Origin of the sequence: Gaiella sp. (assembly GCF_035710885.1) — a bacterium.
In the GTDB taxonomy this organism is placed as follows: Bacteria; Actinomycetota; Thermoleophilia; order Gaiellales; family Gaiellaceae; genus Gaiella.
Map to the genome: position 1 here is coordinate 1 of NZ_DASTCS010000037.1, position 54,894 is coordinate 54,894.

At 71.6% G+C, this 54,894-nt stretch carries 62 protein-coding genes (1 of these 62 only partly in view); 35 read left to right on the forward strand and 27 right to left on the reverse strand.

Annotated features, from left to right (window positions below; genetic code table 11):
- The 6 genes from VFO26_RS07880 to VFO26_RS07905 form a co-directional block, all read right to left on the reverse strand.
- A partial coding sequence (locus VFO26_RS07880; RefSeq protein WP_325114387.1) for an FAD-dependent oxidoreductase occupies positions 1-433 on the reverse strand: 433 nt, incomplete at its 3' end.
- A gap of 2 nt (positions 434-435) precedes the next feature.
- The gene (locus tag VFO26_RS07885) at positions 436-882 is read right to left on the reverse strand and encodes a hypothetical protein (protein ID WP_325114388.1); all 447 of its coding nucleotides are present in this window, start codon (positions 880-882) and stop codon (positions 436-438) included.
- Positions 879-2,309, reverse strand: coding sequence for an FMN-binding glutamate synthase family protein (locus tag VFO26_RS07890; protein WP_325114389.1), 1,431 nt, complete (start codon positions 2,307-2,309; stop codon positions 879-881). Before VFO26_RS07890 ends, VFO26_RS07885 begins: the two co-directional genes overlap by 4 nt.
- Before the next feature lie 120 nt (positions 2,310-2,429).
- The gene (locus VFO26_RS07895) at positions 2,430-3,263 is read right to left on the reverse strand and encodes a hypothetical protein (RefSeq protein WP_325114390.1); all 834 of its coding nucleotides are present in this window, start codon (positions 3,261-3,263) and stop codon (positions 2,430-2,432) included.
- Complete coding sequence (locus VFO26_RS07900; protein ID WP_325114391.1) at positions 3,251-4,183, reverse strand: hypothetical protein; 933 nt, start codon at positions 4,181-4,183, stop codon at positions 3,251-3,253. The genes VFO26_RS07895 and VFO26_RS07900 overlap by 13 nt, the downstream gene beginning before the upstream one ends.
- A gap of 25 nt (positions 4,184-4,208) precedes the next feature.
- Positions 4,209-5,609 (reverse strand): glutamine synthetase family protein, encoded by a 1,401-nt coding sequence (locus tag VFO26_RS07905; protein WP_349259060.1) that lies wholly within the window; start codon positions 5,607-5,609, stop codon positions 4,209-4,211.
- Positions 5,610-5,815: 206 nt separating this feature from the next.
- Between VFO26_RS07905 and VFO26_RS07910 the strand changes: the two genes are divergently transcribed.
- The 6 genes from VFO26_RS07910 to VFO26_RS07935 all read left to right on the forward strand — a co-directional run bounded on the left by VFO26_RS07910 (position 5,816) and on the right by VFO26_RS07935 (position 11,640).
- Positions 5,816-6,610: a thymidylate synthase gene (locus VFO26_RS07910; RefSeq protein ID WP_325114393.1), complete on the forward strand. Its 795-nt coding sequence runs from the start codon at positions 5,816-5,818 to the stop codon at positions 6,608-6,610.
- 17 nt (positions 6,611-6,627) lie between these two features.
- Positions 6,628-7,110 carry a dihydrofolate reductase gene (locus VFO26_RS07915; protein WP_325114394.1) on the forward strand — a complete coding sequence of 161 codons (483 nt, stop codon included), beginning with the start codon at positions 6,628-6,630 and terminating at the stop codon, positions 7,108-7,110.
- Positions 7,111-7,120: 10 nt separating this feature from the next.
- On the forward strand, positions 7,121-7,573 hold the full coding sequence (locus VFO26_RS07920; protein ID WP_325114395.1) for a GreA/GreB family elongation factor: 453 nt from the start codon (positions 7,121-7,123) through the stop codon (positions 7,571-7,573).
- Complete coding sequence (locus VFO26_RS07925; protein WP_325114396.1) at positions 7,566-8,936, forward strand: aspartate aminotransferase family protein; 1,371 nt, start codon at positions 7,566-7,568, stop codon at positions 8,934-8,936. Before VFO26_RS07920 ends, VFO26_RS07925 begins: the two co-directional genes overlap by 8 nt.
- Positions 8,937-9,127: 191 nt before the next feature.
- Complete coding sequence (locus tag VFO26_RS07930) at positions 9,128-10,924, forward strand: O-antigen ligase family protein (protein ID WP_325114397.1); 1,797 nt, start codon at positions 9,128-9,130, stop codon at positions 10,922-10,924.
- 95 nt (positions 10,925-11,019) lie between these two features.
- The gene (locus VFO26_RS07935) at positions 11,020-11,640 is read left to right on the forward strand and encodes a hypothetical protein (protein WP_325114398.1); all 621 of its coding nucleotides are present in this window, start codon (positions 11,020-11,022) and stop codon (positions 11,638-11,640) included.
- A 43-nt stretch (positions 11,641-11,683) separates the two neighbouring features.
- Here VFO26_RS07935 and VFO26_RS07940 read toward each other — a convergent pair whose 3' ends face one another.
- The 3 genes from VFO26_RS07940 to VFO26_RS07950 form a co-directional block, all read right to left on the reverse strand.
- Positions 11,684-12,238: a hypothetical protein gene (locus VFO26_RS07940; protein WP_325114399.1), complete on the reverse strand. Its 555-nt coding sequence runs from the start codon at positions 12,236-12,238 to the stop codon at positions 11,684-11,686.
- Positions 12,235-12,783 (reverse strand): RNA polymerase sigma factor, encoded by a 549-nt coding sequence (locus VFO26_RS07945; protein ID WP_325114400.1) that lies wholly within the window; start codon positions 12,781-12,783, stop codon positions 12,235-12,237. Before VFO26_RS07945 ends, VFO26_RS07940 begins: the two co-directional genes overlap by 4 nt.
- Before the next feature lie 165 nt (positions 12,784-12,948).
- Positions 12,949-13,560 (reverse strand): superoxide dismutase, encoded by a 612-nt coding sequence (locus VFO26_RS07950; protein ID WP_325114401.1) that lies wholly within the window; start codon positions 13,558-13,560, stop codon positions 12,949-12,951.
- Positions 13,561-13,638: 78 nt separating this feature from the next.
- Here VFO26_RS07950 and VFO26_RS07955 point away from each other — a divergent pair, with 78 nt between their 5' ends.
- From VFO26_RS07955 to VFO26_RS07965, 3 genes are read left to right on the forward strand one after another with little or no spacing between them, the layout of a single operon-like run.
- Positions 13,639-14,247 carry a Fe-Mn family superoxide dismutase gene (locus VFO26_RS07955; protein ID WP_325114402.1) on the forward strand — a complete coding sequence of 203 codons (609 nt, stop codon included), beginning with the start codon at positions 13,639-13,641 and terminating at the stop codon, positions 14,245-14,247.
- A 55-nt stretch (positions 14,248-14,302) separates the two neighbouring features.
- On the forward strand, positions 14,303-14,908 hold the full coding sequence (gene plsY, locus VFO26_RS07960) for a glycerol-3-phosphate 1-O-acyltransferase PlsY (RefSeq protein ID WP_325114403.1): 606 nt from the start codon (positions 14,303-14,305) through the stop codon (positions 14,906-14,908).
- On the forward strand, positions 14,905-16,182 hold the full coding sequence (locus tag VFO26_RS07965; RefSeq protein ID WP_325114404.1) for an InlB B-repeat-containing protein: 1,278 nt from the start codon (positions 14,905-14,907) through the stop codon (positions 16,180-16,182). The genes plsY and VFO26_RS07965 overlap by 4 nt, the downstream gene beginning before the upstream one ends.
- A 3-nt stretch (positions 16,183-16,185) precedes the next feature.
- Here the strand turns inward: VFO26_RS07965 and mptA are convergent, their stop codons facing one another.
- The 3 genes from mptA to VFO26_RS07980 are packed head-to-tail and all read right to left on the reverse strand — an operon-like array spanning position 16,186 to position 18,832.
- Entirely contained in the window at positions 16,186-17,154 is a 969-nt protein-coding gene (gene mptA, locus VFO26_RS07970; protein ID WP_325114405.1) for a GTP cyclohydrolase MptA, read from the reverse strand.
- A 30-nt stretch (positions 17,155-17,184) separates the two neighbouring features.
- The gene (locus VFO26_RS07975) at positions 17,185-17,970 is read right to left on the reverse strand and encodes an alpha/beta fold hydrolase (protein WP_325114481.1); all 786 of its coding nucleotides are present in this window, start codon (positions 17,968-17,970) and stop codon (positions 17,185-17,187) included.
- 34 nt (positions 17,971-18,004) lie between these two features.
- Positions 18,005-18,832, reverse strand: coding sequence for an Fpg/Nei family DNA glycosylase (locus VFO26_RS07980; protein ID WP_325114406.1), 828 nt, complete (start codon positions 18,830-18,832; stop codon positions 18,005-18,007).
- Positions 18,833-18,877: 45 nt separating this feature from the next.
- Between VFO26_RS07980 and VFO26_RS07985 the strand changes: the two genes are divergently transcribed.
- Positions 18,878-19,771, forward strand: a complete 894-nt coding sequence (locus VFO26_RS07985) for an asparaginase (RefSeq protein WP_325114407.1) — start codon at positions 18,878-18,880, stop codon at positions 19,769-19,771.
- 145 nt (positions 19,772-19,916) lie between these two features.
- A complete protein-coding gene (locus VFO26_RS07990; protein WP_325114408.1) occupies positions 19,917-21,017 on the forward strand; it encodes a sigma-70 family RNA polymerase sigma factor in 1,101 nt (366 codons plus the stop codon).
- Positions 21,018-21,168: 151 nt separating this feature from the next.
- Here VFO26_RS07990 and VFO26_RS07995 read toward each other — a convergent pair whose 3' ends face one another.
- The 3 genes from VFO26_RS07995 to VFO26_RS08005 form a co-directional block, all read right to left on the reverse strand.
- The gene (locus VFO26_RS07995) at positions 21,169-21,966 is read right to left on the reverse strand and encodes a mechanosensitive ion channel family protein (RefSeq protein ID WP_325114409.1); all 798 of its coding nucleotides are present in this window, start codon (positions 21,964-21,966) and stop codon (positions 21,169-21,171) included.
- A 178-nt stretch (positions 21,967-22,144) separates the two neighbouring features.
- Entirely contained in the window at positions 22,145-23,359 is a 1,215-nt protein-coding gene (locus VFO26_RS08000) for an aspartate kinase (RefSeq protein ID WP_349259061.1), read from the reverse strand.
- Between the two features lie 40 nt (positions 23,360-23,399).
- On the reverse strand, positions 23,400-24,035 hold the full coding sequence (locus tag VFO26_RS08005) for a pyridoxamine 5'-phosphate oxidase family protein (RefSeq protein ID WP_325114411.1): 636 nt from the start codon (positions 24,033-24,035) through the stop codon (positions 23,400-23,402).
- Between the two features lie 199 nt (positions 24,036-24,234).
- On the opposite strand from VFO26_RS08005, the gene VFO26_RS08010 reads away from it, so the two are divergent.
- The 6 genes from VFO26_RS08010 (at position 24,235) to VFO26_RS08035 (ending at position 30,893) form a co-directional block, all read left to right on the forward strand.
- Positions 24,235-24,591: a plastocyanin/azurin family copper-binding protein gene (locus VFO26_RS08010; RefSeq protein ID WP_325114412.1), complete on the forward strand. Its 357-nt coding sequence runs from the start codon at positions 24,235-24,237 to the stop codon at positions 24,589-24,591.
- Between the two features lie 79 nt (positions 24,592-24,670).
- Complete coding sequence (locus VFO26_RS08015; protein WP_325114413.1) at positions 24,671-25,672, forward strand: sensor histidine kinase; 1,002 nt, start codon at positions 24,671-24,673, stop codon at positions 25,670-25,672.
- 18 nt (positions 25,673-25,690) lie between these two features.
- On the forward strand, positions 25,691-26,689 hold the full coding sequence (locus VFO26_RS08020) for a threonine/serine dehydratase (protein ID WP_325114482.1): 999 nt from the start codon (positions 25,691-25,693) through the stop codon (positions 26,687-26,689).
- Between the two features lie 41 nt (positions 26,690-26,730).
- On the forward strand, positions 26,731-28,929 hold the full coding sequence (locus tag VFO26_RS08025) for a hypothetical protein (RefSeq protein WP_325114414.1): 2,199 nt from the start codon (positions 26,731-26,733) through the stop codon (positions 28,927-28,929).
- Positions 28,930-29,087: 158 nt separating this feature from the next.
- The gene (locus VFO26_RS08030) at positions 29,088-29,768 is read left to right on the forward strand and encodes a peroxiredoxin (protein ID WP_325114415.1); all 681 of its coding nucleotides are present in this window, start codon (positions 29,088-29,090) and stop codon (positions 29,766-29,768) included.
- A gap of 117 nt (positions 29,769-29,885) precedes the next feature.
- Complete coding sequence (locus VFO26_RS08035) at positions 29,886-30,893, forward strand: sigma-70 family RNA polymerase sigma factor (RefSeq protein WP_325114416.1); 1,008 nt, start codon at positions 29,886-29,888, stop codon at positions 30,891-30,893.
- 6 nt (positions 30,894-30,899) lie between these two features.
- On the opposite strand, the gene VFO26_RS08040 is transcribed toward VFO26_RS08035, so the two are convergent.
- Positions 30,900-31,190: an STAS domain-containing protein gene (locus VFO26_RS08040; protein WP_325114417.1), complete on the reverse strand. Its 291-nt coding sequence runs from the start codon at positions 31,188-31,190 to the stop codon at positions 30,900-30,902.
- A 203-nt stretch (positions 31,191-31,393) separates the two neighbouring features.
- On the opposite strand from VFO26_RS08040, the gene VFO26_RS08045 reads away from it, so the two are divergent.
- Positions 31,394-32,845 carry a DHA2 family efflux MFS transporter permease subunit gene (locus VFO26_RS08045; RefSeq protein WP_325114418.1) on the forward strand — a complete coding sequence of 484 codons (1,452 nt, stop codon included), beginning with the start codon at positions 31,394-31,396 and terminating at the stop codon, positions 32,843-32,845.
- On the opposite strand, the gene VFO26_RS08050 is transcribed toward VFO26_RS08045, so the two are convergent.
- A complete protein-coding gene (locus VFO26_RS08050) occupies positions 32,846-33,469 on the reverse strand; it encodes an alpha/beta family hydrolase (protein WP_325114419.1) in 624 nt (207 codons plus the stop codon). It abuts the gene before it with no gap.
- 42 nt (positions 33,470-33,511) lie between these two features.
- On the reverse strand, positions 33,512-33,922 hold the full coding sequence (locus VFO26_RS08055; RefSeq protein ID WP_325114420.1) for a VOC family protein: 411 nt from the start codon (positions 33,920-33,922) through the stop codon (positions 33,512-33,514).
- A 103-nt stretch (positions 33,923-34,025) separates the two neighbouring features.
- Between VFO26_RS08055 and VFO26_RS08060 the strand changes: the two genes are divergently transcribed.
- From VFO26_RS08060 to VFO26_RS08080, 5 genes are all read left to right on the forward strand, one after another.
- Positions 34,026-34,736: a metallophosphoesterase family protein gene (locus tag VFO26_RS08060; protein ID WP_325114421.1), complete on the forward strand. Its 711-nt coding sequence runs from the start codon at positions 34,026-34,028 to the stop codon at positions 34,734-34,736.
- 67 nt (positions 34,737-34,803) lie between these two features.
- Positions 34,804-39,351: a SpoIIE family protein phosphatase gene (locus tag VFO26_RS08065; RefSeq protein WP_325114422.1), complete on the forward strand. Its 4,548-nt coding sequence runs from the start codon at positions 34,804-34,806 to the stop codon at positions 39,349-39,351.
- Complete coding sequence (locus VFO26_RS08070) at positions 39,348-39,707, forward strand: STAS domain-containing protein (RefSeq protein WP_325114423.1); 360 nt, start codon at positions 39,348-39,350, stop codon at positions 39,705-39,707. The genes VFO26_RS08065 and VFO26_RS08070 overlap by 4 nt, the downstream gene beginning before the upstream one ends.
- Before the next feature lie 35 nt (positions 39,708-39,742).
- Positions 39,743-40,780: a magnesium transporter CorA family protein gene (locus VFO26_RS08075; RefSeq protein ID WP_325114424.1), complete on the forward strand. Its 1,038-nt coding sequence runs from the start codon at positions 39,743-39,745 to the stop codon at positions 40,778-40,780.
- Positions 40,781-40,848: 68 nt separating this feature from the next.
- Positions 40,849-41,058 carry a hypothetical protein gene (locus VFO26_RS08080; protein WP_325114425.1) on the forward strand — a complete coding sequence of 70 codons (210 nt, stop codon included), beginning with the start codon at positions 40,849-40,851 and terminating at the stop codon, positions 41,056-41,058.
- A gap of 231 nt (positions 41,059-41,289) precedes the next feature.
- Here VFO26_RS08080 and VFO26_RS08085 read toward each other — a convergent pair whose 3' ends face one another.
- Together VFO26_RS08085 and VFO26_RS08090 are read right to left on the reverse strand one after the other, a co-directional pair.
- Positions 41,290-41,673, reverse strand: a complete 384-nt coding sequence (locus VFO26_RS08085; protein ID WP_325114426.1) for a thioredoxin family protein — start codon at positions 41,671-41,673, stop codon at positions 41,290-41,292.
- A gap of 63 nt (positions 41,674-41,736) precedes the next feature.
- Positions 41,737-42,252 carry an isochorismatase family cysteine hydrolase gene (locus VFO26_RS08090; protein WP_325114427.1) on the reverse strand — a complete coding sequence of 172 codons (516 nt, stop codon included), beginning with the start codon at positions 42,250-42,252 and terminating at the stop codon, positions 41,737-41,739.
- Positions 42,253-42,352: 100 nt separating this feature from the next.
- On the opposite strand from VFO26_RS08090, the gene VFO26_RS08095 reads away from it, so the two are divergent.
- The 6 genes from VFO26_RS08095 to VFO26_RS08120 all read left to right on the forward strand — a co-directional run bounded on the left by VFO26_RS08095 (position 42,353) and on the right by VFO26_RS08120 (position 46,685).
- Positions 42,353-43,069, forward strand: coding sequence for a DUF72 domain-containing protein (locus VFO26_RS08095; protein ID WP_325114428.1), 717 nt, complete (start codon positions 42,353-42,355; stop codon positions 43,067-43,069).
- Positions 43,070-43,143: 74 nt separating this feature from the next.
- Positions 43,144-43,560: a hypothetical protein gene (locus VFO26_RS08100; protein ID WP_325114429.1), complete on the forward strand. Its 417-nt coding sequence runs from the start codon at positions 43,144-43,146 to the stop codon at positions 43,558-43,560.
- Entirely contained in the window at positions 43,557-44,183 is a 627-nt protein-coding gene (locus VFO26_RS08105; protein ID WP_325114430.1) for a UdgX family uracil-DNA binding protein, read from the forward strand. The genes VFO26_RS08100 and VFO26_RS08105 overlap by 4 nt, the downstream gene beginning before the upstream one ends.
- 212 nt (positions 44,184-44,395) lie before the next feature.
- Positions 44,396-44,623 (forward strand): DUF6458 family protein, encoded by a 228-nt coding sequence (locus VFO26_RS08110; RefSeq protein ID WP_325114431.1) that lies wholly within the window; start codon positions 44,396-44,398, stop codon positions 44,621-44,623.
- 62 nt (positions 44,624-44,685) lie between these two features.
- Positions 44,686-45,045 (forward strand): STAS domain-containing protein, encoded by a 360-nt coding sequence (locus VFO26_RS08115; protein ID WP_325114432.1) that lies wholly within the window; start codon positions 44,686-44,688, stop codon positions 45,043-45,045.
- Between the two features lie 11 nt (positions 45,046-45,056).
- Positions 45,057-46,685: a helix-hairpin-helix domain-containing protein gene (locus VFO26_RS08120; protein ID WP_325114433.1), complete on the forward strand. Its 1,629-nt coding sequence runs from the start codon at positions 45,057-45,059 to the stop codon at positions 46,683-46,685.
- A gap of 3 nt (positions 46,686-46,688) precedes the next feature.
- On the opposite strand, the gene VFO26_RS08125 is transcribed toward VFO26_RS08120, so the two are convergent.
- On the reverse strand, positions 46,689-46,856 hold the full coding sequence (locus VFO26_RS08125; RefSeq protein WP_325114434.1) for a hypothetical protein: 168 nt from the start codon (positions 46,854-46,856) through the stop codon (positions 46,689-46,691).
- Positions 46,857-47,025: 169 nt separating this feature from the next.
- Here VFO26_RS08125 and VFO26_RS08130 point away from each other — a divergent pair, with 169 nt between their 5' ends.
- On the forward strand, positions 47,026-47,526 hold the full coding sequence (locus VFO26_RS08130) for a ferritin-like domain-containing protein (protein ID WP_325114435.1): 501 nt from the start codon (positions 47,026-47,028) through the stop codon (positions 47,524-47,526).
- Positions 47,527-47,613: 87 nt separating this feature from the next.
- Here the strand turns inward: VFO26_RS08130 and VFO26_RS08135 are convergent, their stop codons facing one another.
- From VFO26_RS08135 to VFO26_RS08160, 6 genes are all read right to left on the reverse strand, one after another.
- Positions 47,614-48,033 (reverse strand): ATP-binding protein, encoded by a 420-nt coding sequence (locus VFO26_RS08135; protein WP_325114436.1) that lies wholly within the window; start codon positions 48,031-48,033, stop codon positions 47,614-47,616.
- The gene (locus tag VFO26_RS08140) at positions 48,030-48,785 is read right to left on the reverse strand and encodes a SigB/SigF/SigG family RNA polymerase sigma factor (protein ID WP_325114437.1); all 756 of its coding nucleotides are present in this window, start codon (positions 48,783-48,785) and stop codon (positions 48,030-48,032) included. Before VFO26_RS08140 ends, VFO26_RS08135 begins: the two co-directional genes overlap by 4 nt.
- 5 nt (positions 48,786-48,790) lie before the next feature.
- Complete coding sequence (locus VFO26_RS08145; protein WP_325114438.1) at positions 48,791-49,174, reverse strand: hypothetical protein; 384 nt, start codon at positions 49,172-49,174, stop codon at positions 48,791-48,793.
- Positions 49,171-49,542 carry an STAS domain-containing protein gene (locus tag VFO26_RS08150; RefSeq protein ID WP_325114439.1) on the reverse strand — a complete coding sequence of 124 codons (372 nt, stop codon included), beginning with the start codon at positions 49,540-49,542 and terminating at the stop codon, positions 49,171-49,173. Before VFO26_RS08150 ends, VFO26_RS08145 begins: the two co-directional genes overlap by 4 nt.
- A gap of 115 nt (positions 49,543-49,657) precedes the next feature.
- On the reverse strand, positions 49,658-49,999 hold the full coding sequence (locus VFO26_RS08155; RefSeq protein ID WP_325114440.1) for a hypothetical protein: 342 nt from the start codon (positions 49,997-49,999) through the stop codon (positions 49,658-49,660).
- A gap of 153 nt (positions 50,000-50,152) precedes the next feature.
- Positions 50,153-51,007, reverse strand: a complete 855-nt coding sequence (locus VFO26_RS08160) for a BON domain-containing protein (protein ID WP_325114441.1) — start codon at positions 51,005-51,007, stop codon at positions 50,153-50,155.
- A gap of 228 nt (positions 51,008-51,235) precedes the next feature.
- Between VFO26_RS08160 and VFO26_RS08165 the strand changes: the two genes are divergently transcribed.
- The 5 genes from VFO26_RS08165 to VFO26_RS08185 form a co-directional block, all read left to right on the forward strand.
- A complete protein-coding gene (locus VFO26_RS08165) occupies positions 51,236-51,706 on the forward strand; it encodes a cyclic nucleotide-binding/CBS domain-containing protein (RefSeq protein ID WP_325114442.1) in 471 nt (156 codons plus the stop codon).
- Between the two features lie 81 nt (positions 51,707-51,787).
- The gene (locus tag VFO26_RS08170) at positions 51,788-52,468 is read left to right on the forward strand and encodes a hypothetical protein (RefSeq protein ID WP_325114443.1); all 681 of its coding nucleotides are present in this window, start codon (positions 51,788-51,790) and stop codon (positions 52,466-52,468) included.
- Between the two features lie 2 nt (positions 52,469-52,470).
- Entirely contained in the window at positions 52,471-53,529 is a 1,059-nt protein-coding gene (locus tag VFO26_RS08175; RefSeq protein WP_325114444.1) for an FAD-dependent oxidoreductase, read from the forward strand.
- The gene (locus VFO26_RS08180; protein WP_325114445.1) at positions 53,526-54,656 is read left to right on the forward strand and encodes a carboxylate-amine ligase; all 1,131 of its coding nucleotides are present in this window, start codon (positions 53,526-53,528) and stop codon (positions 54,654-54,656) included. Before VFO26_RS08175 ends, VFO26_RS08180 begins: the two co-directional genes overlap by 4 nt.
- Before the next feature lie 20 nt (positions 54,657-54,676).
- A protein-coding gene (locus VFO26_RS08185; protein WP_325114446.1) for a sigma-70 family RNA polymerase sigma factor crosses the window boundary here: on the forward strand, positions 54,677-54,894 show its beginning. 844 nt of this gene lie beyond the right edge of the window; 218 of the gene's 1,062 nt are visible here — the first part of the coding sequence; its start codon is at positions 54,677-54,679; its stop codon lies beyond the right edge, outside the window.

The following is a 54,894-nucleotide window of genomic DNA, read 5'->3' on the forward strand; positions in this document are numbered from 1 at the left end:
GGTGCTCGTGCAGGCACACGCTGAGCCCGGGAGCGCGCCAATCGGGGAAGAGGGCGCGCATGTGGTCGGCCACCTCGGTCTCCCCCAGGATCAGCTCCGACTCGTAGCCGATCCGCTGCTGGCGCTCGTGGACTGTGGTGAGGTCTTCCTCCTGGGCGCCGTCCCCGAGCGCGATGTATCCGGAGCCGTGGTAGTGGAGCGTCTCGGGATCGGACTCCCAGATCTCCACGCAGGCGGCCATCAGCTCGGACATCGCCGGCTGGAAGTAGTTGTTGCGCACGACGCCACACGCGATCCCGGACGCGCCGGCCGCCACGCCGGTCTTGTCGAGCACCACCACCTGCTCGCCGCGCTCGGCGAGGTGCCAGGCGGTCGAGAGACCGTGCACGCCGGCCCCGATCACGAGGTACGGGACGGAGCGCTCGCGGGCCATCGTCAGTGGAGCGGCGGCTCCCAGCCCTCGAGCACCGAGGGCTGCCAGTCTTCGCCGACCGTCCGCGAGCCCTCCACCCACGGGCCGAGCTCCGGCTGCGGGAACTTGCAGTGCTTCTCCTTCAGGCGGATGCCGTAGGAGTTGCCCGACTGGAGGTGGGCGATCAGCACCTTGCGCGCGATCTCGTTCTCGCGGCCCTCGGGGATGTCGAAGTAGAGCTTGAGGAAGGAGTTCGAGTAGCGGTCGAAGACCGCCGGCAGGCCCTCCTCCTCGAGCAGCTCGATGTCCTCGAGCCAGTTGAGGTCCTGGCCGGGAGTGGCCGCCTCGAGGTCGATGTCCTCGACCGCCGAGATGTCCTCCTGGTACGGGTAGCGAGTGCCCGAGAGGTACTCCGAGTCGATCGCGACGATCTTCTCGGGCTCGCGGGTGCTGGGCGCGGGCTCGCTCATCGTCCCGCCTCCTCGCGCACGGCCGGCAGCTCGTCGATCGGGTTCTCGAGATAGCGGTCGAGCAGCGTCTCGATGCGCTGAAGCGCGTTCTCCTCGGAGACGCCCGGGATGTAGTTCGTGCCGGCCAGCGGGACCTTCGCCATCGCCGCGGCCTCGGTGGTGAGCGCGCACAGGTCCTCAGGCTCGAGGCTGTGAACGTTGGTCTTCCCGCACGCGCGCGCGAGCATCTGCACCTCGAGCGTGAGCGTGTGGAGGAAGTTGTAGACGCGGTTGGCCGCCTCCTCCACGTGCAGCCGCTTGCGCAGCTCCGGGTCCTGGGTCGTGATGCCGACCGGGCAGCGGCCCGTGTGGCAGTGGTAGCACTGGCCCGCCGGCACGCCGATCGTGCCCTCATAGTCGGTGACGCCCGGGATCTCCTTGTTGCAGTTGAGCGCCATCAGGGCGGAGTGGCCGATCGCGACGGCGTCCGCGCCGAGCGCGATGCACTTGGCCACGTCGCCGCCGTTGCGGATGCCGCCGGCCACGACGAGGTCGATCTCGTCGGCGAGACCCACGTCCTCGAGGGCGCGCCGCGCCTCGGGGATCGCCGCCATCAGCGGTATGCCGGTCTCCTCGGCGGCCGTGTGCGGGCCGGCACCGGTGCCGCCCTCTGCGCCGTCGAGGTAGATGATGTCCGGTCCGCATTTGGCCGCCATGCGCACGTCGTCGTACACGCGCGCGGCGCCGAGCTTGAGCTGGATCGGGATCTCGTAGTTGGTGGCCTCGCGGGTCTCCTGGACCTTGAGGCTGAGGTCATCCGGGCCGAGCCAGTCGGGATGACGGGCCGGCGAGCGCTGGTCGATCCCCGCGGGGAGCGAGCGCATCTCCGCAACCTGCTCGGTCACCTTCTGGCCCATCAGGTGACCGCCCAGGCCGACCTTGCAGCCCTGGCCGATGAAGAACTCGACGGCGTCGGCGAGCATCAGGTGGTGCGGGTTGAACCCGTACCGGCTCTGGATGCACTGGTAGTACCACTTGGTCGAGTAGTCGCGCTCGGGCGGGATCATCCCGCCCTCGCCCGAGCAGGTCGCGGTCCCGGCCATGGACGCGCCCCTGGCGAGCGCCATCTTCGCCTCCAGCGAGAGGGCGCCGAAGCTCATCCCCGTGATGTAGACGGGGATGTCGAGCTCGAGCGGCTTCCGGGCGAAGCGGGCGCCCAGCACCGTGGTCGTGTCGCATTTCTCGCGATAGCCCTCGATCACGAACCGGGTCAGCGTGCCCGGCAGGAAGACGAGCTCGTCCCAGTGCGGGATCCGCTTGAAGATCGAGAAGCCGCGCATCCGGTAGCGGCCCAGCTCGGCCTTCATGTGGATGTCGTTGATCACCTCGGGCGTGAAGATGCGGCTCCGCCCGAGCACCTCTCTCGTGCCAGGGCTATCTTCGGCCACGAACGGCCTCCTCGTCGCTGCCGCAGGCAGCCGTCGGCTTCCGGGGTGTGGCCGCGGGACGGGCCGGATTCGTTCCGGTGAGTGTTCCGCTCCGGCGGAGCACTCCCTCGCAGGCACGCATCAGATCACCAGCTTCTTCTCGGAGGGCTCGAGCGAGTCGTAGTTGTAGAGCACCTTCCCGCACACGAACTTCTGGAGCTCGGGCGGGTCGCCGAGGCCGTAGATGCGGAACTTCCGCGCGACCAGCTCGGTGTCGGCCTCCGTCCACTCGCCGGGGACGCAGTCGATCCCGAGCGACTTGACCTTCCCACCGACGTAGATCGTCCCGTCGTACATCGAGTCGCCGAGCCCGGGCCCGACGTCACCGAGGATGATCTGGCGGCCGCGCTGCATCATGAACCCGGTCATCGAGCCGGCGGATCCGCACACGACGATCGTGCCGCCCTTCTGGTCGATCCCCGTGCGCGCCCCCACCCGCCCCTTGACGACGAGGTCGCCGCCCCGCATGGCCGCGCCGGTGAGCGACCCGGCGTTCGAGTCGACGACGACGACCCCGCTCATCATGTTCTCGCAGGCGGACCACCCGACTCGGCCCTTGACGTGAACCTCCGGCCCGTCGATCAGGCCGCACCCGAAGTAGCCGAGGCTGCCCTCGAACGTGATCCTGCAGCGCGTCAGGATGCCGACCCCCAGCGAGTGGCGGGCCTGCGGGTTGCGCACGACCACCTCGCTCACGCCCTCGTCGTAGACGAGCCGGCGGAGCTCGAGGTTGATCGTCCGCGTCGTCAGGTCCCTGGCGTCGAAGGACGCGACGCCCGCGCCGTCGACCGTCGCCGTGCGGGGCGCTTCGGCGTCCGGCTCCGAGAGGCCGCGCGCGTCGTAGGAGATCCCACGCCCACCGGGTGCCGGGTCGGGCCCGCGCGCCGGTTCCGGCGGCCGCGTCACCGATTCCACACGAGCACCTCTCGCTCGTACGGGTCGTATGTCTCGATCTCGTGGTCGACGATCTGGCGGATCGCGATCTCCTCCGAGGCCACGGCGGTGAGGTCGTCCGACTCGTAGAGGACGAGCGGCTTCGCGGCGAGCTCGTCCTTCGCCACGCCCAGCGCGTCCTGCGTGACGGCGATGTACGTGAAGACGCCGTCGAGGTCGTCGAGCGACCGGTGCATCGCCTCCTCGAGCGCGTTGCCCTCCCGCATCTTCTCGGCGAGGTACACGGCGATCACCTCCGAGTCGCACTCCGACATGAACCGGTGCCCCGCCCGCTCGAGGCGGCGGCGCCACATGAAGTAGTTCGTCAGCTGGCCGTTGTGGACGACCGCGACGTCCGAGAACGGATACGCCCAGTAGGGGTGCGCCCCCGCGATGTCGACCTCGGACTCGGTCGCCATCCGGACGTGCCCGATCGCATGCGTGCCCGTGAACGCGTCGAGGCGGTACTGGCCGCCGACCGTCTCGGCGTCGCCGAGGTCCTTGACGATCTCGAGCGAGTGCCCCAGCGAGAGCACCTCGGCGTCCGGGATGTCCTCCACGAGGTCGGCGAGGCCCTTCAGGTCACCGTCGTAGGCGAACGAGACACGGAAGGCGTAGGGCGTCTCCTCCTCGACGCCCTGGAGCCGGGCACCCAGGCGCAGCAGCCTCGACTCGACCTCCCGGCGATGACGCCGCAGCCGCCCTTCGAACTCGAAGTCGCGGGGAGTGTTCGCGTCCGCGAGCTTGTACCGCATCACGAGCGCTCCGTCGTCGGGCTCGCCGTAGAGCGCGAAGCCCGTCGAGTCGGGGCCGCGGTGCTTCATCGACTGCAGCATCCGCGTCATCTCCAGGCCGACGGGATGCTCTCCGTCCCGGTAGATGATCCCGGCGATCCCGCACATCGTCCGCTCGCCCTTCGCGCGCCCGCTAGGGAAGCACGTCCAGGTATTCCTCGACGTCCCAGTCGGTGACGGTGGCGCAGTAACGCTCCCACTCGTCGCGCTTGTAGTGCATGAAGACACGGTACATGTCTCCCGGGAGCGCCGATCTCACCACGTCGTCGGCCTCGAGTGCATCGAGCGCGTCCCCGAACGTCATCGGGATCCGGCGGACCTCCTTGCCCGCCTCCATCGCCTCGTAGATGTTCCGCTCCTCCGGCTGACCGGGGTCGATCCGGCGCTCGATGCCGTCGCGCATCGCTGCGATGAGCACCGCCAGCGACAGGTACGGGTTTACGGCCGAGTCGACGGAGCGATATTCGAAGCGGCCGGGCGCGGACACGCGCAGCGCGGTCGTCCGGTTCTGGTAGCCCCAGTCGGCGAACACCGGCGCCCAGAAGCCGGTGTCCCAGAGCCGGCGGTACGAGTTGACGGTGGACGCGGTCACCGCGGTGAGGGCGGCGAGATGCTCGAGGATGCCGCCGATCGCCCACACGCCGAGCTCGCTCGGGCGCTGCGGGTCGTCGGTGTCCGGCAGAAAGGCGTTCTCGTCGCCGCGCCAGAGCGAGATGTTGTGGTGGCAGCCGTTCGCCGAGACGCCCATGAACGGCTTCGGCATGAAGCAGGGGAAGACGTTCTGCTCACGACCGACCTGCTTCGCGATCTGCCGGAAGGTGGAGAGGTTGTCCGCGGTCAGCTCGGCGCGATCGAAGCCGAAGTTGAGCTCGATCTGGCCCGGCGCGTCCTCGTGATCGCCCTGGATCATGTCCAGCCCCATCGCCTGGCCGTACTCGACCATCTTGTGGATCACGGGCTGCAGCTCGGAGAACTGGTCGATGTGGTAGCAGTAGGGCTTCGTGACCCCGTCGACGTCGGGTGTCCCGTCCGCCTTGTTCCGGAGCCACATCATCTCCGGCTCCGTCCCCGCCCGGAGGTGAAGGCCCGTCGCCGCTTCGAACTCGCCCTGGAGCCGCTTGAGGTTGCCGCGGCAGTCCGAGGTCAGGAATGCGCCTGGATCCTCTCGCTCCTCGCGGTTGCGGAAGCACTGGCACCACACGCGGGCGACCTTGGTGTCCCACGGGAGGGGCTGGAAGGTCTCCGGCTCGGGCACGCCCACGAGCTCGGCGGCCTCGGGCCCGTAGCCGATGTAGTTCCCGTGGCGGTCGGTGAACAGGTTCGCCGTCGCGCCGTACACGAGCTGGAAGCCCTTCTCGGCGACCACCTCCCAGTGCTTCGCCGGCACGCCCTTACCCATGACCCGGCCGGTGACCGAGGGGAACTGGAAGTAGACGTAGGTGACGCCCTCGCGGTCGATCCGCTCACGGACGTGTCGCACTGCCTCCGCACGGCCCTCGGCGGTCACGAACGCTTCGAGATCGGTCGGCACCACGGCCTCCTGGTCGAGTGGTCACGAACAAGCGCGCGGTCTTGCAGGTCCGGCACGCCGACCCCGGCCGTCGGGCGCGGGCGACTCCGTATCTAGGCGTACGCCCGAAAGGCTGTCAAGCGACAGGTGCCGCGAGGCGCCACGTCGGACCCCGACGCCGACCGGGGAGCGCCCCGTCGCTCGCCGGGAGCGGTGGTACCGTCGGAAGGGTGCAGCAGTACCTCGATCTCCTGAAGCGGACGCTCGACGAGGGGGCCCGCAAGGACGATCGCACGGGCACCGGCACGCTCAGCGTCTTCGGCCACCAGATGCGCTTCGACCTGCGCGCCGGGTTCCCCCTCGTGACCACCAAGAAGGTCCATTTCCGGTCGGTCGTCGGCGAGCTGCTGTGGTTCGTCCGCGGCGAGTCCAACGTCCGCTCACTCCAGGAGCAGGGCGTCGCGATCTGGGACGAGTGGGCCGACGAGCGCGGCGAGCTCGGCCCGATCTACGGCTACCAGTGGCGCTCGTGGCCCGCGCCGGACGGGCGGCGGATCGACCAGCTCGCGGCGGTGATCGACCAGATTCGCGACGACCCGGACTCGCGACGCCACGTCGTCAGCGCCTGGAACGTGGCGGACATCCCCGAGATGGCGCTCGCGCCCTGCCACGCGCTGTTCCAGTTCTACGTCGCGGAGGGCAGGCTCTCGTGCCAGCTCTACCAGCGCTCCGGCGACCTGTTCCTCGGCGTGCCGTTCAACATCGCCTCGTACGCGCTCCTCACACACATGGTCGCGCAGGTGACGGAGCTCGAGGTCGGTGACTTCGTGCACACGCTCGGCGACGCCCATCTCTACCTCAACCATCTCGAGCAGGCGCGCGAGCAGCTCACGCGCGACCCACGGCCGCTGCCCGAGCTCCGGCTCGACCCTGCGTGTCGCGAGATCGACGCGTTCCGGCTCGACTCCGTCGGCGTCGTCGGCTACGACCCGCACCCCGCCATCAAGGCGCCGATCGCGGTCTGATCTTGACGGTCACGATCGTGGCGGCCGTCGCCCGGAACGGCGTGATCGGCGTGGACGGCGGCCTCCCGTGGCGCCTGCCCGACGAGCTGCAGCGCTTCAAGCGGCTCACGCTCGGTCACGCGCTCGTGATGGGGCGCCGGACGTACGAGTCCATCGGCCGCCCGCTGCCGGGCCGGACGACCGTCGTGGTCACGCGACAGCGCGACTGGGACGCCCGTTCCGAGGGTGTCGTCGTCGCGCACGGCGTCCCCGAGGCGATCGAGACCGCCGCCGCCGTCGACGACGAGGTGTTCGTGGTCGGCGGGGCCCAGGTCTACGCCGCCGCCCTGCCGCTCGCGGACCGGCTCGACCTGACGCTCGTCGACGCCGAGCCGGACGGAGACACCCGGTTCCCGGAGGTCGACTGGTCGATGTGGCGGGAGGTCGGGCGCGAGCCGGGCGCAGGATGGACCGCGGTGACATACGAGCGCGAGGGCGGGGACGCCGGGGCGCTCCGGTAGCCTCAGCCGCGTGACCGAGACGGGAGAGGTTCTCACTGGGGAGCAGATGGAGGCCCTCCAGGCCGAGCTCGCCGAGCTCGAAGGCCCGCGGCGGGCTGCGGCCATCGAGGCGATCGCGACCGCGCGTGCGTTCGGCGACCTCTCCGAGAACTTCGAGTACCACGCCGCGAAGAACGAGCAGGGCCTGCTCGAGGCGCGGATCACGAAGCTGCGCGCCCGGATCCACGACGCCCGCGTCGTCGACCACGACACCGACGACCACGTCGGGCCGGGCTCGATCGTCGAGATCGCCGACGAGCAGGGCGACGTGATGGAGGTGACGATCTCCTCGGTCGGCGGAGGTGTCTCGACGGACTCTCCGCTCGGCGCCGCGCTGATGGGCGCGGGGGTGGGAGACGTCGTCTCCGTGGAGGCACCGCGCGGCTCGTGGCGGGCCACGGTCCGCTCGATCCGCCGTGCGTGAGCTCGCACCCGGTGTGACCGCGGAGCGCCTGGCGGAGCTCCACGACGCCGAGGAGCATCGCTTCGCTCGAGAGCATCCGCGCTCGCTCGAGCTGGCTCGGGCGGGGCGGCGGCACCTCCTCGCCGGCGTCCCGATGCACTGGATGGCGAAGTGGCCGGGCGGCTTCCCCCTGTTCGTCGCCGAGGCGCGTGGCAGCCGGTTCACCGACGTCGACGGGCACGAGTACGTCGACTTCTGCCTCGGCGACACCGGAGCGATGAGCGGGCACGCCCCGGGGCCGACCCTGCGCGCGATCGCCGAGCAATCCGCGCGGGGGATCACCACGATGCTGCCCTCCCAGGACGCGCTCTGGGTGGCCGAGGAGCTGACGCGCCGGTTCGGCGTCGATCGCTGGCAGTTCGCGCTGACCGCGACGGACGCGAACCGCTTCTCGATCCGCCTCGCCCGCCACGTCACGGGACGGCCGAAGGTGCTCGTGTTCAACTGGTGCTACCACGGCACGGTCGACGAGGCCTTCGCGACCCTGGAGTCGGGAGCCGTCGTCGCGCGGAGGGGCAACCTCGGCGCTCCGGTCCCGCTTGCCGAGACGACCAGGGTGGTCGAGTGGAACGACGTGGCCCGCCTCGAGGAGGAGCTTGCCGCCGCGGACGTCGCACTCGTCCTCACCGAGCCCGCGCTCACCAACGTCGGAATCGTCCACCCGGATCCCGGGTTCCACGACGCGCTCCGCGCGCTGACGCGCGAGACGGGCACCCTGCTCGCGATCGACGAGACCCACACGATCTGCTGCGGGCCGGGCGGCTTCACCGCGCTCCACGGGCTCGCGCCCGACATCGTCACGATCGGCAAGCCGATCGCGGGCGGCGTCCCCGCTGCGGCGTACGGCTTCACGGCCGAGCTGGCGGATCGAATCGACGCGTCGATCGAGCTCGAGGACGTCGACGTCGGCGGTGTCGGAGGGACGCTCGCGGCCAATTGCCTCTCGCTCGCGGCCATGCGGGCGACGCTCGGGGAGGTGCTCACCGACGAGGCCTTCGCGCGCATGATCCCCCTCGCGCGGCGGTGGACGTCCGGTGTCGAGGACGCGATCGCCGAGACCGGCCTCCCGTGGCAGGTGACACAGCTCGGCTGCCGCGCGGAGTACCTCTTCGGCCCCGACCGCCCGCGGAACGGGAGCGAGGCGCACGCGGTGGGCAACTTCGCGCTCGAGCACTACATGCACCTGCACGCGCTCAACCGGGGAATCCTCCTGACGCCGTTCCACAACATGGCGCTCGTGTCGCCGGCGACCACCGAAGCCGACGTCGACCGGCACACCGAGGTGTTCCGCGAGGCGGTGCGGGAGCTCCGCCTGGACACCTAACCGCACCGGCGCCCGAAAAACTCGGAAATTGCGGTTTTCGATCGCGCTGGTCCCTTGCGTGTCGTTCGGGCCGTGCGTAGATTGCGGGCCATCTGAGCCGGCGGGCCTTCGGGTTTGCCGGCTCAGTGTCTTTCTCGGGCCTCCTCGGAAGGCCCGTTCCCTCCCTCCGGCGGCGCACCTACGGTTCGTCCGTGCCGGTGCTCGAGCGTGTGCTCGTCGTGGGCGTGCCCGCCGCGATCCTCGCCGCTCTCGCCTGGTCGAGCGGTGGCTACTTCCCCCGCACCTGGGGGGCGGTGCTCCTCGTCGAGGCGATCGTCCTCGCCGCGGTCGCCATTCTCGCCGCGCGGGCACCGACGAGCCTTGCCGGGCTCGGCGTCGTGGGAGGGCTCCTGGGCCTCGTCGGGTGGCAACTCGTCTCCCGCGCGTGGGCGGTGGATCCGGACGCCACGGTGCTCGAGGCCGAGCGGACGCTCGTCTACGCGGGGGCCGCAGCCACGGCGTTCCTCACGGTGACCCGTGACCGCGCAGACGGGCTGGTCATGGGCATCCTCGTCGGGACGGGGGTGGTGACCATCGGCGGCCTCGCGGAGCACGTGGTCGGCCCGGGAAGCCCGAACGACCGCCTCGAGGCCCCGGTCGGCTACCCGAACGCCTCCGGGATCCTCGCCGCGACCACGCTTCTCCTCGGCCTGGGCCTCTCCGCGGAGGCGGCACCCCGGCGGCGCGCGCTCGCCGCCGGGCTTGCCGCCCCTGCCGCCGCAGCCCTCTACCTCTCGCTCTCCCGCGGCTCCCTCATCGCGGCTGCGATCGGCGTCGTCCTCCTCGCCGTCACGACGGGCCGGACCGTTGCTCTGGGACGCGTCGCGCTCGTGGCCCTCCCCGCTGGCGGCGCCTTTCTCCTCGCTGCTCAGGTCGGGGAGCTCGATGCGCCCGGCGCGTCACTCGGCGAGATCGCGTTCCTCCTCGCACTCGTGGGCCTGGCCCTCGCCGCGGCCGTCCTGGCCGTGGCGACACCCCGTATCCCGGTGCCGCATGTCTCGCGGAATGCGGGGTTCGCGCTCGGGGCGGCTGCCGCGGTCCTGGCCGTCGTGGCGCTCGCGTACCTGGGAGCGCGGGAGATCCGGGAGGCTCGCTCCACTCCTGCCGCGCAACAGGGCGCGCCGGAGAGGCTGCTCTCCGGGTCGACGAGCTCACGCTCCGAGTACTGGGGCGTCGCCGGCGGGATGGTCGAGGACGCCCCGCTGCTCGGTGAGGGGGCGGGGGGGTTCACGCGGATCTGGCTCCGGGATCGCCCCGCGCTCCTGTTCGTGAAGGACGCCCACAACCTCTATCTCGAGACGCTCGCGGAGCTGGGGCCGGTCGGCCTCGCCGTGCTGCTGGTCGTGCTGCTGAGCCCGCTCGCCCGCGCGCGCAGGGCCGCCGGTCACCCGGCCGGCCGGGCGGCGCTCGCCGCGTACGTCGCGCTGCTCGCCCACGCAGCCATCGACTGGGACTGGGAGCTGCCGGCCGTGACGCTCGCCACGGTGTTCCTGGGCGTCGCTGTCGTGCAGCTCGGGGGCCGGGGCGACACCCTCCCGCTGACTCCGGCCGCGCGGGGCGCGATCCTCGCTGGCGCTGCCCTGATAGGGGCGGTCGCGATCGTCGCGCACGCCGGAAACGGAGCGACTGCCGAGGCCCACGAGGCACTCGACCGTGGCGACGCGAGCACGGCCGTCCGCCAAGCCGACCGCGCCCGGCGGTTCGTGCCGTGGGCGGCCGAGCCCTGGCAGCTCCTCGGCGAGGCCGAGCTCGCAGCAGGCCGGGTCGAGCCCGGACGGCGGCACCTGCGACGCGCCACGAGGGAGGATCCCCGTTCCTGGAGCGCCTGGCTCTCGCTGGCGGCGGCCAGTCGGGGCGTGGAGCGCGAGCGCGCCCTCGAGAGAGCGAGCGGGCTGAACCCCCTCGCGCCGGAGCTCGAAACCCTCGCTTCGGCCGCCCGGAATCCCTGAAACCGGCGTCAGGATCCCCAATTCGGGTGATTAGCCCTTCGGGCTCCCGGGGATGAACCCGATAGGCTGTTGATGCCCACTCGAGAGGGGGTCGGATGAAAGACCGTACGTTCGCACCACGCCTCGGGGCGACACTCGTCGTGGCGCTCGGGGCCGTCGTCGCGTTTGCGGCGATCGGCGGCGCGGGGCTCGCCGGAGGGCTCGCGAAGCCGGCCAAGTCGCAGTACGGGCCGGGCCAGTACCAGTACGGAGCCAAAGTCACGCTCTGCCACAAGCAGAAGGTGACGCTCCGCGTCTCCGTCAACGCGGTGCCCGCACACATGAAGCAGCACGACGACACGCTCGGGCCGTGTGCAACGGCCGCGGCAGCGAAGGCGACGGCCGCCAAGCTGAAGGCCGCCAAGCTGAAGGCCGCCAAGCTGAAGGCCGCGAAGCTGAAGGCCAAGAAGGCGGCCAAGGCCGAGAAGGCCGAGAAGGCCGCGAAGGTCGCCAAGGCGGCGAAGGCAACGGCGCCCTCCACGGAGACCGCCGAGGACGCGAAGCCGTCGAAGCCGGCCAAGGCGGAGAAGAAGGCAGCGAAGCAGGCCAGGTCGACGCCGGCCGCAGCACCGTCCGCTCAGGCGGGGATCGTCACGACCGGACCTGGCAAAGGGAACGGGAACGGCAACGGGAACGGCAACGGCAACGGCAACGGCAACGGAAACGGCAAGAAGTGAGCTCGCGTGGCGGCGGGCCTGAACAGGCCCGCCGCCCAGGCTTCTAGGTGGTGAGCACGGGCCGGTCGCTCCCCACGCGGACGACGACCCAGCCGTCGAACGACCTCAGGCGGTACGGGGCGTTGAGCGGGACGGCCGCCTCGCCCGTGGAGATCGCGAACGCGCCGCAGTTCTCCGCGAGCTCGTCTCCACGCGTGAGCCACAGCTCGTACAGCCCGGACGACAGCCCCTCGACGCGGAGCTCCATCGGCCAGTTGCCAGCCTCGTCCTGCTCGAACACGTCCAGCTCGGCGCGCGCCTCGTCGGCGCCCGTCATGGCGATCGTCCGGAGCGGACCGGGTTCGCCCCCGCCGCCCACGAGATAGCCCACGCCGAACAGGGCGCAGGCCGCGACGGCGGCGGCCGCCACCGCGGTGTACCGGTAGCGGCGCGGGAACGGGAGCACGCGGGCTGCCGGCGGCGGCGGGGCGCGCTCCACTGCGGGCGAGAGCTCCGGGGGCGGCCCGGCGCGCTCCAGCAGGTCGTGCACGCGCTGGAGCCGCTCGAGCTCCGCCGGCCCGAGGTCGTCGCCGCCGACGATGTCCCGGACGTCACTCATCGCAGCTCGTCTCCCAGCTCGTCGGCGAGGTGCCTGAGGGCGGCCCTGGTGCGGGTCTTCACGGTGCCGAGCGGCAGGCCCACGTAGTCGGCGATCTCGCTCTGCGAGAGGCCGCTCCAGTAGCCGAGCTCCACGAGGGAGCGCTCCTGCTCCGGCAACGTCTCGAGCGCGCGATGAACACGCCAGGACAGCCATTCGCGCTCCGCGGCCTCGGGCGGACCGGGGTCGGAGGACGCGACCTCGGGAGGATCGTCGACGGTCGGGTCGGGCCTCCGGCGGAGCCCGTCCACGATCGCGTTCCGGGCGACGGCGTAGAGCCACGAAGCGGCGGCGCCGCGCGTGGGGTCGTAGCGGGCAGCGGAGCGCCAGACGCTCGCGAAGGTGTCCTGCGTGGCGTCCTCCGCCCGGCCCCGGTCACCGATCCGTCGCAGCGCGATTCCGAGCACCGGTCGGGCGTAGCGTCGGTGCAGCTCCTCGAACGCATGGTGGTCGCCGCCGGCGATGAGGCCGATCAGCTCGGCATCTGGGCGGGAGTCAGCTGCCACGAAGAGGATGCTCGCGGCTCGGCCGCGCGAGGGCAAGTCCATCCGCACCGCGGCCGCCGCGTTCACACCAGTGAATACGGAAACCCGAGCGCGCCGGATTGCCGGCGAGCCGACCGAGCCTCCGGCGGAGGGGCGCGAGCGAGCCCCTCCGCTCCGCGGGTGGCACTAGCTCGCTCGGGCGGCCTCGAGCTTCGCCCCGACGGCGTTCCAGTCGACGACGTTCCACCAGGCCGCGAGGTAGTCGGGCCGCCGGTTCTGGTAGTTGAGGTAGTAGGCATGCTCCCAGACGTCGATGCCGAGGATCGGCGTCTTCCCCTCCATCACGGGAGAGTCCTGGTTGGGGGTGGAGATCACGGCGAGGCCGGTCCCGTCCCAGACGAGCCAGCTCCACCCGGAGCCGAACCGCTTCACGCCCGCGTCGTTCACCTGGGCCTTGAGGTCGTCCACCGAGCCGAACGTGCCGGCGATCGCGGACGCGAGCTCGCCCGAGGGCTCGCCGCCGCCGTCCGGGCCCATGATCTCCCAGAAGAGCGTGTGATTGGCGTGGCCGCCGCCGTTGTTGCGCACGGCGGTGCGCTTGTCCTCCGGGAGGATCTCGAGGTTCGCGAGGACGCCCTCGATCGGCCGGTCCATCCACTCGGTCCCCTCGAGCGCGGCGTTGAGGTTCGTGACGTACGCCGCGTGGTGCTTGTCGTGGTGGATCTCCATCGTCCTCGCGTCGATGTGCGGCGCGAGGGCATCGAACGGATACGCAAGGTCGGGCACGGAGTACGCCATGGTGGTCTCCTTCGGTCGTCTTCTGTTGGCTCAAGGATATGCTCCCGCCCGTCCCGTCCCGTCGCACCGAGGAGCATCATGCCGCCCCCCCACGAGATCTCCGCCCGCCCGCTCGACCCGAGGCTCCTCCAGCTCTCCGGTATCTCGCGGGCGTCCGTGGAGGCGCACCACCGCCTCTACCAGGGCTACGTGGCGAAGCGGAACGAGATCCTCGGCGCCCTCGACGGCGTCGACCTCGGCACGGCCAACCAGGTGTACTCGCACCTGCGCGCGCTCAAGGTCGACCTGACGTTCGCGATCGGTGGGATCAAGAACCACGAGCTGTACTTCGCCCACCTCGGCGGCGAGGGCGGAGACCCGAGCGGAGCGTTCCGCGCGCTGGTCGAGCGTGACTTCGGCTCGGTGGAGTCCTGGCGCGCCGATCTCCGTGCCACGGCCATCGCCGCGCGCGGCTGGGCGTGGACCGCCTTCGACTGGGACGAGCGACGTCTCTTCAACTACCTCGGGGACGCCCAGAACACCTTCCCGGTCTGGAACGCGACGCCGCTCGTCGCGCTCGACGTGTACGAGCACGCGTACTTTCTCGACTACCAGACAGACCGAGCGTCGTACGTCGACGCGTTCTTCGAGAACCTCGATTGGAACGTGGTCAACGGATGGATCGCCTCCTACTCGATCCCCGTCTGACGAGGCCTCGCCACAGCCCCGCCGGGCGAGGCGCCGTGGCGCCGGGAGCCGCGCCGTGCAGGACGCGCTGATCGTCCTCGCCGGCTATGTCCTCGGCTCGATCCCCTTCGGCTATCTGATCCCGCGACTCGTGCGGGGGGACGACGTCCGCCGGCACGGCAGCGGCAACGTCGGCGCCTCCAACGTCTGGCGGGTCTACGGTCGGTCGTTGGGCATCCCCGTGGCGCTGCTCGACGTCGTCAAGGGGTTCGTCCCGGCGCTCGTCGGCCTCGAGCTCGGAGGCGACTGGGTCGGGGTACTCGCCGGCGCGGCGGCGATGATCGGGCACGCCCGGCCGGTCTTCCTGGGCTTCTCGAAGGGTGGCAAGATGGTCGCGACCGCCGGCGGCGTCGCGTTCGCGCTGGCGCCCTTCGCCGCGCTCGCCTGCCTCGTCCTCTGGGCCCTGACGTTCGCGGCGTTCCGGTATGCCTCGCTCGCCTCGATGGTCACGGCGATCGCGCTGCCGCTCCTCTGCCTTGCTTTCGGTTCCTCGTGGCCCGTCGTCGGCTTCACCGCGCTCGCCGCCGTCGGCGTGCTGGCGCTCCATCGCAAGAACGTCCGGCGGCTGCTCGCCGGCACCGAGCCGAGGTTCTCCCGCGCTCTCCCCCGAGGCGTCCGGTGACCCGTCCGGCCCTCGGGCGGAAGGCGCCCAGGGCGATCGTGCTGCTCGCCGCCGCTGTCGTCGCGGCGGTCACCGCGACCGAGAGCGCCCGGGCCGCACCGTGGTGCGGCACGACCACGACCCAGGATCGCCCGCCGGCACTCGCCGGCAGGTCGGTCCGCGTCGTCCTCGCCTTCCCCGCGGACGGCGCCGATCGAAGCGGGGAGCTCGCGCCCCGTGTCTCCGCCGACGTGGACGCGGTCACGGAGTGGTGGCGCGCACAGGATCCCGAGCGCGAGCCACGGTTCGACCGCGCGTCGTTCGCGTGCGGCGCCCAGGCCGACGTCGTCGTGCTCCGGTTGCCGCAGCCGGCGGCCTCGTTGCGCAGCTCGTCCCGCGGCGACCGGATCGCCGAGGCCGTCTACGCCGCCACGGGGCGGTCGTCCTACGAGAAGCACCTCGTCTACTACGACGGTCCCGTCGACGACCCGGATGCCTGCGGCGAGGGCGCGGGACGCTCCGACGGGTCGGGCATCGCGATCGTGTACCTGGGAGCCTGCACGGACGTCCCCTCGGCGGTGGTCGCCGCGCACGAGCTCCTGCACGCGTTCGGCGCCCTCGCCGACAGCGGCCCGCCGCACGCCTGCGCCGACACGCGCGGGCACCCGTGTGACAGCACGCTCGACCTGCTCTACCCGTACGCCTCGACCGTAGCGCTGGCTTCCCTCGCCCTCGATGTCGGTCGCGACGACTACTACGGTCACGCGGGCGGATGGCCCGACGTCCAGGACTCCGGCTGGTTGCGGCTCGTGCTCCGGCAGGTGCGGTTGACCCTCGTGATGCTCGGGCGCGGCTCCGTGGAGAGCGACGTCCCCGGGATCGACTGCGCGGGCGGCTGCGTGACCGAGTGGGATGCGGGGACGGCGGTGGCGCTGGAGGCGACCCCGGCTCAGGGTCAGCGCTTCGTCCGCTGGTCGGGTTCCTGCACGGGGACGGATCGCTGCGAGGTGACTCTGCGGGAGGCGCGCTCCGTCACGGCGCTCTTCGCCGCTGCCCGGTTCGGGCTCGTTCTCTCGGTCGCCGGGCGTGGCGCCATCACCGGCGCCGGGACGGCGTGCCGCTCCGCGCGCTGCGCGCGGACGGCCACCTCGTACGTCGCACTCAGGCTGCGGGCGGCCCCGGCCGCCGGCTGGAAGCTCGCAGGCTGGAGCGGCGGCTGCGCCGGACGCACCCCCTCGTGCACGCTCCCGATGCGGAAGGCCTCGTCTGTTCGGGCGCGCTTCGTCAGGCGCTGAACGTCAGGAGGCGCCGAGCCAGGCCTCGAGCGACGTCTGGCGGGCCGGCGGGGGGCCTCCGTCGAGCTCTCCCCGGATCTCCTCGACCGTGCCCCACCGCTCCGCGACGACGTCGTGGTCGTGGATCGTCTCCAGGTTGACCTGTCGCGAGAGCACGAAGTCGCCGTCGTCGAGCTGGGGCTCGGCGTCGAGGAGCTCCTTGAGGGCGATGCGGACGGAGTCCTCCACGAAGCGCGGCCGCAGGTGCGCGTGCTCGACGACGTGGAGCTCGTCCGGCCGCTTGAGGAGCTCGTAGACCGGAGCGCTCATCGAGCGTTCCACGATGCCCGCCAGATCCTCCGCGTCCAGGTCGTGGGCGGTGCCGACGAGCAGCGTGCCGCGTCCTCGCTGGTTGTGCGTCGCGATCGGGACGAGGTCCAGGATGCGTTCCACGTCGTCGCCGAACCCGGCCTCGGCAAGGCGCTCCGCGGCGCGGCCGCGCACGAGGCCCTGCGCGCACGGACAGGCGTTGATCCCCGTCGCCTCCACCCCGACGACACGACGCGAGCCCTCGCCCGTGGCGGCGGCGATCCCGATCAGCGAGACCATCTCCTGCGTCGTGAGGCCGGTGACCGGCGTCCGGCGCCGCTGTGGCCACCGGGCGACGATCCGCACCTCCGCCCGGAGCGCATGCTGGCGTCTGACGATCTGCGAGGCGATCCGGTCGGCGAGCGCCTCCACGAGCAGGCCCTCGCCGAGGACGACGTCGTCGATCGCCTCGTCGAACAGCTCCGGGAAGCGGGACATGTGGACGCCCTTCTGGTCCCGGGCGAGGTCGACGGTGCAGTCGATCTCCGCGGCCATCAGGATCTCGTGGTCGCCGCGGCGGATCCGGATCGCCTTGTGGACGCCGGTCACGCCCGCACGGGAGAGAGCGAGACCGACAGGCGGTGCGGAGGCCTGCATGTCGCCGACGACCGGGAAGTCGCTCATCAGGGCCACGCTACACCGTGGCATCGATCGTCAGCGCTCGCCGAGGAACCCGATCACGGTGCGGGCGAATGCCTCCGGCCGCTCGAGCGGAGGCAGGTGTGCGACCGCGGGGAGCTCCTCGAAGAGCGCGCCCGGGATCTCCCCTGCGAGGAAGCGCGCGATCCGGCGGAAGTCGCGCTGGTCGAGCGCCCCCACGAGGACGAGGGTCGGAGCGGTGACGTCTCCCAGCCGCTCGCGACGGCTCGGCGTGAGCCAGCCGCCGGTGGCGGCGGGGTTCTCCTGGTCGAAGGCGGCGCGCTGCATCTCGAAGACGCGTCGGCGTAGGGCCTTGGGTACGTCTGCCTCCCCGCGTGCGGGGCCGTCGAGCCACGTGCGGACGTTGATCCACGCGGCCTCGTCGAGGTCGCCTCGCTCGAAGGCCTCCTCCTCCTCCTGCCATGAAGCGGCGAGTGTGGCGTCGTGCTCCCAGCCGTCGATGCCGGCGCCGACGAGCACCAGCCGGTCGACCATCTCCGGCCGTGCGATCGCGAGGTCGAGCGCGACATGGCCGCCCATCGAGACTCCGACGAGGTGCGCGCGTTCGATCCCGAGACCCGCGAGGAGCTCGGCGGCGTCGGAGGCGTACACGAACGGGCCGTCCGGGAGCGGCGTCTCACCGTACCCGCGCAGGTCGAACCTGATGACGCGGAACCGGTCCTTCAGCATCGGCACGACGTCGTCCCACATGGTCCGGTCCGCGATCCCGGCATGCAGGAGCAGAAGCGGCGGCCCCTGGCCCTCGTCGTCGTAGGCCAGGGCGACGCCGTTGACGTCCATCGTCGGCACGTGCCGACGATACCCCCGTTCGCCCTCAGCGAAGCAGCCGGGAGAGCCGACGGTCCTTCAGGATCCGCCCCCCGGTCTGGCAGGCGGGGCAGTACGTGATCGTGTGCTCCTCGAAGTCGACGCGCCGGAGGGTCTCGCCGCAGCGCGGGCACGCCTCCCCGAACCGGCCGTGCACCCGGTAGACGTCGGCGTCGCCCTTGCCGGCGAGGCGGAGCTCCAGCGCCCGTTCGAGGTCGTCCCGGATCGAGGCTGCCAGCGTCTCGACCTCGCCCGGCGCGAGATCGGTCGAGAGCCTGAAGGGGGAGAGCCGCGCATGCCAGAGGATCTCGTTCGCGTGGGCGCGGCCGATGCCCGCAATCGCGCGCTGGTCGCGGAGGAAGGGATGGAGCTGACGGCGCTCGCGCGCGAGAATCGCCCCGAGCGTCGCCGCGTCGAGGTCGAGCGCGTCGGGACCCAGGTGCGCGAGCTCGGTGTCCAGCGATGCGGGCGTGAGCAGCCACACCCCCGCCCGTTTCTTCTTCCCGGCCTCGGTCAGGAGGAGCTCGCCGCCGTCCGTGAACGCCACGCGGAACATGGGCTTTTTGGGGCCGGTCTTACCGGCCGCCAGGTATCGCAGGCGGCCGGCGCTCATCAGGTGCACCCGGAGCACGAGCTCCCCGTCGACCGTGGGGAAGAGCAGGTTCTTGCCCCGCCGCCGGGCTCCCTCGAACGAGCGGCCCTCGAGCGCGGTCGTCGGCGGGTCGAACGTCTTCAGCGTGGCGACGTGGCCGGGCCGGGCCGACTCGATCGGGGCGCGGGCGACGAGGGGATCGAGCTCGCGAACCCACGCCTCCACCTCGGGCAGCTCGGGCATGTCCTGAGGGTAGTGCCTCGGGAAGGTCGTCTAGGCTCCGCCGCCGTGCAGCCGATCGTCGTCGAGGTGACGCGAGGCGAGGTCGTCGAGGCCCGCCACCAGGTGCACGCCGTCGTCGTCAGCGGCGGGCGCATCGAGCTCGCGGCCGGTGACCCGGGGCTCGTCACGTTCCTGCGCTCTTCGGCGAAGCCGCTCCAGGCGCTGCCGGTCGTGCGCGCGCGCCCGGACCTCGACGACGAGCAGGTGGCGCTGCTCTGCGCGTCGCACCGGGCAACGACGGAGCAGGTGACGGTCGTGCGGCGGATCCTCGCCGCCGCCCCGGCCACGGAAGACGACCTCGAGTGCGGGCCAGAGCCGACGAGGATCGAGCACAACTGCTCCGGGAAGCACGCCGGCTTCCTGGCGCTGTGCCGCTCCCAGGGCTGGCCGACGGCCGGCTACCGGTTGCCGGCGCATCCCTGCCAGCAGAGGATGCTCCGCGAAGTGGCCGGCGCGGCGGAGCGTCCGCCGGCCTCGATCGCGACCGCGATCGACGGCTGCGGCGTGCCCACCTTCGCGCTCTCGCTCGAGCAGGCGGCGCACGCGTTCACGCGACTGCCCTCGCTCGACGGCGGCGAGCGCGTCGTCCGCGCGATGCGCGCACACCCCCATCTCCTCCGGGGCCCGGTCGCCGCCGACGCCGCGCTGATCCGCGCGCTCGACGGCTGGGTGGCGAAGGGCGGGGCGGAGGGCTTGTTCTGCGCCGCCTCCTCCGAGGGGCTGGGCATCGCTCTGAAGGTGACCGACGGTGCGTTCCGCGCGATCGCGCCTGCGCTCGCATTCACCCTCTCGCAGCTGGGGCTCGAGGCTCCCGGGATCGCGGCCGAGGAGGTCGTCAACAGCCGCGGTGAGCACGTCGGCGCGCTCCGCGTCGTCACCCCGCGCCGGGGGCTCAGATGACCGAGAATCGATTATCCGCACCCTTCCCAAAGACCAAGGGCATGTATACGATGCGGCGCCGAAGGGTCTGAGCCGGAGCGACACGGTCCGGCTTGCTGCGTTCGAGGGTCTGTCTCGGTCAACCGCCAGGGAGAAAGAGAGGTCCATGCTCGCCGTCGATACCGCCCTTCCAGAGGTGGACGAGCTGCACAAGCTCGTCGAGCAGGGACAGGAGAAGGGGTTCCTGACGTACGACGAGATCGTCAAGTCCCTGGAGGACGTCGATCTCACCAAAGAGCAGCTGGAGGACTTCACGACGTACCTCATCGACCACTCCATCGAGCTGGTGGAAGGTGAGCAGCACAAGGCTCTGCCGCACGAGCAGCCGATCGTCCCCCCCGAGGAGGTGGCGGCGGCACCCAAGCTCGACCTCACCGTCGAGCCCTCCCTCGACTCGCTTCGTCTCTACCTCCGCGAGATCGGCAAGGTGCCGCTCTTGACCGCCGACCAGGAGGTCGCGCTCGCGAAGCGGATCGAGCGAGGTGACGAGGCCGCGAAGCAGCACATGATCGAAGCGAACCTGCGCCTCGTCGTCTCGATCGCGAAGGGGTATCTGGGGCGTGGGCTCTCGTTCCTCGACCTCATCCAGGAGGGGTCGCTCGGCTTGATCCGCGCGGTCGAGAAGTTCGACTACCGCAAGGGGTTCAAGTTCTCGACGTATGCGACCTGGTGGATCCGCCAGGCGGTCACCCGGGCGATCGCGGACAAGGCCCGCACGATCCGGATCCCGGTGCACATGGTCGAGAAGCTGAACAAGGTCGTCCACATCGAGCGCCAGCTCGTCCAGCGGCTCGGGCGTGAGCCGCGACCGGAGGAGGTGGCCGAGGAACTCGAGATGACGACCGAGGAGGTCCGCGAGATCCTCCGGATGGCGCAGCTGCCCGTGTCGCTCGAGAAGCCGATCGGCGAGGAGGAGGACTCGTCGCTCGGTGACTTCGTCCCCGACGACCAGGCCGAGTCACCGTTCGACACGGCATCGCTCTCGCTGCGCCGCGAGGACATCGAGATGGCCCTCGGGTCGCTGCCCGAACGTGACCGGAAGGTGATCGAGCTCCGTTTCGGCCTCCTCGGCGAGGCGCCGTGCACCCTCGAGGAGGTGGGTCGCGCCTTCGGGGTCACGCGCGAGCGGATCCGCCAGATCGAGAACAACACGCTCAAGCGGCTCGAGACCCTGCCCGAGGCACAGGCTCTGCGCGACTGCGTATAACGGCGCGGGCGAACCCATGGTTTGAGCGCGGGGGAACCCATGGTTCCCCCGCGGGCCCCTCCTTCGGCGCAGCGCACGGGTAGCCCCTACCTGGCCTCCCGGCCGGCAGAGCCGGCCTCCGGCCGCCGACGTCGTGCGCAAGGAGACCGCTCTAGTTCGCGTCGGCGCCGTCGGGGCCCAGGAAGCCCGCGTCGGCGAGCGCGCCCAGCGCGGCCTCCCGGATGTCCGAGCCGAGCTGGATCACGTCCGCGTCGAGCGGTGCAGAGGCCATGGCCGTCAGCCACACGTCGTTGCCGGTGACGTCCCCGACCAGCACCCTCGCCTGTCCCGGGTGGATGCCCTCGACCGTCTCGATCGCGCCGAGCACGGTCGCCCGCGCCTCGTCGACCGGTGCGCCGAGGCGGACGGGAAGCGAGGCCGAGATGATCCGGCGCGGGTCGCGGATCGTCCGGTTGACGATCATCGTCGCGGTGAGCTGGCTGTTCGGGATGAACACGCGCCGCGCGTCATCCGTGACGAGCGTGGTGTAGAGCAGGTCCATCTCCTCGACGAACCCCGTCTGCTCACCGACCGTGACCCGGTCGCCGATCCGCAGCGGCTGGGCGAACGCGACCAGCATGCCGGAGCCGAGGTTCGAGAGAGGCGTGTTGAACGCCAGGCCGACAAAGATCGCGACGACCGCGCTCGAGGCGAGGAGCGCGTTGACGATCTGGTCGGTCTCGGGGTAGAGCGAGAGGACGTTCCAGACGGCGATCGCCGCGACGATCGCGACGATCACGCGCCGCAGGAAGCCGAAGGTCGTCCGCCGGCGCGCTGCGTCGGCCGGGTCTCGGTGGGCGAGCCGGCGCTCGTAGCGCTCGAACGCGGCGCCGAGGCCCCAGCGCACGCCGATCACGAGCGCGAGGCCCACACTCGCTGTCACGAGCGCCTCGATCGTCCTGCTGCTCACGCTGCGCTTCTTCGGCGTCCCGGCACGGGCGCCTGCCCGAGCCGGCCGGATACCTGCCCGGCAGCGGCGGTGCGGCCCGCGAAGCGCGGGCGCGAAGCGGCCCCTTCAGCGATCTGCCCCGCGGCAGGGCGGGGATCCGAGCAGGGGATCCGCTTCTGCGAATCCCGCCGCGAACGACTCAGATCGTCGGCTCCACCTCCGGCTCGCGCTCGAGCGCGAACGCGTCGTGGAGCGCGCGCACCGCTTCCGGGATCCGGTCGCGGGAGATCATGCAGGAGATCTTGATCGGCGAGGTCGAGATCATCTCGAGGTTGATCCCGAGGTCCGCGAGCGTGCGGAACATCGTCGCCGCCACGCCCGGGTGTGAGCGCATCCCCGCGCCGATCAGCGAGACCTTCCCGAGCTGCTCGTTCACCTCGACCGCGAAAGCGCCGAGCTCGCCCTGTGTCGCCTCGATCGCGCTCCTGGTCGCGGCCACGTCCTCGGCGGGAACGGAAAACGACATCTCGGCCCGGCCGTGGACGACGTTCTGGATGATCGTGTCGACGTTCACCTGTGCCGAGGCGACGGCGTCGAAGATCATCGCGGCCACGCCGGGACGGTCGGGGATCCCGGTGAGGGTGAAGACGACGTCGGTCTCCGAGTGCGTCACCGCCGAGATGATCGCCTGCTCCATGCCCGTGTCCTGCACCCAGGTTCCCTCCTCGTCCGAGAACGTCGATCGCGCGTGTATCCGAACCCCGTGCCCTCGGGCGAGCTCCACGGAGCGAAGCGCGAGAACCTTCGCTCCAGACGATGCCATCTCGAGCATCTCGTCGTAGGAGATCACCGGAATCTTCCGAGCTTCCGGAACCAGGCGCGGGTCTGCGGTGAACACGCCGGCGACGTCCGAGTGAATCTCGCAGGCCGCACCGAGCGCAGCCGCGAGCGCCACTGCGGTGAGATCACCCGCGCCGCGGCCGAGCGTCGTGATGTCCATCGTCTCGCGAGAGAAGCCCTGGAACCCGGCGACGAGCACGATCTTGCCCTCGTCGAGAGACGCCCGAACCCGGTCGCCGCGGATCTCGCGGATCTTGGCCCGAGTATGGGTCGAGTCGGTCAGGATCCCGGCCTGCGAGCCGGTGTACGAGACGGCCTGCTCGCCGAGATCGTGGATCGCCATCGCCACGAGGGCACAGGCGATCCGCTCACCGGTCGAGAGCAGCATGTCGAGCTCGCGGGGGTTCGGCGCGGGGGAGACGTCGTTCGCGAGCGCGATCAACGAGTCCGTCGTCTTCCCCATCGCCGACACGGTTCCGACGACGTTCAGGCCTCGCCGCCGGGCTTCCACGAACCGCCGCGCGACATGGCGCACCTTGTCGGGATCGGCCACCGACGAGCCGCCGAACTTCATGACCACCGTCTCGAACGGGGGGGTGAACGAAGCGGTCACGTCAGTCGACCAGGCCGGGTCGTCGATACCGCTGCGCGCCCGACGGGGCCGGGATGCCCGGCCGGAGAGACGGGTCGGGTACGGGCGCGAGCGCGCGGACGACGAGCGGCACGTGCCCTGCCCAGACGTCGAGCTCCGCGTCCGGCGTGGCGCCGTCGGTGGGGCCGCCGGTGCGGATCTTGGCGGAAGCCTCGTCGAGCGGCATCCTGAGCACGGTCGTCGCCTTCAGCTCCTTCCGCGACGGCGGGCGAGCCTCCGCCCAGCGACCCGGCAGCAGCTTCTCGGTGAACGCCTCGAGCGCGACGAGCTTCTCGTCGGGCTCGACCAGCGGGGTGGCCGGCCCGAGCACGACGACCGAGCGGTAGTTCATGGAGTGCTCGAACACCGAGCGTGCGAGGACGATCCCGTCGAGCAGCGTGACGGTCAGGCACGCCGGGATCCCGCCGGCGAGCTCGCGAAGCGTCCGGCTCGCCGCCGAGCCGTGGACGTAGACCGCCTCGCCGACACGGGCGTGGAGCGTGGGAATCACGAACGGCTGGCCGTCCGAGACGAAGCCGAGGTGAGCGACGAGCCCGGCATCGAGGACGGAGTCGATCGCCGCGCGGTCGTACCGGCCGCGCTCGGGCAGGCGGCGCACCCTGGTGCGCGGCGAGACGGCCCGGTGCGTGCGGCGTACGGCGATCCAGCAAGCCTACGGACGGCCGCGGCACGCGTGCGCCGGCGCGTGCCCTCCGCGTCGGGCGGTGACCTGGCGACCGCGCGGCACCCCTGCGGGGCTCCCGCGGTGTGCAGGCATAGTGGCCCCGTACGACCGCTCAGTCGATCCGAGGAGGAGCATGTCGAGCAAGGGGTTGATCGCGATCGTGGCGAGCGCCGCCGCCGGGCTGGTGATCGCGCTGCCGGCCTTCGGCGCACCGACGGCGACGACCGTCGACGTCACGGCCGGAAAGCCGTCGGAGCTTCGGTTCACGCTGTCGAAGAAGACCGTGGCGAAGGGTGTCGTGACGTTCAAGGTCGCGAACAGGGGCAAGCTCGAGCACGACTTCAAGATCGCGGGCAAGAAGACCGCGAAGCTGAAGCCGGGCAAGACCGCGACGCTCAAGCTGACGCTCAAGAAGGGGAAAGCTGCCTACCTGTGCACGCTTCCGGGTCATGCGGCCGGCGGCATGAAGGGCACTCTCACCGTCAAGTAGCGCGCCCCGCGCGGGAGGGTGGCCGGCGGCCGCCCTCCCGGCGGTGGCGTGTTCACGGCGCACCCTGTACAACGCACCCGTGAGCGAGGTCGCGTCGTGGCTCGACACCATCGCCCGGATCTTTCACTGGATCCCGGACCTGGCCACGCCCGAGCAGGTGCAATCCGCCCTGCGAGAGATCCTCGACGACCCAGGCCTCGAGCTCTACTGGTGGGACTGGGAGCAGGAGCGCTACGTCGACGTCGCCGGGGTCCCGACCCCCGCCGAGCCGCGCGCGGGGCCCGGGATGGCCCTCTCCCGGGTCGAGTACGAGACGAGACGGATCGGCGCGCTCGTCCACGACGCGCGGCTCCACGACGTCCCGGAGTTCACGGACACGTTCCTGCCCCTCGTGCGGATCGCGATGGAGCGCGACCGGCTGCACCGGGATCTGGTCGCAAAGCTCGACCAGCTCAACGCGTCCAGGCTGCGGATCCTCCAGGCGGGCGACGCGGAGCGCCGGCGTCTCGAGCGGAACCTGCACGACGGGGCGCAGCAGCGGCTGACGGCATCGCTGCTCGGGATCCGTACCCTTGCCGTGAAGCTCGAGGATCAGCCCGAGCTCGCGCGACTGGCACGCGGCGCGCAGGAGGAGCTGCAGGGGGCGATCGACGAGCTGCGCGAGCTCGCCAGAGGGCTTCACCCACCCCTTCTGGCCAGGGACGGCCTAGCCGCCGCGCTCCGCGCGGGTGCCGCGCGCGCCTCGCTTCCCGTCGAGCTCGACCTCGACCTGCCGCGCCGGCTCCCCGTGGATCTGGAGGCCGCGGCGTACTACGTCTGCTCCGAGGCGTGTACCAATGCCGTCAAGCACGCACGGGCCTCCGGGGTCTGGCTGCGCGCCGTAGAGGCCGGAAAGACGCTGACGGTGATCGTCCGGGACGACGGCGTCGGCGGAGCCTGCATCGAGTGCCAGGACGAGGCTTCGGGCCTCGGGGGTCTCGTCGACCGCGTCGAGGCGCTGGGCGGGACCCTGGAGCTGGTCAGCCCCGAGGGCCGGGGGACGACGCTCACGGCAACCTTCCCGGTCCCGTCGGGCGCGTAGAGGGCGTCGGTGACCGGCATGGACGCAGAGCGGTGGGTCGCGCCCCGCCTCGCCGACGTGCTCGAAGCGCGGCGCGCGATCGCACCGCACCTTCCCTGGACTCCGCTCCTGGCCCACGCCGGCCTCGCCGAGCTCGTCGGCACCGACGTGCTCGTCAAGCACGAGAACCACCTCCCGACGGGGGCGTTCAAGGTGCGCGGCGGCGTGAACCTCGTCTCCCGGCTCTCTCCCGACGAGCGTCACCGGGGGGTCGTCGCTGCCTCGACCGGCAACCACGGCCAGTCGATCGCGTTTGCCGGCCGCCGGTTCGGCGTCAGAGTGGTGGTCTGCGTCCCGGAGAACGCGAACCCGGTCAAGCTGCACGCCATGCGTGCGCTCGGCGCGGAGATCGTCGAGCACGGACGCGACTACGACGACGCCCGCGAGCACTGCGAGCGCCTCGCCGAGACGGGCGGCTACCGCTATGTCCATTCGGGGAACGAGCCACTGCTCATCGCAGGCGTCGGGACACACACGCTCGAGGCGTTCGAGCAGGAGCCACGGCTCGACGTGCTCGTCGTGCCCATCGGCGGTGGCAGCGGCGCCGCAGGCGCGTGCATCGTGGCCAAGGCCGTCGCGCCCGCGTGCGAGGTGATCGGCGTCCAGGCCGAGGCGGCGCCCGCCGCCTACCTGTCGTGGCAGAGCCGGTCGGTCCAGGAGGCCGGCATGGGCACGGCCGCCGAGGGGCTGGCGACCCGGGTCGGCTTCGAGCTCCCGCAGTCGATCCTCTGGGAGCATCTCGACGAGTTCGTGCTCGTGCGCGAGGACGAGCTCCGGGCCGCCAACCGGCTGATGATCGAGCACACGCGCAACCTCGTCGAGAGCGCGGGCGCCGCGCCCCTCGCGGCCGCGCTGAGGCTGCGCGGGCGGCTCGCGGGCAAGCGCGTGGCGCTCGTCTGCACCGGAGGGAACTGCACGCTCGACCAGCTGCGCGCCGTGCTCGACGATGCTCCGCCGGCGACGGCCCAGGGCGGCTGACCCCTCACAGCTCCATCACACGCCGCGCGTACCCTGCCGCGATGCCTCGCGTGCCCGGCGGACTCCTGGTCGTGCTCGCCGGCGTGGCTGCCGCCGCCGCCCTGGCCGGACCGGCGGCTGCGGCCGACGCCTCCCGGATCACGCCGGTACCCTCGCTCGAGCCTCGCGTGACCCAGGCGGAGTGGCAGCGGCTCGCGCGGCGCGCGACCTTCCGGCCCTACGCGCTCCAAGCCGGCTGCCGCCCGGTGAGGGCCGTCTTCTACGCGGCCACCGACTGGCTGCGCCTGGCGACCAAGCTGGCCGCGACCGCCTCCCCGTGCGCCCAGTACTACATCTCCGTGCCCCCGATCGTCGGCGACAAGACGAGGTCGCGACCCGACCAGGCCGGGCGGATCCGCGCGCTCGGGCCGAGCTTCCATGCGCTCGCGGAGATCCACTACACGACGTGGCAGAAGTGGGTCACGGCGACGGCCTCTTCCTGGTACCAGGCGGGTGTCGAGGCGAGGCGGCGGATGGCCGCGGCCGGCTACGACGTGGCCGCCGGTGACACGTGGGCGGTGAACGAGCTCTCCTCTGCAGTGCGGCGGGGCGACGGTGCGCGGCGCGCGGAGATCCGCGACTTCCTGCGCGGCCTCTACGACGCGGCGGGAGAAGGCCCACCCGCGAAAGGAGTGGCGTTCGTCGTCGGCATCGGCCAGCGTGTGCCGGCCGCCACCTACAAGGCCCGCATGCAGGAGTGGCTGCAGGACACGGCCTTCTGGGCCGACATGAACGCCTACGTGAGCGACTGGTCGCAGGAGGTGTACGCGGACGTCCGCAGCTACGCCGCCCCCGGGGCGCCGACCGCGAGTCGGCGTGAGGCCCTGGTCGACTACCTCCGCCACCCCGACCTGCTCGCCCTCAGCGGTGGCGCCGCCTCGGGGACGGCGAACGCCTTCTTCGCGAACGCCTCCAGCGCCCTCGCGAACGCTGCCTGGCAGTGGGGATCCGGCTTCGGCTGGACGCTGGTGCCCGACGGCCTCATGCAGCAGTTCGTGTCGGCTCAGGTGTACGCGCTCCGAAACCACGGGGTCCGCTCTGCCAGGCCGACCGACCGCTTCGGCTTCGCCTGGGCGCCGCGAAACGCCGACACGCTCCTTGCGAGCGACTTCAGCCAGCGGACGGGCGCGGTGCTCGACCGGCTGTCCGCTGCGATCCGGGACTCGGCAGCCGACAATCCCGCCGACCCCGGCTTCGGAGCGTGCGGCTCGAACGGGCGGAACACGTGGTGCGCCGGCGACCTCGAGGGGGCGACGCTCAGCGCCGGCTGGCGTTCGTTCCGAACCTGGTCGCCCACGACGCTCGCGTTCGTCTCGCCGCCGCAGGCGGTCGCAGCAGGTGTGGCCTCCGCGCCGGTCTCGCTGCAGGCCCAGGTCGCCGGCGTGGCCGCGAAGCCGGTGGCGCCCGTCGCCGTGACGCTGACGAGCTCCTCGCCGACGGGGACGTTCGCCGCGACCGTGGCGGGGCCGTTCACACCCACGCTCGCCGTTCAGCTTCCCGGCGGGGCGTTCGGGACCGCGCAGTTCTTCTACCAGGACGCGACCGCCGGCGCTGTGACGCTCACCGCCACGGCCGCGGGCGTGGTCACGGGGACGCAGCAGCTCACCGTCACCGGCGCCGCTCCGGTGTCGCTGCGCATCGACCCGGCGGCGTCCACGCTCCTGCCCGGGGCGACGTCGACGTTCACTGCCGTCGGCATCGACCAGTTCGGCAACGAGGTCCCGACATCGGCGGTGTGGGCCGTGACGCCCGCGACGCTCGGCACCCTCACGCCTCCGTCGGGCCCCACGACGACACTCACAGTCGGGAGCAGGCCGGCCACGGGACAGGTGACCGCGACGGTGACGACACCCGCCGGCACGCTCACCGCGGGCGCCGCCGTGACCGTCGAGCCGCCGCCGCCGGTCCGTGTCGCGGCCGTCCGCTACGGGGTCGCGAAGCGGAGGCTGCACGTCTACGTGACCGTCGTCGACGGCGGCGGCCGCAGGGTGCGCGATGCCACCGTCACGGTCGCGCTGTACCGCAACGGGAAGATCTATGCGCGCGCAGCCGGCCGGACGGCGACCGGGCGCATGACCTTCAGCCGACCCGCTTCGGCGGGCGCCTACCGCGCGAGGGTGACGCGGGTCGCGGCGACCGACCGGACGTGGGACCGCGTCACGCCGAGAAACGCCTTCCGCAAGCCTCTGCGCCGACGGTAGGGCGCCGGCCGGTTTTCGAGGATGCCTCGGCGAGCGCGCTGCTCGGCCGACGCCGTGCCGGCTCGGCCGACACCCAATACTTCAATTATGGAAGAATTGCCCTGTGTCCCACGCGTGACGCGCAGAATGGCGGCAGTTATCGGACCGAGGAGGATCGAATGACGTTGAAGATCGGAGACACGGCACCGGACTTCCAGGCGGAGACGACCGAGGGGCCGATCTCGTTTCACGACTGGATCGGCGATTCGTGGGCGGTGCTGTTCTCGCACCCGAAGGACTTCACACCGGTGTGCACGACGGAGCTCGGGTACATGGCGAAGATCAAGCCCGAGTTCGAGCGCCGGAACGTGAAGATCATCGGGCTCTCCGTCGATTCGGCCGCGGACCACGAAGGGTGGGCACGCGACATCGAGGAGACGCAGGGCCACGCGCCCAACTACCCGATCATCGCGGATGCGGACTTCGCCCTCTCGAAGCTCTACGGGATGCTCGGCGCGGACGTCTCCGGCGATCCGCGCGACCGGACGGCAGCCGACAACCAGACGGTACGCAACGTGTTCGTGATCGGCCCGGACAAGAAGGTGAAGCTGGTCCTCATCTACCCGATGACGACCGGACGCAACTTCGACGAGGTCCTGCGGGTGATCGACTCCCTCCAGCTGACGGCGGAGCACAGGGTCTCGACGCCCGTCAACTGGGCGCAGGGAGACGACGTGATCATCGCGGGCTCGGTCTCCAACGACGAGGCGAAGCAGATCTGGCCGGACGGCTGGGAGGAGCCCAAGCCTTACATCCGGATCGTGCCCGACCCCTCGAAGGTCGCCGCCGCCGCGAAGTAGCGTGTGGGCGAGCGCTGCCTCGGCCGGGAACAGCCCGGCCGGGGCGCTCGCCGCACGCGACCGTGGTGCGGGTAGCCGAACCACGGGCGGAGCGCCCGTTTCCCTACGATGGTCCGCGTGCCCGACCTCGAGGTGACCGGAGGCGCTGTCTCGCTCGCGCAGGGGGACGTGGCGGAACGGCTCGAGCTCTACCGCCGTGAGCTGACCGGCTACTGCTACCGGATGCTCGGCTCCCCGTTCGAGGCGGAGGACGCCGTCCAGGAGACGTTGCTGCGGGCCTGGAAGGCCTTCGATCGGTTCGAGGGGCGTGCGGCCCTTCGCTCGTGGCTGTATCGCATCGCCACGAACGTGTGCCTCGACATGCTCGGCGCGAGGGAGCGTCGGGCGCGCCCGATGGACCTCGGCCCCGCGCGCGAGCCGGTCGCCGACAACCTGAACGCGCTCCCCGAGGTCACATGGATCGAGCCCGCTCCGGACGGCCTGGTCGTCCCGGAGGGCGACCCGGCAGAGGTGGCCGTCGCGCGGGAGACGATCCGGCTCGCCTTCGTCGCGGCGCTGCAGCACCTACCGCCGCGCCAGCGCGCGGTGCTGATCCTCTGCGAGGTGCTGCGCTGGCAGGCGAGCGAGGTCGCGGAGCTGCTCGAGACGAGCGTCGCCTCCGTCAACAGCGCGCTCCAGCGGGCCCGCGCGACGCTCGAGGCGCGTGACCTGAGCCCGGCCGAGCAGGAGCCTCCTGCCATGGACGAGGCCGAGCGAGAGCTCCTGGCGCGGTACGTCGACGCCTTCGAGCGCTACGACATGGACGCGCTCACGACGCTCCTCCACGAGGACGCGACGCAGTCGATGCCGCCGTACGACCTCTGGCTCACGGGTCGCGAGGACATCTTCACGTGGTGGCTCGGCCCCGGTGCCGGGTGCCGTGGCTCGCGCGTGATCCCGACCGTGGCCGCGAACGGCTCGCCGGCCTTCGGGCAGTACAAGCCGAGCGAGAGCGGGAGCGGATTCGACCCCTGGGCGCTGCAGGTGCTCGAGGTCGAGGACGGCCGGATCGTCGAGCTCACGTTCTTCCTCGACACGGAGCGGGTCTTCCCGCTGTTCGGTCTGCCGCCGCGCCTGGAGGCTTGAGACGGCCTACTCGGGCAGCACGTCGCGAAGGCCCATGAACGCGACGAGTTCGAGCAGGTCCTTGGAGGCGTTCCGCAGCCGTACCTGACAGCGGTGGCGCCGGGCGCCGAGCTGGAGCCGAGCGAGCGCGTCGACCGTGACCGCATCCGCGGGAACGCCGCTCACGTCGCAGAACGCGACGCCCGGACCGCCGGCACCGAGCAGCGTGCAGACCCGGTCGGAGAGGCCGGGGAGGTCCGAGCGCGAGATCGGGCCGGTGATCGTGAAGACGAGCGTCGTCGGGCGTGGCTCTGCCATCCACCCTTCTGACCGCGGAACGCGAGCGAACTCATCGGAGTACGGAGAACCGAACGAGCGGAGGGCGGACGGCCGGAAGGCGCCGGACGTTGGGTGCGCAACCCTCTGTCCATGGGCATCGAGCGACCCACCGATGAGTTCGCCGCCGCGGGCTCGTCTACCCGTTCGAGACCGATGGTGAAGGCTGCGAAAGGACTCCGACGATGACGATCACCGACACACGCACCCGCTGGCTGGCGCTGCTCGTCCTGTGCCTGGGCGACCTGATGATCGTGCTCGACGGGACAATAGTCAACGTGGCGCTGCCGTCGATCCGCGACGACCTGGGCTTCTCGCAGGAGTCGCTCGCGTGGGTCGTGAACGCGTACCTCCTGACGTTCGGCGGGTTCCTGCTCCTCGGGGGCCGGCTGGGCGACCTTTTCGGCCATCGCAGGATGTTCCTCTCGGGGATCGCGCTGTTCACCCTCGCATCACTGGCCTGCGGCCTTGCGACCTCACAGGGCGCACTGATCGCCGCGCGTGCGGTGCAGGGCCTCGGCGGGGCAATCGTGTCCGCGGTCGCGCTGTCGCTGATCATGACGCTCTTCGTCGAGCCCGCGGAGCGGGCGAAGGCGATGGGCGTCTTCGGCTTCGTGCTCTCCGGCGGCGGCACCGCAGGCGTCCTGCTCGGCGGGGTGATCACCGACCTGCTCGACTGGCACTGGATCTTCCTCGTCAACCTCCCGGTCGGGATCGCCGTCTTCGCGTTGACGCTGGCGCTGCTGCCGGGTACCCGTGGCCAGGCGACGGGGCGCGTCGACGTCGCCGGCGCGATCACGGTCACCGCGTCGCTGATGATCGCGGTGTACGCGATCGTGAACGGCAACGAGGTGGGCTGGATGACCGCCCGCACGCTCGGCCTGCTCGGCGCGGCGGCGGTGCTGATGGTCGTGTTCCTCTCGCTCGAGGCGCGGCTCTCGGCGCCGCTGATGCCGCTCGGGATCTTCCGCAACCGCAACGTGTCGACCGCGAACGTGATCGGCGTGCTGATGGCGGCGGGGATGTTCGCGTACTTCTTCCTCTCGGCGCTCTACCTCCAGGGGATCCTCGGCTACACCCCGATGGAGGTGGGTCTCGCGTACCTGCCCTCGATGGTGATCTGGGGCGGCTCGTCGCTCCTCCTGTCCGACCGGCTGGTCATGCGGCTCGGTGTGAGGACACCGCTGATCGCAGGGCTGGCGCTGATGACGCTCGGCCTCCTGCTGCTCGCTCGGACGCCCGTCGACGGGTCGTTCCTCGTCGACGTGCTCCCGGCGACGATCGCGGTCGGGCTCGGCGCCGGGATCGGCTTCAATCCGATCCTGCTCGCAGCGATGAGCGGCGTCTCGCCGACGGAGGCCGGGCTCGCGTCGGGCGTCGTCAACACGTCGTTCATGATGGGCGGCGCACTCGGCCTCGCCGTGCTCGCGAGCCTCGCCGCCTGGCGCACCGAGGAGCTCGAGGCCGCCGGCGAGTCGGCGCGGGCGGCGCTGAACGGCGGATACCACCTGGCGTTCCTGGTCGGCTCCGCGTTCGTGGTGGCCTCGGCCGTCGTCGCCGCAGCGTTCCTCCGAGTCGATGTCTCCGCAGCCCAGGAGGAGCACCACGGCGTCCCGGCGCCCGCCGCGGCGGATTGATCAGGGCACGTGCCCGATCACGCCGGGGAGCCAGGCTCGCACCGCCTCCGCGACCCCGGCGGGATCCGACCTCAGGCTGTGGTCGCCCTTCACCTGCACCACGGTTCGGTGCTCCCCCGGGGGCGGGATGCCGAACCGGTCTCGCTCGCCCTGGACGACGAGCACCGGCACCCTCACGGCGTCCAGCTCGGGCAGGCGGTCGGCTGACGGCGGCTTGCCGGAGCGGCCGGGCGGCTGCAAGGGGAACGCGAGGCAGAGGACGCCCGCCGCACCCGCCGGCCCGGCTGTCCGGCACGCGACTCTCGCACCCGACGAGCGCCCCCCGACGACGACCGGGACGTCCGTGAGCTCGGCGGCGCGCAGGTGCTCGACGACGGCGCTCCAGGCCGCGTCGAGCTGCCCGGCAGGCGCGGGAGAGCGGCGCCCGGCGACGCGGTAGGGCTGCTCGACGAGCGCCACGGCAAGCCCGATCGACCTCGCGGCCTCGGCGGCCGCCACCAGGTCACGTGCGGAGACTCCTCCGCCGGCTCCGTGACCGAGGATCAGCGCGCCCTGTGGCTCGCCCGCCGGATGAAGGTGTATGCGGGCGAGGCCGTGGGGCGTCTCGACCTCGATCGTCCTCATCACGGGCCAGGCTAGCGCCGGTGCTGCCCGTGCCGAGCTCCGTCAGAGCCGCCGCGAGGTTCCGCCCCAGTCCTCGGGCGCGACGTCGTCGATCGTCTGGGAGAAGGTCCATGCGTGCCCGCCCGGATCCTCCGCGGTGTACTGGCGCTCGCCGTACGGGTAGTCCTGCGGGGCTCCCGAGATGCGGGCGCCTCGCTCGACGGCCCGGGCATGATGGGCGTCGACGTCATCGACGCGCACCATCACCGTGCTCGACGACGCGGCGTCACCGCTCCCTCCGCCCGTCACGGCGATCGCCCCCTCGCCGACCCAGAGCTGCGCGCGATGGTTCCCGGCCCGCCAGCGCTCGGCGAAGCCGAACACCTCGCAGAGCCAGCCGACTGCCTCGCCCACGTCGGGATACGCGAGCACGGGGATCACTGTCGACGGCGGCATCGAGCGGTTCGCGCGCATGCGGGGTCTCCTGGTCGCGGGGATTCTCCCACAGGCCGTGCGATGCACGGGCAGGCGGCGTGCGGCTCGGTAGGACGGATCCCGAAGCGGGTACTCCCCCTGGATGAGCGGATTGTCGATCGCCGCGGTGGGCGACCTCCATGCCTCCGAGGAGCACCGCGAGCGCCTCGAACGCGCCTTCGCCGACTTGACCGGGGCCGACCTGGTCCTGCTTGCGGGCGACCTGACGACGCACGGCCTGGTCGAGGAGGCACGTGTCCTCGCGGACGCGTGTGGGAAAGCCGAGGCGCCCGTCCTCGCGGTGCTCGGGAATCACGACCACCATGCGGGGCTCGCCGCGGAGATCGAGGACGTCCTGGAGCAGGCGCACGTCCTCGTCCTGGACGGCCGCCATGCGGTGCTCGACGTCGCCGGGATGGAAGTCGGCGTCGTCGGGACGAAGGGATTCGTGGGCGGCTTTCCCGGGGCCGAGATCGCAGATTTCGGCGAGCGCCTGCTCCGTGAGGTGTTCGCGGAGACGTCGCGCGAGGTGGCGGCGTTGGAGGCAGGGCTCGAGGCGATCGCCGGCTGCGAGCGGCGCCTCGTGCTCCTCCACTACGCGCCCGTGAGCGAGACGCTGATCGGCGAGCCGGAAGGCATCTGGGCCTTCCTCGGGTCGGGCCGCCTCGCCGCGCCGATCGGCGCCCACCGTCCCGATGCCGTCTTCCACGGCCACGCGCACCACGGCAGGCCGACGGCGGCGATCGGGACGGTCCCGGTCCACAACGTGGCCCGGCAGGTGATCGGAGGGGACTTCCTGGTCATCCACATGTGAGGGTGGCGACGGGGCCTCGAGCCCGGCGGGGAAGCCCGGCGGAAGGCGTGTGCTAGGACCCTTCACCGTGACGACGGGCACACCCGCCACGAGGCTCATCGGCCTGATCCTCGTCGCGCTCGTGCTCGTGGCGAGCATCGCGATGGCGGCCCTGGCCTGGGACAAGTCCCGCGACGACGCCCGGATCGAGGACGAGCGTGCGGCCCAGGCCGCCCGGGAGGCGCTCCGCGAGAGCGTCGGCCGCGTCCTGACGAGCCTGGGGGCGGCCGACGGGCTCGTGACGGGTCGCGGCGGCGTGGACACATCGAGCTTCGTCGCCTTCGCGCGAGCGGTCCAGTCGATCCGCTCGACCGACGCTCTCGCGCTCGCGGTCGTCGTGCCCGCGGAGGGACGGGCGGCGTTCGAGGATGCCGCCAAGCACACGATCACCGATCTCGTCCGGCCCGGGACGTTCGTTCCCGCCGGGGAGCGCCCGAGATACGTCGCGATCTCGGCCGTCTGGCCGGACACCGGGGAGACCCGTGCGCTCCGGGGCTTCGACCTGACGAGCGAGCAGGTCCGCCGGAACGCCGTGCTGCGCGCGCACGCCACGCGGCAGACGGCCCTCACGAGCCTCGTCCCCTTCGGCCTGGGAGACGACGGCTTTCTCGCCTTGAAGCCGCTCTACCCACGCGAGGATGCCGCGGATCCCGTCGCGTACGTCGTCGCCTGGTTCAGCACGACCGTGATCAGGGGGGTGCTGGAGAGGCTCGCTCCCGACCACCGGGTCTCACTCTCCGTGGACGGGGCGAAGCTGTACGAGACGGAGTCCCCGCCGAACGAGGGTGTCACGAGGTCGCTCTCGCTGGGCGGCCGGGTCTGGACGGTCACCGCGCGGGCGGGGGAGCCCTCACGCGAGACGGCATATGCGATCCTCGCAGGCGGACTGGTGCTCGCGCTGATGCTGGGATCGTTCGCCGTCTCGCGGGAGTCGTCCGAACGCCGACTGCTGCGCGCGAACGACGCCGAGCGCGAGGCACACGAGCGGTCGAAGCTGCTCGAGCGGCACGCCGGGAACCTGGTGGCCCCTGCGACGGCCCGGGACGTTGCCGCCGTGACCGTCTCCGACCTCTCCGACGCAGGGGTCGAGATCGTCGCGGTCCAGCTCGTGCACGGCGATCGGGTGGAGACGCTCGCCGCAACCGGCGTCGCCCCCGACGCAGGCGGCGGCCTGAACCGGTTCCTGCTCGACCCGTCCACGCCGGGAGGGGAGGCGATGCGCTCGGGCGAGATCGTCGAGGTGGCCACGGGCGAGGAGTACGACGAGCGCTTTCCGCAAACCGCCGCCCTCCGCCAACAGCAGCGCATCCACTCCGTGATCGCGGTCCCGCTGCTCGACACGGACGGCACCGTGCTCGGTGGGGTCGTCGCGGCGTCGAGGCGACCGGGCTGGCTCGTGCCGCGGATGCGACCCGTCGTGACCGGTATCGCGGAGCAGTCCGGTGTCGCCCTGGAGCGCGCGCGCCTGCGGTCGGTCGACGACGAAGCCAGGCGGCGGGCAGACATCCTCCAGCGTCTCGTCGCCGCACTCTCGGCTGCGGCGCTCCCCACGGAGGTGGCGGAGGCGGCGGTGCCCTACCTCTTCGAGGCGTTCGGGGCGAGCCTCGCCACGGTCGGCGTCGCCGCGGGCGGCGACGTGAGGACGCTCAAGGTCCCGGCCCGCGCAACCGCGGGCGACTGGGAATGGAGACCGGTTCCCATCTCGACGTCGACTCCCACCGCCGACGCGATGCGGGCGAAGCGGGTGATCGAGCTCCACGGCCCTGAGCGGATTCGCGAGCTCTATCCGCCTGACGTCGAGCGGCTGCTGCAGGGCATCGTCTCCATGCTCGTCGTCCCGCTGCCCCGTCAGACGGGCGCCGTCGGGGTCGCGTTCGCGGAGAGCCGCACCTTCGACCACGGCGAGCGTGCGATGCTCGACGCGATCGCCGAAGAGCTCACCCAGGCGCTCGAGCGCTCGGCTCTGCTCGAGCGGGAGCGGGACGCACGCCTGCACGCCGAGCTGATGGAGCGCAATGCGTCGCGGCTGGCGGCCGCGACCACGGTCTCGGACGTTGCGAGCGCGACCGTGGCGGAGTTCCAGGCGCTCGGGGCGGACGTCGTGTTCGTGTGGGAGCTCGGCACCGCGTCACAGCTCGAGCTCCTGGACGCGTCCGAGGTGCCCGAGCAGACGCGGGAACGGTTCGGGGTGTATCCGCTCGAGCTCGGTGGGCTGGTCTCGGAGTCGATGGCGACCGGGCGGCTGGCCATGGTCGCGACCGCCGAGGAGTTCGACACGCGGTATCCGGAGCTCAGCCACGAGCGGGAGCGACTGGGGGTCGAGTCCCTCGCCGCCGTGCCCCTACGCGCTGCGAGCGGGCAAGCGGTCGGGGCGATCTTCGCGGCAGCGAATCGGCAGCACTGGCTCGACCACGACCGTTCCCTGCTCCTGCTCGGTGTGGCCGAGCAGACCGGCGTGGCACTCGAGCGGGCGAGGCTGTTCGAGACCGAGCGCGAGGCGCGCCGCCTCGCCGAGCTCCTCGAGCGGAATGCGGCGCATCTCGCCGCCGCCATGACGGTGAGGGACATCGCCTCGTCGACCGTGGCCGATCTCGAAGCAGCGGGCATCGGGCGCGCGATCCTCCATGTGCGCGGCGGCGACGGGATGGACCTGATGGCTGCGGCGACGATGTCGCAGGAGGAGGTCGAACGGCTGTCGCCGGCGCCGATCGACGGGGACACGCTCGTCGCCGAGACGCTTCGCCGGGGCGTGACGATCGACGTCGCGTCCGGCGACGAGCACGATGCCCGGTTCCCGGGGTCGGCGTTTCTCCGGCGGCGGCTGGCGGTGGAGGCCGTTCTCTCGGTCCCGCTCCGCGCGGCCGACAGGCGGGTGATCGGCGTGCTCGCCGTCGGCTCTGCAGACAGTCAGCCGTGGAGCGAGAGCACCCGTCAGGTGATCTTCGGCGTCGCCGAGCAGTGCGGCCTCGCGCTCGATCGCGCCCAGCTGCAGGCGGAGGCCGAGCAGGCTTCGTCGGCCCACTCGTTCCTCGCCGTGCTCGGAGAGTCGCTCGAGCGGGCGACGACAGCGAAGGAGCGGGCACGGCGCCTCGTCGAGCTCCTGATCGAGGAGCACGCGACGTTCGCGGCGATCCATCTGGTCGATGCGGACGGCTCCGCGGAGCTCGTCGTCAGCGGAGGCTCGCGTCCGGCGCAGCTCGACAGCGACGATCGCTGGGCCGATTGCGTGGAGAAGGCGATCTCGACGGGGCGCGAGGTCAGCCCGGACGGCGGCCGCACCGAAGCGGACCCGACCGGCGCGTCACCGACGCTGCTCGTGCTGCCGCTCCGTGCGCGCGGGCACGGCCTCGGAGCGATCACGGTGCGGATCGCCCGAGGGCCGCACTGGAAGCCGATGATCGCCCCCGCGTTGGCGCGGGAGGTGGCGGCCCGCGCCGCGGTCGCACTCGACAACGCGCTCCTGTACGAGCGGGAGCGAGAGGTGTCCCACACGCTGCAGCTCGGCCTGCTCGGCGGCGCGCTGCCGACCTTCGACGGGGTGGTCGTGTCGGCCGCCTACAGGGCCGGCACGGCCGCGCTCGAAGTGGGAGGCGACTGGTACGACGCCTTCCGCCTCGAGTCCGGCCGGATCGCCCTGGTCGTGGGGGATGTCGTCGGTCACGGCCTCGAGGCGGCCGTGGCGATGGGGCAGCTGCGCGGCGCGGTCAGCGCCCTGGCGCAGACGGCGCCCCCCGCGCTTCTGCTGGAGCGCCTCGACGCATTCGTGGAGACCGTGCCCTCCGCCGCCACCGCGACGCTGGCATACGTCGAGCTCGACCCCGAGACCGGCTACATGCGGTATGCCTGCGCGGGACACCCGCCTCCGCTGATCGTCTCGCCGCAGGGCCCGACGCGGTATCTCTGGGAGGGACGCTCGGCGCCGCTCGGGTCGATGCTGGGCGACGCGCGTTCCCAGGCGGAGACGCAGCTCGCCGAGGGGGAGACGCTCCTGCTCTACACGGACGGGCTCGTCGAGCGGCGCGGAGAGAGCATCGACGCCGGTCTGGAGCGCCTCGCGCACGCCGTGCGGCTCGCGGCTTTCGGCAATTCCTCGCTCGCGGACGACATCTCCGACCAGCTGCTCGAAGGACACGAGCAAGACGACGATGTTTGCGTTTTGACGGTTCACCGCACCCCAACAGCAGGCATGTTCAGCTATTCCTTCACCGCCTCCCCGTCCGAGCTCGCGCGGCTGCGCGAGCGCCTGCGCGGCTGGCTCGACCAGAACGACGTGGACGACGAGGTCGAGCGGGGCGTCGTCCTCGCCGTCTCCGAGGCGGCGGCGAACGCCGTCGAGCACGCCTACGGCTGCGACGGGGCCGGTATCGTGACCGTCATGGCTCGCATCGACGGCGAGCGTCTGGACATCGCGGTCCGCGACGAGGGGACCTGGTCGGAAGACCACGGCCAGGCCGATCGCGGCCGCGGGCTCTCGATCATGCGGGCGATCGTGGACGAGCTGTCGGTCGGACGGGAGAACGGCGCCACGGTCCTGCGGATGAGCCGCGCAGTGAGAGAGGGCGCCGCCTCGGCATGAGCGGCGCGATCGTCGACATCTTGCGGGAGGACATCGAGGGCGTCGACGTCCTCACCCTCGACGGCGAGGTCGATCTGACGAACGCCGACGTGCTCCAGGAGGCCGTCGAGGCCACGACGGCCCCCGCCGTCGTTCTCGACCTCACCCGCCTGGCATACCTCGACAGCTCCGGAATCCGGGCGATCGACCGCGGGAACCGGCTGCTCGCAGCCGAGCAGCGGCAGCTGCTGATCGTGTCTCCCCCTCATACGGCGGCCGACTGGACGTTCCGGGTCGCGGGCTTGAGCGATGACATGCGGCGGGGGAGCCTCGACGCCGCCCTGGCCGCCGCCCTGGCGAGCGCGCACAGGCGCTAGGGGTACGAGGGGGGCCGACCGGGTAGACCCCGAGCATGGCAAGCCCCCGTTCCGCTCCACCCTCTGCCGAGCCTGCTTCGCCCTCGGGTGCGAGCGGGGACGAGTCCGACGGCGGGGTCGGGCTGCTCCTCTTCAGCGGCGACCAGGCCGAGCGACTCTCGAGCCTCGACGACGTGCCCGCGCGGCTGGGCGGGTCCAGGCTCCTGTGGATCGACGTCGGGGCGACGTCGGAGGAGACCGCCGCCCGGGTCGCGGATGAGCTCGAGCTCGACGACGAGGCTCGCCGGGCCCTTGTGTCATCCACGAAGACCGCGTCCTTTCGCGACGCCGGGCACTTCATCCACGTGACCGTGCATTGCCCGGGCGGGAGCTCTTCGAACGACCTGATCGAGGTCGAGTGCATCGTCGCCAAGAACTGGGTCGTGACCGCCCACAACCAACCCGTCCCGGTGCTCGACGACTTCCAGGAGCTCGCCTCCGGATCCGGCCCGACCGGTGAGCTCGACGGGCCGTCGTTTCTCGCGGCGCTGCTGCAATGGGTGCTCAACGAGTACTCGATGGCCTTCGAGCGGGTCGAGGAGGAGCTCGAGGAGTTCGACGAGCGGGCGATGCGCGGCAAGCGCAAGCCCGAGGACGAGATCGAGGAGCTCGTCCGCCTTCGCCGGGAGGCGAGGCTGCTCAAGGGCGCGCTGATCGCGCACCGTACGCCTTTCCTCGCACTCACCCACCGCGTGCTCGAGGCCCGGGACGACGACGCGGCGGCCGACCGCTTCCAGGCGCTGTTCGACCGCTACGAGGTGACTGTGCAGAACGCCCGCGATGCTCGCGAGAGCATCGTCAACTCGTTCGACGTCCTCATCGCCCGCACGGGCCACCGGACGAACGAGATCATGAAGATCCTGACCCTCACGTCCGTCATCCTCCTGCCCGGCGCGCTGCTCGCCGGAGTCATGGGGATGAACTTCAAGGTCGGCTTGTTCGACCATGCCATCGTGTTCTGGTTCGTCCTGCTCGCGATGCTGATGATCGCGGCGGTGACGCTCGGCGTGGCAAAGCTCCGGCACTGGCTCTGAGCGCATCGGCTGCGGGGGCGCGCAGCCAGGGCCGTTTCGCTGCGTGCGGCCCCGGGTATCTCACGGGCATGGTCGACGAGACCCGGACCACGCAGCGGGAGACCGACGCGGCCGACTCGGCGGAGCCGACTGATCCGGCCGGGCCGACGGAGACCGCCGTTGCGCGGGGTCGCGCCTCGGGGACCCCGTTCATGCTGCTGGGTGGGGTCGCACTCGTCATCTGGGCCGTCGTGGCAATCGTCGCGGCCGCGCTGCTGCTCGTGTGGTGGCTCGTCTGAGAAAGGAGAACTGACGTGTACATCGGTGTCGGAACGCTCGTCGTCATCCTGATCATCATCCTGCTGATCGTCCTGCTCTAGGCACGCCAGGGGGGATCCAGCCGGCCGCTCCGGCGGGCGAAGGCGCCTGCCGGAGCCGGCTGCTCGCGGTCATCGCTGGGCGGGCGGCCGCGAGCCGTCCAGCGGCCTGACCGGCTGACGTCCTCGAGAGGGGCCCGGGCCCTTTCTGGGCTACGCGCGGGTCGCGATGTGCGGGCCGATCAGGCGCGTGATGTCGTTCCCGGTCGCCCGGCCCTCGAGGCGGCCGAGGATCTCCCGTCCGCGGAGGAGGACGAGGGACGGCACGGTCGAGACCTCGAGCGCCTCCGCCAGGTCGGCGTGACGCTCTGCGTCGATCTCGACCACGCGTAGGCGCTTCTTCTCGGTCACCCCGACCCACGCCACGAGGCTCGACATCCGCCTCGCGGGACCCGAGCGACGATTCGAGAAGAAGAGCAGGACGGGACGATCGTCGCCCTCGCGCGGTCCACTCGGTGCCCGGATCTGGCTCGGCGCATCCATCCCTCCTATGGGTACCCAGGGCATGGCTCGCAAAACGCGGAGGCAAGGCGCCATCGCCGGGGCGGTCGGCCGGGAATCCGGGTCGGACGTCGTCGGGGACGACGCAGGGTGCGCCTTTCAGGCTTCCACGAAGACGCCCGCGACCTCCCTGAGGTACTCGAGCGCGATCCGCTCCAGGCGCTCGTCGACGCAGGCGCACGCCCCGGCGAGGACGGTCACCTTGAAGCCGAGCTCGCGGGCCGCGATCGCCGTCTGGGTGACGCACATCTCCGTCGCCATGCCGGCGAGCAGCAGGCGCTCGACCTCGAGCTCTCGCAGCAGGATCTCGAGCGGGGTCGAGTCGAACGCGGAGTACCGAGGCTTGAGAACCACACGGTCACCCGGTCTGGGCGCCACCGTGGCGACCAGGTCGCCGCCTCGGCCTTCCTCGATCGCGCTTCGTACGAGACCGGGAGCGTCGCCGTCCCAGCGTCCCCAGTCGTCGTTGGCGTAGGCCACCGGGATCGTGCCACGGGCGCTCTCGAGCTCAGTCTCGAGCCTCGCGTGTCGTCTCCGGAAGGACGCCAGCAACGCGTCACCGTCCTCGTGCTCGAAGTCGTTGACGACGTCGATCAGAAGAAGCGCGTCCCTCACCGAAGCGCGGATACCCGCGCCGACCAGCTGGAAACCGCCTGTCGGCCCCAAGGGGCCGCGCGCGTTTCGGTCACGCTCGCCTCGGGGAACGCTCGGCCGGATGGTGCGCATCGGTTGCTCCGGCTGGAGCTACGAGCACTGGCGGGGGCGCCTGTACCCGGCCCGGGGCACGACCGGGCGCTGGCTCGAGCTGTACGCGAAGCTCTTCGACACGGTCGAGGTGAACGCGACCTTCTACCGCCTCCCTCAGGCCAAGGCCGTTGCACGCTGGGCCGAGGCCACGCCGCCCGGTTTCTGCTTCGCGGTCAAGGCCAGCCGCTACCTCACGCACGTGAAGCGCCTCAGCGAGCTCGAGGCCGGGGTGCGCAGGTTCGAGGAGCGGCTGGAGCCTCTGCGGGCCGCGGGCAAGCTCGGCCCGTTCCTCTGGCAGCTCCCTCAGACGTTCCAGCGTGACGACGACCGCCTCGCGCGTGCTCTCGAGCTGCTCCCGCCGGGCCGGCACGCGTTCGAGTTCCGGCATCCGAGCTGGTTCGCGGACGACGTCTACACCCTCCTCGGGGACCAGGGGGCCGCGCTCGTCGTCGCGGATCGCGCACCCCGCCCGCCGACGCCGTGGGTCGACACCACCGACTGGACGTATCTGCGGTTCCACCGGGGCCGTGCGCGGGAGGGAGCGTACGGGCGGGAAGCGTTGCGGCGGTGGGCCCGTCGGATCGAGGACGCCCGGGGAGACGTGTACGCCTACTTCAACAACGACTGGGAAGGGTTCGCGGTCGAGAACGCCCGCACACTCATCCGGCTGCTCTCCCACGGCTGACCGCTGCGGAGTTTGCCGTCCACGGCGCGAGGGCACACAGAGGCGTGCCTGCGTATGGTCCTCGTCGGGCGTCCGTGGCCGGTGGGAGTCGGCCTTCGACTCCCGGGAGCAGCCGGCAGCTGATCGGGCTCCAGGGTGCGTACTACGTCGCGACGGGCGCGTGGGCGATCGTCCACCGGCGCAGCTTCGAGGCGGTCACGGGACGCAAGACCGACTACTGGCTGGTTCGCACGGTCGGGCTGCTCGCGGCCGCCATCGGCGCATCGCTTCTCGTCGCGGCGACACGCGAGGAGCGACCGTCGCCGGAGGCCGTGGCGCTCGCGGGCGGGTCGGCGGCGTCGTTCGCGCTCGTCGACGTCGTCTACGTGTGGCGCCGGCGGATTTCCCCGATCTACCTCGCGGACGCGGCGCTCCACGCGCTCCTCGCTGCGCTGGCCCTCGCGGCGCGGCCCGGATCGCGTGGCCGCGCGCTGCCCGGAGCCATGGCATGACCGCTGTCGCGACACGCTCGCGCGAGCTCGAAGCCGTCCGGCGGGACGCCGCCGACTGCCGGCGCTGCGACCTGTACCGGCACGCGACGCAGACCGTGTTCGGCGAGGGGCGCCCCGACGCGCCGCTGATGCTCGTCGGAGAGCAGCCGGGCGACGTGGAGGACGAGGAGGGGCGGCCCTTCGTCGGCCCCGCCGGCCTGCTGCTGCGGGAGATCCTCACGGAGATCGGCGTCGACGAGCGGCGGCTCTACGTCACGAACGCCGTCAAGCACTTCAAGTGGAAGCCGAAGGGCGCGCGGCGGATTCACGACAAGCCGAACTGGACCGAGATCCGCGCGTGCGACCACTGGCTCCGGCTCGAGCTCGCGCACGTGCGGCCGAAGCTCGTCGTCTGCCTGGGCGCGACGGCGACGCAGGCGCTACTCGGTCGAGAGGCCCGGGTGACCGCGCTGCGGGGCCGTGTGGTGGACGTGCCGGAGCTCGAGGAGCCGGTCCTCGTCACGATCCACCCTTCGGCGGTCCTGCGGGCGGGCGACCGGCGCCACGAGATGCGGGCCCAGCTCGTATCGGACCTGGCGATCGCCCGTGACGCCCTCCGCGCACCCGACGCATTGCGCCACTAGCTGGAGCGACCCCGAATCGGTCGGTCGGGGCGGCCGGCCGGGTGGCGATCGGGCGGTGAGGGCCTTGCCCCGGCGGCCGCCTCCGTTCCCGCGCGTTTCCCGCCTCCGGTGTTCTCCAAACCTCTCACGCGGACCGTCGGCACCGACGCGAGGGGTGTCGAGAGAGCCGGATCGGGGTATCACCCAGCCTCAAGCGAGCGAGGAGAAGAGCAATGGGCATAGGCGTCAGCCTCATATTGATCGCGGTCGGGGCCATTCTCACCTGGGCCGTCACCGCGGAGGTATCCGGCGTCGACATCAACACCGTCGGCGTGATCCTGATGGTCGTGGGCGCAATCGGGGGGCTCATCTCCCTGGCGTTCTGGTCGAGCTGGGGCGGCTTCGGCGGCACCCGGCGTGAGACGGTCGTCCGCGACAGCGATCGGCTGGTCGAACGGTAGGTCGAGCCGGCACAGAGCCGCTCCCGGGGGCGCCATGCGGCGCCCCCGGGCATGATGCAAGCGTGTACGAGCCGCTCGAACTCGACTCCGGGGCCGGAATGGCCGTTTTGACCCTCCGCGGCGAGCTGGACGCGCACGATGCGCCGCGGCTGAAGGACCTGCTGAGCGGCGCCCTCGAGCGGCTCGGTGGCACCGACGACCCGTGCCTCGTGCTCGACCTCACGGGCGTCGCCTTCCTGGACTCGACCGCGCTCGGGACGATGGTGGGGGCGCTGCGCCGGGTGCGCGAGGCCGGCGGCGAGATGCGAGTCGTGTTACCCGAGACGCCGGCACGGCGTATTTTCGAGATCACGGGCCTCGAAGACGTGCTCGCCGTCTACGCGTCGCGCGAGGCCGCCCTCGAGGCGGAGCCGGCGGGCTGACCGTCGGTGCGGTGCAGGCTCCTGACAACGACGTCGTCGCGGAGCGTCTCGAGGCATTCGCCGCGCTGCTCGAGCTAGCCGGCTCGAGCTACTACGCCGCCCGCGCCTACCGCCGCGCCGCCCAGACCGTCAGGGAGACCAGGGCCTCGGTCGCAGAGCTCGCGTTGAGTGGTCGCGTCGGCGAGCTCCGGGGCATCGGGCCGGGGATCGGCGCGCGCGTCCGGGAGCTTGCCGAGACAGGGCGGATCGCCGAGCTCGACGAGCTCGAGCGCACGGTGCAACCCGAGCTCGTGGCGCTGGGGCGCCTGCTCGGGGTTGGGCCCGAGCGGATGCGCGAGATCGCCCGCGTTCTCGGGGTGAGGACGGCCGACGAGTTTCGCGCCGCCGCGCGCGAGGGACGTCTGCGATCCGTACCCGGAATCGGGCCGAAGACCGAGGAACGGCTGCTCGCCGGGCTCGAGCGGCCGCGCGAACGGCCTCGCCGCGCGGTGCTGCTCCACCGCGCGCAGGCACTGGTCGGCGAGATCGCGAGCGCGCTGGGAGGGTCGATGGCCGGCGACCCACGGCGCCACGCGGAGCAGTGCTTCGAGCTGTCCGTCGTCGTGGCGGCGGACCAGCCGCGCCGCGTCGTCGATGCGTTCGAGCGCCTGCCGCCCGTGATCACGCTCGTCGAGCGCGCCGAGAGGCGCGCCGTCGGCGTCACGGTCGAAGGCGTCTCGGTCGAGCTGTTCGTGCCCGAGCCGTCCAGCTTCGGCACGGAGCTGCTCAGAGCGACCGGAGCGACAGCCTACGTGGAGGCTCTCGAGCCTCTCCCCATGGCCGCCGACGAGCGCGAGGTCTACGCGTCGCTCGGCCTGCCCTGGCTCCCACCCGAGCTCCGCGAGGAGCCCTACTCGGGAGACCCTCCACCCCTCGTCCAGCTGTCCGAGATCCGCGGTGACCTCCACTGTCACACGACCTGGTCGGACGGGCGCGCCTCCGTGCTGGAAATGGGGGCCGCGGCCCGCGATCTCGGCTACGAGTACATCGCGATCTGCGACCACACGCGCAACGTCCGCGTCGTGCCCGGGCTCGATGCCGACGACGTGCGGCGCCAGGGCGAGGAGATCGCGGCGGCGAACGAGGAGCTCGCACCCTTCCGGATCCTGCGCGGGATCGAGGCCGACATCCTCCCGGACGGCTCGCTCGACCTCCCCGACGACGTGCTCTCCGAGCTCGATTGGGTGCAGGTCAGCCTGCACGCAGGCCAACGCGAGCCACGCGACCGGATCACCAAGCGGGTCCTGGAGGCGATGCGGCATCCGTCCGCCTCCTGCCTGAGCCACCCCAAGGGACGCATTGTCAACCACCGGCCGCCGAACGCCCTCGACCTCGAAGCGGTCTGCGAGGTCGCCCTGGAGACGGGTGTGGCGCTCGAGACGAACGGCCTTCCCGATCGACTCGACCTGTCGGGAGCCGATGTCCGCCACGCCGTCGGGGCGGGCGTCGCGATTGTCGCGTCGACCGACGCCCACTCGCTGCGCGGCCTGTCGAACATGCCTCTCGCGGTCGGAACGGCACGCAGGGGCTGGGCGACCGGCGCCGACGTCCTCAATACGCGCTCGCTCTCGAGCCTCGCCGCGCTCCGTCCGCGGCCCTGAGGCTCAGTACCACCGGCCCTTCGCGAACCCACCGAAGGCGACGAGCCCGATCAGGGCGAGGATGATCCCCACCCAGAGGCTCCAGACGATCGCGACGATGATCCCGGCGATCACGAGAATGCCTCCCAGGCCGATCCCGGCGGCACCCCGGCCGGCTGTTCCATCTGCCATGTCCACGCTCCTCGGTCGATGGTCTCGCGCCACTGCTCCGGACGCGGGTCTGGTGCGATCATCCCGCGTTTCGCGGCGTCGGCGCAACCCGGTTCCGTCGCGGCGAGTTACCCGCCTGCGGGAAGCGGGTACGCCGGAGTCTCCGGACCGACGAGAGAAAGGATCGACTGTGTCGCAGATCACGAACCCCCGGGAGCTGTTCCTCCACGAGCTCGGCGACATCCTCTACGTGGAGCGCGCGCTCGCGAACGAGGTGCTTCCGAAGCTCATCTCCGAGGTGCAGGACACGGAGTTCAAGGAGGCGCTCGAGCAGCATCTCGAGCAGACCCGCGGCCACATGGCCAACCTCAAGCAGGTGTTCGAGGAGCTCGGCGAGGCTCCCCACGCCGAGCAGTGCATCGGCTTCGACGGCCTCAAGGCGGAGCACGACAAGCTGGTGGAGGAGTCGTCCCCCGAGCTGATCGACTCGGTCGACCTCGGCGCGGCGGCGCGGACCGAGAACTACGAGATCGCCGCCTACGAGGGGCTGCGCCGGATGGCCAAGGCGATGGGCGAGGACCGTGCCGTCGACCTGCTCGACACGAATCTCAAGGAAGAGAAGGAGGCCTTGCGGCTCGTCGAGAAGATCTCGACGCGGGTGAGCAACGAGAGCGCCAAGGCGCTGGCCTGACCTTCACCGCGGGCCTCGGGGGCGGCGAGCAGTGGGGCACATGCTCGCGCCCCCTCGGCCCGCCGTCGCGTCGCCGTAGGGCGCGAGTCAGGCCGGCAGGAGACGCTTGCGCATGAGGACTAGGGTGCCCTGCGCCTCCGCCCGCGCGCCGATCTCGAGCTCGTCCACGAGCGCATCGATGATCGCCAGCCCCATGCCGCCCTCCGAGAGCTCGTCCGGGGACGGCTCGGGGGGAACCGCGCCCGACGTGATGCCGGGGCCTTCGTCCTCGACGCGGATCTCGATCGAGCCGGGCTCGACGGCGTAACGGACACTCACGACGCCCTGACCCGAGGGGTGGGCGTGGCGGATCGCATTTCCGCAGGCCTCCGTCACGGCGAGCTTGAGGTCCGCGAGGGCGGTCTCGTCGATCCGCACCTCACGCGCGATGCCCGCCAGCGCGAGGCGTGCCAGGATGAGGTACTCGGTCTTCGCGGGGATCACGAGGGTCACGGTGCTCGCGCTCACGGCACCTCGTCCCCGATCGAGTCCTCCAGTCGGCCGCGCATGGTGTGGAGCGCACGGCGCAGCAGCCGGGAGACATGCATCTGGGAGATGCCGATGCGGGCGGCGATCTCGGACTGGGTCAGCCCCTCGAAGAAGCGAAGCTCGACGATGCGGCGCTCCCGCTCGTCCAGGGCGGCCAGGCCGGCCTCCACGAGAACGCTGTTCTCGACGTCGTGGAAGCCTTCGTCCTGCGAGCCGAGCACGTCCTGCATCGTGTCGTCGTCGCCGCCGCGGCCGAGCGGCTGGGAGAGCGACCGCGTGGAGTACGCCTCGGAGGTCTGGAGCGCCTCGACCACCTCGTCCTCCTCCGCCCCCGTGAGCTCGGCCAGCTCCGCGATCGTCGGCGCGCGGCCGAGCTCGGCCGTCTGTGTCTGGACCGCGCGCGTCAGCCGGACGCTCAGCTCCTTCATCCTGCGCGGCACGTGGAGGGCCCACGCGCGGTCACGGAAGTGGCGCTGGATCTCGCCGACGATCGTCGGGACCGCGTACGTCGTGAACTGCACCTGACGCTCGGTGTCGAAGCGCTCGATCGAGAGCAGCAGGCCGATCGAGCCCACCTGGACGAGGTCTTCCTGCGGCTCCCCGCGACCGGAGTAGCGGGCGGCGAGGCTGCGGACCAGTGGCATGTAGCGCTCGACCAGCGCGTCCCGTGCCTGCTCGTTGCCGGCCCGGTATTCCTCGATCAGGGCGACGAAGTCGACGTCCTGGGTCAACGGGCTCATCCTCCTTCGGCCCGATACGCGGCGGAGACGACGAGCTCGATCGTCGCCGCCTCCCCGTCCGCGCGCTCCTCGACGGTGTCGACGAGGCGTGTCAGCACCCGTCGGAGCCCGGGGTCGGCGAGCTGTCCGGGTGGGAACGCGCCCAGCCGAACGAGCAGCCCGGAGGAGGTCGCCTCCGCCTCGAGCCGGACCGAATCCCCGATCGGACCCTGCATGAGGAGGCTCTCCATCGCGAGCAGCAGGTCGTCGACGCGATCGATCGGGAGCTCGAAGCGCGCCGCGACGCCCCCGAGGACGAGCCGCCCTACGCTCCGGTACCCGTCGGCGGCCGGGAACTCGACGGTGGTGCGGTCGGCGTGCCGCGAAAGCGCTTCGCTCACGCGCCACCGCCCGCAGATTCGCGGGCGCTGTCGCGGTCACCGTGCAGCGAGAAGACGCGGTCGAGCAGCGTGATCTCGAAGATGCGCCGCACGTGCGGGTCGGCGCAGACGATGCTGACCTTGCCGCCCGAGGGCCGGAGCCGCTTGACGGCGCCGAGCAGGACGCCGAGGGTCGTCGAGTCGACGAACGTCGCCTCGGAGAGGTCGACCACGAGGCCCTTGGCCCCTCCGTCGAGTGCAGCGCCGATCGCGGAGCGGAGCTCGGGGGCCGTGTGCAGGTCCGCCTGGCCGTGGACGGCGATAATGACCACCTGGCCGTCAGAATCAATCGTCTCGACCCCGAAGTCGGTCGATTCGGTTTCGCTCATCCCCGTCCTCATCGCCGCTTTCGAACGCATACCCCGTTCGGATCGGCGAGAAACCTATCGTGCGGAACCTCGACCGTGATCCGGTGGGCGGCACTCCGCTCGGCGAAGACCCTTCTCACCCTCGTGAGCCGACCGCGCGGGCGAGCTCGGCCTTGGTCATCTTCGAGCGCCCCTTCACGCCCTTCGCCCGCGCCTCCTCGTAGAGCTGATCGCGCGTGCGCCCCCGAGGTCCCTGGCGATGGGCGCGGAGGCCACCCCGGCGCCCCGACGAGATGTCCTCACGTGAGAGCCTCGACGACTCCTGCGCCTCGCCGTGGCGCGCCCGCTCCTTGTTCACGGTCCGGGCGGCGATCTCCTCGGCCGCGTCCTCGGAGCGCCCCTGCTCCTTCAGCGAGTCCTTGATGTGCTCGTACTGGCGGGCGCGCTTCGTGCCCTTCTTCACACCGCGTGGAGGCATCACACACTCCTTCGTCTTTTTCGTCTTTCGCTCTGGGTCGATGTGCGTCCAGTCGCGATACCCCGGATCGGAAACGAGAAACCCGGAGCTCCGCGAGGAAGGGCGGCCGGGACGGCCGCCCTTCCGCTTCTCCGCTTCGCTCGGCTGCGTCGCCTACACGGATGCCTTGCGCGGCCTCGTGCGGGTGTCGGCAGAGCGCTCTTCCTCGTCCGAACGCCCGGTGACCGCATCGGTCAACTCCTGGAGCATCCCCTTCTCGACGTCCAGCTCGTTGCGGACGTCACGCACGCCGCTCACGGACTCCGCGACGTCCTCCGCCATACGCTTCTGCCCGCGGTCGTACACCCTCCCGCGCAGGAAGACGACGTCGCCCTGGACGTCGACTTCCATCTCGGAGGCGTCGATCTCGGGATGGTCGGCGAGGCGCTCGGAGACGTCGTCGAGGATCCGCTCGCGCGAGCGCTGGTAGCCCTTGGGGCCGCGGCCCCGGAACTGGCCGGCCATCGGCCAGTCTCGCTCGTCGGAGCGTGACCGCTGCCCGTAGGCCTCGCGTTCGCCCCAGCCGCGGTCGCGCGGCATCCGCGAGCCTGCCTCGCGGTACCCGCTGAAGCCGACACCGCTGCGCGGCCGGTCGAGCTGCGACCGGCCCTCGAAGTCCTCGAACCCGGCGAACCCGACGCCGCTGCGCTCGTCAGCTTCGTATCCCCCGTAGCCGTACGGCTGTCGCTCGGACTCGTACGCGCCTCGATCGCGGACCCAGTCGCGCTCGCGCCATGAGCGGGGCTCGGGCCAGTCCGACTGGGATCCTCGTCGATTCCCGTACGAGTACGGATCGGCGCCCGGTGCCGGGTACCCGCGCTCGCGCCCTCGGCGCTCGTAGTCCTCGTACGGCTCCCGTCCACCGAGTTCGCGCTCGACCTCGTACCGCCCCCTCGAGCGGCGGGCGTACTCCGAGCCTTCGCGTGGTGGCCGGCGGCCGTAGTCGTACTCGTAGTCGTGCTCGCGCATCGTGACCTCCTCGGGTTCGGTTGCGGCGTGCTTACCTCGGCGGTCGAGCCGGAAACCTCGCGCGTGACGGAGCCGGTGGGCGAGTGAGGCTCGCTGCCCGGGCAGGATGCTCTGCGATCCGTAGTACGCCGAAGCCGGGAGGCGTGACGTCCCCGATGCCTCCGGGGCCGAGACGGGAGAAGATCGGGGCATGCGAATGTCGTGCTGGGCGACGCCGGGAGGCTCACGATGACCGACGACATGCTCGTCTCACCCGCGTCCACGACCACGCCCGAGCCCTCGACGCAACCGGTGCTGGCGCTTCGGCCCGTGTCCGAGGCGATGCACCCGGGAGTGATCACGTGCCACCCCGGCGCGACGCTCCGCGACGTCGCGAGGATGATGGCGAACGTCGGCATCCACGCGGTCGTCGTCTGGGGTGACGAGGAGGACGACTCGGAGGGGGTCTGGGGCATCGTCTCCGACCTCGACCTCGTGACCGCCGCCGCGCGCGGCGAGCAGCTCGCGGGGCCCGCGGTCGGCGCAGCCCGCACGGAGGTCGTGACGGTGCGGGGGCGGGCGAGCCTGCTGCACGCCGCGCACCTCATGGAGCAGCACGGGGTCACCCACCTCGTGGTGCTGGCCGACGATCGGGACCGTCCGATCGGGATCCTTTCGACGCTCGACGTGGCCCGCGCCCTCGCCAGGGCGACCTCCTGAGTCGAGAGCAGTCGACCAGGCGTCCGTCGAGCGCCCGGGCACGAGAGGTTGACGGTGCCGCCGAACGGGTATGCCCGAGCGGTGGAGGTCACGTCGTTCGACCATGTCGCCCTATGGGCGTCCGATCGAGACGCGGTCGCGACGCTGTTGATCGACGGCTGCGGGATGCACGAGATCGACCGCACGGACACCTTTACGCTGGTGGGCGGGGACGCACGGCGCGGCAAGGTGACGTTGTTCGCCGCGGAGGGCCCGCGGCAGCCTGGGGTGCTCCAGCGCATCGTGCTCCGTGTTCCGAGCCTCGACGACGTCCGAGAACGGCTCGTGTCGGCGAACGTCCCGGCGACGAACGGGGAGGGCGCGCTCCGGGTCGATGCGGCCGAGCTGCCGTTGACGGTCGTCGAGAGCGACACGACGGAGGTCGCGGATCTCGACCACGTCGTGCTGCGCGTCCCCGATCCGGTCGCCACGGCGGCGGAGCTCGCCGAGCTGGGCCTCGAGCGAGACGGCGAGCGGCTCCGCGTCCGTGACCGGGAGGTCGTTCTGCAGTCGGGCAACGCGGGTGAAGGAGAGCGCCCGTTGCTGAACCACCTGGCGTTCCTCGTGAACTCCGCGGAGGACGTCGAGCGGGAGGCGCGCACGCGCGGCCTCGCGATCGAGGACTTCGTCGACGCCCCCAACACGCTTGCGGTGTTCCTCCGCGGCCCTGATCGGATCAGGCTCGAGTACGTCGAGCACAAGCCCGGCTTCTCGCTGGAGTAGCCATGCCCGACCTCGTCGTCGCAGGTGCCGGCATGGCCGGGCTGGTCGCCGCGGCCGAAGCGACGGAGCGGGGTGCGCGCGTCGTCGTCCACGAGAAGGGGAGCAGGCCCGGCGGGTCGATGCTCCTCTCGAGCGGTGTCGTGTGGCGGCACCGCGAGCTCGAGGACTTCCGCCGAGAGTGCCCGGGCGGGAAGCCCGAGCTGCAGCGCCTCGTCCACGAGCGGCTCGACGGGGATCTCGCCTGGCTCGCAGGGCTCGGAGCGCGTGTGGTGGCGCGTTCGACCGGCAATCGCGCGACGGTCGGCGCGCGCTTCGACACCCGCTCGTTGACGGACGCGCTGGCGAGGCGCGTGGGCGACCTCCGGCTCGGCGAGCCGCTGCGCGAGCTTCCCGACGGCACGCCCGTGGTGCTCGCGACCGGCGGGTTCCAGGCCGACCGCGATCTCGTGCGCGAGCGGATCACGCCCGAGGCCGACAGCCTCCTTCTCCGCGCCACCCCATGGAGCACCGGCGACGGCCTCGCGCTCGGTCGCTCCGCGGGAGCCGCCGCGACGACGGGGATGGAGGAGTTCTACGGGCGCAACATGCCGGCGCCGCCGGCGCGGATCGACGAGGCGCAGTTCGTCCCGCTCGCGCAGCTGTACGCCCACCACGCCGTCGTCGAGAGCGACGGCGAGACGTACGAGCCCACGACCTGGTCGGAGATCGACGTCGTCCAGTGGACGGCTCGCCGGCCGGGCGCCCGAGCGGCGTACCGCGTCGCTAGAGCACGGCTCGCGGAGCGGGTGGGGGAGCGCACGGTCGGCGAGATGGTCGCGGCCGCGGAACGGGCGGGGGCGCCGGTCCACCGCGGCTCGGGGGACGTGACGGTCGAGGTCGTGGCGGGCATCACGACGACGCTCGGCGGTCTCGCCGTCGACGAACACGCCTGGGCCGCCCCGGGCGTCTACGCAGCGGGCAACGACGTGGGTGGCATCGCCACCGGTGGCTACTCGAGTGGTCTCGCCGCGGCCCTGGTCCTCGGCCGTGTGGCGGCAGCACGCGCACTCGAGGCCGGATGAGCAGCTTCGCTTTCGGGTCCGAGCCCACGGTCGGCATCGAGGAGGAGCTCCTGCTCGTCGACGAGCACTCGCTCGAGCTCGCTCCCGTCACCAGGGCCGTGCTGGACGCGATGGAGGCCGATCCGGCTGTCGCGGGCCACGACGCATACTCCGCGCAGATCGAGCTGCGGTCGCCGCCGTCGTCCTCGGTCGGGGACGCCGTCGCGGCCCTCGGGGCCCTCCGCGAGCGGGCACTCACGGCGGGAGCGACGCTCATGGGCAGCGGCCTCCATCCGGCGGCCGCGTGGGGCGATGCGGAGCTCGTGCCCGGAAGCCGTTACGAGCTCGTCGCCGACGAGCTGCGGGGGCTGCTCCGGCGCACGCCCGAGTCGGCTCTCCACGTCCACGTCGGCCTGCCCGACGAGCACGCCGCGATCCGCGCCTTCAACGCGCTGCGTCCGCATGTCCCGCTCCTTCTCGGCCTCGCCGCGAACAGCCCGTTCTGGTTCGGCGTCGACTCGGGGATGGCCAGCTCCCGATTCGCCCTTTCCCGCGCATATCCCGGCCGGGGCGTCCCGCGGGTGCTGCGCGACATCGACGACCTCGAGGAGTTGACGACCGCGACTCTTGCTGCGGCCGGCCTGCACGAGGCGACGTTCCTCTGGTGGGACCTCCGCCTCCACCCGAGATATGGCACCGTCGAGCTGCGCGAGATGGACGCCCAGGCATCCGTCGAGAACGTCGCCGCCCTGGCGGCGCTGGTGCGCGCGCTGGTGCTCGAGGCGGCGGACGGCACGCCCCACGGCCCCGACGAGCCGAGCGAAGCGCTCGCGTGGTCGGCGTTCCGCGCCGCCCGCGACGGGGTCGACGCAAATCTCCTCGATGGTGGGAAGCCGCGTCCACTCGCGGACGTCGCCCGCGCTACCGTCGAGCGGCTGCGACCGATCGCCCGCGATGCCGGCGACGAGGATGCACTCGAGGGCGTGGAGTCGATCCTCGAGGCGGGCGGCGCGACGCGACAGCGCACCGCCTTCTCGACCGGCGGAATGGCCGGGCTCCTGCGGTCACTCGTCGAGGAGACCGCCGACGCCCGCTTCCTTCGTGCGTCGTCGCCGCGTCGTCCACGTAGCCCTCACGGCGCGGAGTAGGCTCCCATCGGAGGTCTCGCATGGCCGACAGCGACCACCGCGCAGAAGTAGCGCACCTGCTCGATCGTGGGGAGGTGGCAGGTGAGCTCCTGCTCTCCGACATCCAGCGTCTCGTCGAGGAGCTCGGGCTCGGGGACGAGGAGGCCGGGCGCGTGTACGGGGAAGCGGAGGAGAGGGGCATCGTCGTGCACGACGACGCGGGGCGTGCGGAGGCCGACCCGCCGTCGTGGCACAACGG

What these genes read in the sequence shown, in the direction of transcription:
- VFO26_RS07885 (WP_325114388.1), bottom strand. Translation starts at nt 882, where the DNA reads ATGAGCGAGCCCGCGCCCAGCACCCGCGAGCCCGAGAAGATCGTCGCG.
- VFO26_RS07900 (WP_325114391.1), bottom strand. Translation starts at nt 4,183, where the DNA reads ATGTGCGGGATCGCCGGGATCATCTACCGGGACGGAGAGCATCCCGTC.
- VFO26_RS07935 (WP_325114398.1), top strand. Translation starts at nt 11,020, where the DNA reads ATGAAAGACCGTACGTTCGCACCACGCCTCGGGGCGACACTCGTCGTG.
- VFO26_RS07940 (WP_325114399.1), bottom strand. Translation starts at nt 12,238, where the DNA reads ATGAGTGACGTCCGGGACATCGTCGGCGGCGACGACCTCGGGCCGGCG.
- VFO26_RS07950 (WP_325114401.1), bottom strand. Translation starts at nt 13,560, where the DNA reads ATGGCGTACTCCGTGCCCGACCTTGCGTATCCGTTCGATGCCCTCGCG.
- VFO26_RS07955 (WP_325114402.1), top strand. Translation starts at nt 13,639, where the DNA reads ATGCCGCCCCCCCACGAGATCTCCGCCCGCCCGCTCGACCCGAGGCTC.
- mptA (WP_325114405.1), bottom strand. Translation starts at nt 17,154, where the DNA reads ATGAGCGACTTCCCGGTCGTCGGCGACATGCAGGCCTCCGCACCGCCT.
- VFO26_RS07975 (WP_325114481.1), bottom strand. Translation starts at nt 17,970, where the DNA reads ATGGACGTCAACGGCGTCGCCCTGGCCTACGACGACGAGGGCCAGGGG.
- VFO26_RS07980 (WP_325114406.1), bottom strand. Translation starts at nt 18,832, where the DNA reads ATGCCCGAGCTGCCCGAGGTGGAGGCGTGGGTTCGCGAGCTCGATCCC.
- VFO26_RS07990 (WP_325114408.1), top strand. Translation starts at nt 19,917, where the DNA reads ATGCTCGCCGTCGATACCGCCCTTCCAGAGGTGGACGAGCTGCACAAG.
- VFO26_RS08000 (WP_349259061.1), bottom strand. Translation starts at nt 23,359, where the DNA reads ATGAAGTTCGGCGGCTCGTCGGTGGCCGATCCCGACAAGGTGCGCCAT.
- VFO26_RS08010 (WP_325114412.1), top strand. Translation starts at nt 24,235, where the DNA reads ATGTCGAGCAAGGGGTTGATCGCGATCGTGGCGAGCGCCGCCGCCGGG.
- VFO26_RS08020 (WP_325114482.1), top strand. Translation starts at nt 25,691, where the DNA reads ATGGACGCAGAGCGGTGGGTCGCGCCCCGCCTCGCCGACGTGCTCGAA.
- VFO26_RS08025 (WP_325114414.1), top strand. Translation starts at nt 26,731, where the DNA reads ATGCCTCGCGTGCCCGGCGGACTCCTGGTCGTGCTCGCCGGCGTGGCT.
- VFO26_RS08030 (WP_325114415.1), top strand. Translation starts at nt 29,088, where the DNA reads ATGACGTTGAAGATCGGAGACACGGCACCGGACTTCCAGGCGGAGACG.
- VFO26_RS08040 (WP_325114417.1), bottom strand. Translation starts at nt 31,190, where the DNA reads ATGGCAGAGCCACGCCCGACGACGCTCGTCTTCACGATCACCGGCCCG.
- VFO26_RS08045 (WP_325114418.1), top strand. Translation starts at nt 31,394, where the DNA reads ATGACGATCACCGACACACGCACCCGCTGGCTGGCGCTGCTCGTCCTG.
- VFO26_RS08050 (WP_325114419.1), bottom strand. Translation starts at nt 33,469, where the DNA reads ATGAGGACGATCGAGGTCGAGACGCCCCACGGCCTCGCCCGCATACAC.
- VFO26_RS08055 (WP_325114420.1), bottom strand. Translation starts at nt 33,922, where the DNA reads ATGCGCGCGAACCGCTCGATGCCGCCGTCGACAGTGATCCCCGTGCTC.
- VFO26_RS08060 (WP_325114421.1), top strand. Translation starts at nt 34,026, where the DNA reads ATGAGCGGATTGTCGATCGCCGCGGTGGGCGACCTCCATGCCTCCGAG.
- VFO26_RS08070 (WP_325114423.1), top strand. Translation starts at nt 39,348, where the DNA reads ATGAGCGGCGCGATCGTCGACATCTTGCGGGAGGACATCGAGGGCGTC.
- VFO26_RS08075 (WP_325114424.1), top strand. Translation starts at nt 39,743, where the DNA reads ATGGCAAGCCCCCGTTCCGCTCCACCCTCTGCCGAGCCTGCTTCGCCC.
- VFO26_RS08080 (WP_325114425.1), top strand. Translation starts at nt 40,849, where the DNA reads ATGGTCGACGAGACCCGGACCACGCAGCGGGAGACCGACGCGGCCGAC.
- VFO26_RS08085 (WP_325114426.1), bottom strand. Translation starts at nt 41,673, where the DNA reads ATGGCGCCTTGCCTCCGCGTTTTGCGAGCCATGCCCTGGGTACCCATA.
- VFO26_RS08095 (WP_325114428.1), top strand. Translation starts at nt 42,353, where the DNA reads ATGGTGCGCATCGGTTGCTCCGGCTGGAGCTACGAGCACTGGCGGGGG.
- VFO26_RS08105 (WP_325114430.1), top strand. Translation starts at nt 43,557, where the DNA reads ATGACCGCTGTCGCGACACGCTCGCGCGAGCTCGAAGCCGTCCGGCGG.
- VFO26_RS08110 (WP_325114431.1), top strand. Translation starts at nt 44,396, where the DNA reads ATGGGCATAGGCGTCAGCCTCATATTGATCGCGGTCGGGGCCATTCTC.
- VFO26_RS08125 (WP_325114434.1), bottom strand. Translation starts at nt 46,856, where the DNA reads ATGGCAGATGGAACAGCCGGCCGGGGTGCCGCCGGGATCGGCCTGGGA.
- VFO26_RS08150 (WP_325114439.1), bottom strand. Translation starts at nt 49,542, where the DNA reads ATGAGCGAAACCGAATCGACCGACTTCGGGGTCGAGACGATTGATTCT.
- VFO26_RS08155 (WP_325114440.1), bottom strand. Translation starts at nt 49,999, where the DNA reads ATGCCTCCACGCGGTGTGAAGAAGGGCACGAAGCGCGCCCGCCAGTAC.
- VFO26_RS08160 (WP_325114441.1), bottom strand. Translation starts at nt 51,007, where the DNA reads ATGCGCGAGCACGACTACGAGTACGACTACGGCCGCCGGCCACCACGC.
- VFO26_RS08165 (WP_325114442.1), top strand. Translation starts at nt 51,236, where the DNA reads ATGACCGACGACATGCTCGTCTCACCCGCGTCCACGACCACGCCCGAG.
- VFO26_RS08175 (WP_325114444.1), top strand. Translation starts at nt 52,471, where the DNA reads ATGCCCGACCTCGTCGTCGCAGGTGCCGGCATGGCCGGGCTGGTCGCC.
- VFO26_RS08180 (WP_325114445.1), top strand. Translation starts at nt 53,526, where the DNA reads ATGAGCAGCTTCGCTTTCGGGTCCGAGCCCACGGTCGGCATCGAGGAG.